This is a genomic window from Massilia sp. Masssp94, assembly GCF_059491305.1.
On sequence record NZ_CP168501.1, the window covers coordinates 5237315 to 5294032 of the forward strand.

Annotated in this window: 50 protein-coding genes, 6 tRNA genes and 2 pseudogenes (2 of these 58 only partly in view); 36 read left to right on the plus strand and 22 right to left on the minus strand. The window is 63.6% G+C overall.

Features of this window, described 5'->3' with window-relative positions; all coding sequences use genetic code 11:
- Positions 1 to 209: the end of an ATP-grasp domain-containing protein gene (locus ACEN9G_RS23300; protein WP_413343952.1), read on the plus strand. Its footprint begins 997 nt before the window's first position; the window shows 209 of its 1206 coding nt (coding positions 998-1206); its start codon lies beyond the left edge, outside the window; it ends in the stop codon at positions 207 to 209.
- Between the two features lie 326 nt (positions 210 to 535).
- Here ACEN9G_RS23300 and ACEN9G_RS23305 read toward each other — a convergent pair whose 3' ends face one another.
- Complete coding sequence (locus tag ACEN9G_RS23305; protein WP_483127024.1) at positions 536 to 1501, minus strand: hypothetical protein; 966 nt, start codon at positions 1499 to 1501, stop codon at positions 536 to 538.
- A gap of 288 nt (positions 1502 to 1789) precedes the next feature.
- Here ACEN9G_RS23305 and lepA point away from each other — a divergent pair, with 288 nt between their 5' ends.
- The 17 genes from lepA to ACEN9G_RS23390 all read left to right on the plus strand — a co-directional run bounded on the left by lepA (position 1790) and on the right by ACEN9G_RS23390 (position 13136).
- Complete coding sequence (gene lepA, locus ACEN9G_RS23310) at positions 1790 to 3583, plus strand: translation elongation factor 4 (protein ID WP_413341149.1); 1794 nt, start codon at positions 1790 to 1792, stop codon at positions 3581 to 3583.
- A 17-nt stretch (positions 3584 to 3600) separates the two neighbouring features.
- Positions 3601 to 4515, plus strand: coding sequence for a signal peptidase I (lepB, locus tag ACEN9G_RS23315; protein WP_413341150.1), 915 nt, complete (start codon positions 3601 to 3603; stop codon positions 4513 to 4515).
- Between the two features lie 18 nt (positions 4516 to 4533).
- Positions 4534 to 4947, plus strand: a complete 414-nt coding sequence (locus ACEN9G_RS23320) for a DUF4845 domain-containing protein (protein ID WP_413341151.1) — start codon at positions 4534 to 4536, stop codon at positions 4945 to 4947.
- Positions 4948 to 5009: 62 nt separating this feature from the next.
- Positions 5010 to 5837 carry a ribonuclease III gene (rnc, locus tag ACEN9G_RS23325; RefSeq protein ID WP_413341153.1) on the plus strand — a complete coding sequence of 276 codons (828 nt, stop codon included), beginning with the start codon at positions 5010 to 5012 and terminating at the stop codon, positions 5835 to 5837.
- The gene (gene era / locus ACEN9G_RS23330; protein ID WP_413341155.1) at positions 5834 to 6757 is read left to right on the plus strand and encodes a GTPase Era; all 924 of its coding nucleotides are present in this window, start codon (positions 5834 to 5836) and stop codon (positions 6755 to 6757) included. The genes rnc and era overlap by 4 nt, the downstream gene beginning before the upstream one ends.
- A 23-nt stretch (positions 6758 to 6780) precedes the next feature.
- Entirely contained in the window at positions 6781 to 7596 is an 816-nt protein-coding gene (gene recO / locus ACEN9G_RS23335; RefSeq protein ID WP_413341156.1) for a DNA repair protein RecO, read from the plus strand.
- Between the two features lie 17 nt (positions 7597 to 7613).
- The gene (gene pdxJ, locus ACEN9G_RS23340) at positions 7614 to 8399 is read left to right on the plus strand and encodes a pyridoxine 5'-phosphate synthase (RefSeq protein ID WP_413341158.1); all 786 of its coding nucleotides are present in this window, start codon (positions 7614 to 7616) and stop codon (positions 8397 to 8399) included.
- Complete coding sequence (gene acpS, locus ACEN9G_RS23345; protein ID WP_413341160.1) at positions 8399 to 8794, plus strand: holo-ACP synthase; 396 nt, start codon at positions 8399 to 8401, stop codon at positions 8792 to 8794. Before pdxJ ends, acpS begins: the two co-directional genes overlap by 1 nt.
- Positions 8795 to 8955: 161 nt before the next feature.
- A complete protein-coding gene (gene uvrC, locus ACEN9G_RS23350) occupies positions 8956 to 10824 on the plus strand; it encodes an excinuclease ABC subunit UvrC (protein ID WP_413341162.1) in 1869 nt (622 codons plus the stop codon).
- Positions 10825 to 10926: 102 nt separating this feature from the next.
- The gene (gene pgsA, locus ACEN9G_RS23355) at positions 10927 to 11511 is read left to right on the plus strand and encodes a CDP-diacylglycerol--glycerol-3-phosphate 3-phosphatidyltransferase (RefSeq protein WP_056137323.1); all 585 of its coding nucleotides are present in this window, start codon (positions 10927 to 10929) and stop codon (positions 11509 to 11511) included.
- Between the two features lie 85 nt (positions 11512 to 11596).
- A tRNA-Gly gene (locus tag ACEN9G_RS23360) sits at positions 11597 to 11672 on the plus strand.
- 78 nt (positions 11673 to 11750) lie between these two features.
- Positions 11751 to 11826, plus strand: a tRNA-Gly gene (locus tag ACEN9G_RS23365).
- A gap of 42 nt (positions 11827 to 11868) precedes the next feature.
- Positions 11869 to 11944: transfer RNA gene (locus tag ACEN9G_RS23370), tRNA-Gly, on the plus strand.
- 35 nt (positions 11945 to 11979) lie between these two features.
- Positions 11980 to 12055, plus strand: a tRNA-Gly gene (locus ACEN9G_RS23375).
- A gap of 25 nt (positions 12056 to 12080) precedes the next feature.
- Positions 12081 to 12156: transfer RNA gene (locus ACEN9G_RS23380), tRNA-Gly, on the plus strand.
- Positions 12157 to 12229: 73 nt separating this feature from the next.
- A tRNA-Cys gene (locus tag ACEN9G_RS23385) sits at positions 12230 to 12303 on the plus strand.
- Positions 12304 to 12515: 212 nt separating this feature from the next.
- Positions 12516 to 13136 (plus strand): TIGR02466 family protein, encoded by a 621-nt coding sequence (locus tag ACEN9G_RS23390; RefSeq protein WP_413340759.1) that lies wholly within the window; start codon positions 12516 to 12518, stop codon positions 13134 to 13136.
- Between the two features lie 17 nt (positions 13137 to 13153).
- Here the strand turns inward: ACEN9G_RS23390 and ACEN9G_RS23395 are convergent, their stop codons facing one another.
- From ACEN9G_RS23395 to ACEN9G_RS23420, 6 genes are all read right to left on the minus strand, one after another.
- Complete coding sequence (locus ACEN9G_RS23395) at positions 13154 to 13861, minus strand: DUF6445 family protein (protein ID WP_413340761.1); 708 nt, start codon at positions 13859 to 13861, stop codon at positions 13154 to 13156.
- A 22-nt stretch (positions 13862 to 13883) separates the two neighbouring features.
- A complete protein-coding gene (locus tag ACEN9G_RS23400; protein WP_413340764.1) occupies positions 13884 to 15401 on the minus strand; it encodes a tryptophan halogenase family protein in 1518 nt (505 codons plus the stop codon).
- Between the two features lie 13 nt (positions 15402 to 15414).
- Positions 15415 to 16407, minus strand: a complete 993-nt coding sequence (locus ACEN9G_RS23405) for a cupin-like domain-containing protein (RefSeq protein ID WP_413340766.1) — start codon at positions 16405 to 16407, stop codon at positions 15415 to 15417.
- Between the two features lie 4 nt (positions 16408 to 16411).
- The gene (locus ACEN9G_RS23410; protein ID WP_483127025.1) at positions 16412 to 17137 is read right to left on the minus strand and encodes a SapC family protein; all 726 of its coding nucleotides are present in this window, start codon (positions 17135 to 17137) and stop codon (positions 16412 to 16414) included.
- A gap of 14 nt (positions 17138 to 17151) precedes the next feature.
- Entirely contained in the window at positions 17152 to 18711 is a 1560-nt protein-coding gene (locus ACEN9G_RS23415; protein ID WP_413340770.1) for a tryptophan halogenase family protein, read from the minus strand.
- 117 nt (positions 18712 to 18828) lie between these two features.
- Entirely contained in the window at positions 18829 to 21897 is a 3069-nt protein-coding gene (locus tag ACEN9G_RS23420; protein WP_413340772.1) for a TonB-dependent receptor, read from the minus strand.
- A 504-nt stretch (positions 21898 to 22401) separates the two neighbouring features.
- Here ACEN9G_RS23420 and ACEN9G_RS23425 point away from each other — a divergent pair.
- Complete coding sequence (locus ACEN9G_RS23425; protein ID WP_483127026.1) at positions 22402 to 23646, plus strand: ROK family protein; 1245 nt, start codon at positions 22402 to 22404, stop codon at positions 23644 to 23646.
- A gap of 846 nt (positions 23647 to 24492) precedes the next feature.
- Positions 24493 to 24712 (plus strand): annotated as a pseudogene (locus ACEN9G_RS23430) (transposase); the annotation flags it as partial.
- Here ACEN9G_RS23430 and ACEN9G_RS23435 read toward each other — a convergent pair.
- The gene (locus ACEN9G_RS23435) at positions 24699 to 25706 is read right to left on the minus strand and encodes an IS481 family transposase (RefSeq protein ID WP_413339488.1); all 1008 of its coding nucleotides are present in this window, start codon (positions 25704 to 25706) and stop codon (positions 24699 to 24701) included. The pseudogene ACEN9G_RS23430 and the gene ACEN9G_RS23435 overlap by 14 nt on opposite strands.
- Before the next feature lie 377 nt (positions 25707 to 26083).
- Between ACEN9G_RS23435 and ACEN9G_RS23440 the strand changes: the two genes are divergently transcribed.
- From ACEN9G_RS23440 to ACEN9G_RS23475, 8 genes are all read left to right on the plus strand, one after another.
- Positions 26084 to 27133: a type VI secretion system Vgr family protein gene (locus ACEN9G_RS23440; RefSeq protein WP_413339486.1), complete on the plus strand. Its 1050-nt coding sequence runs from the start codon at positions 26084 to 26086 to the stop codon at positions 27131 to 27133.
- A gap of 57 nt (positions 27134 to 27190) precedes the next feature.
- Positions 27191 to 28861 carry a DUF2345 domain-containing protein gene (locus ACEN9G_RS23445; RefSeq protein WP_413339485.1) on the plus strand — a complete coding sequence of 557 codons (1671 nt, stop codon included), beginning with the start codon at positions 27191 to 27193 and terminating at the stop codon, positions 28859 to 28861.
- Between the two features lie 23 nt (positions 28862 to 28884).
- The gene (locus tag ACEN9G_RS23450) at positions 28885 to 30555 is read left to right on the plus strand and encodes an esterase/lipase family protein (RefSeq protein WP_413339484.1); all 1671 of its coding nucleotides are present in this window, start codon (positions 28885 to 28887) and stop codon (positions 30553 to 30555) included.
- Positions 30552 to 31952 (plus strand): T6SS immunity protein Tli4 family protein, encoded by a 1401-nt coding sequence (locus tag ACEN9G_RS23455; RefSeq protein ID WP_413339483.1) that lies wholly within the window; start codon positions 30552 to 30554, stop codon positions 31950 to 31952. Before ACEN9G_RS23450 ends, ACEN9G_RS23455 begins: the two co-directional genes overlap by 4 nt.
- Before the next feature lie 69 nt (positions 31953 to 32021).
- Positions 32022 to 32288, plus strand: a complete 267-nt coding sequence (locus ACEN9G_RS23460) for a PAAR domain-containing protein (RefSeq protein WP_413339481.1) — start codon at positions 32022 to 32024, stop codon at positions 32286 to 32288.
- A gap of 105 nt (positions 32289 to 32393) precedes the next feature.
- Positions 32394 to 33551, plus strand: a complete 1158-nt coding sequence (locus ACEN9G_RS23465) for a hypothetical protein (RefSeq protein ID WP_413339480.1) — start codon at positions 32394 to 32396, stop codon at positions 33549 to 33551.
- A 29-nt stretch (positions 33552 to 33580) separates the two neighbouring features.
- The gene (locus ACEN9G_RS23470) at positions 33581 to 34048 is read left to right on the plus strand and encodes a hypothetical protein (protein ID WP_413339478.1); all 468 of its coding nucleotides are present in this window, start codon (positions 33581 to 33583) and stop codon (positions 34046 to 34048) included.
- Between the two features lie 29 nt (positions 34049 to 34077).
- The gene (locus ACEN9G_RS23475) at positions 34078 to 34302 is read left to right on the plus strand and encodes a hypothetical protein (protein ID WP_413339477.1); all 225 of its coding nucleotides are present in this window, start codon (positions 34078 to 34080) and stop codon (positions 34300 to 34302) included.
- A 531-nt stretch (positions 34303 to 34833) separates the two neighbouring features.
- On the opposite strand, the gene ACEN9G_RS23480 is transcribed toward ACEN9G_RS23475, so the two are convergent.
- Both ACEN9G_RS23480 and ACEN9G_RS23485 read right to left on the minus strand, forming a co-directional pair.
- Complete coding sequence (locus ACEN9G_RS23480; protein ID WP_413339475.1) at positions 34834 to 35208, minus strand: helix-turn-helix domain-containing protein; 375 nt, start codon at positions 35206 to 35208, stop codon at positions 34834 to 34836.
- Positions 35198 to 35482, minus strand: coding sequence for a type II toxin-antitoxin system HigB family toxin (locus ACEN9G_RS23485; RefSeq protein WP_483127027.1), 285 nt, complete (start codon positions 35480 to 35482; stop codon positions 35198 to 35200). Before ACEN9G_RS23485 ends, ACEN9G_RS23480 begins: the two co-directional genes overlap by 11 nt.
- Before the next feature lie 408 nt (positions 35483 to 35890).
- On the opposite strand from ACEN9G_RS23485, the gene ACEN9G_RS23490 reads away from it, so the two are divergent.
- A complete protein-coding gene (locus tag ACEN9G_RS23490) occupies positions 35891 to 38287 on the plus strand; it encodes a TonB-dependent receptor (RefSeq protein ID WP_483127028.1) in 2397 nt (798 codons plus the stop codon).
- A 12-nt stretch (positions 38288 to 38299) separates the two neighbouring features.
- Here the strand turns inward: ACEN9G_RS23490 and ACEN9G_RS23495 are convergent, their stop codons facing one another.
- From ACEN9G_RS23495 to ACEN9G_RS23505, 3 genes and pseudogenes are all read right to left on the minus strand, one after another.
- Positions 38300 to 38440, minus strand: a complete 141-nt coding sequence (locus ACEN9G_RS23495; protein ID WP_413345219.1) for a hypothetical protein — start codon at positions 38438 to 38440, stop codon at positions 38300 to 38302.
- A 439-nt stretch (positions 38441 to 38879) separates the two neighbouring features.
- A complete protein-coding gene (locus ACEN9G_RS23500) occupies positions 38880 to 39146 on the minus strand; it encodes a hypothetical protein (RefSeq protein ID WP_483127029.1) in 267 nt (88 codons plus the stop codon).
- A gap of 256 nt (positions 39147 to 39402) precedes the next feature.
- Positions 39403 to 40294 (minus strand): annotated as a pseudogene (locus ACEN9G_RS23505) (hypothetical protein).
- A gap of 159 nt (positions 40295 to 40453) precedes the next feature.
- Here ACEN9G_RS23505 and ACEN9G_RS23510 point away from each other — a divergent pair.
- The 4 genes from ACEN9G_RS23510 (at position 40454) to ACEN9G_RS23525 (ending at position 45390) form a co-directional block, all read left to right on the plus strand.
- On the plus strand, positions 40454 to 41539 hold the full coding sequence (locus ACEN9G_RS23510; RefSeq protein ID WP_483127030.1) for an extracellular catalytic domain type 1 short-chain-length polyhydroxyalkanoate depolymerase: 1086 nt from the start codon (positions 40454 to 40456) through the stop codon (positions 41537 to 41539).
- Between the two features lie 109 nt (positions 41540 to 41648).
- Entirely contained in the window at positions 41649 to 42860 is a 1212-nt protein-coding gene (locus tag ACEN9G_RS23515) for a benzoate/H(+) symporter BenE family transporter (RefSeq protein ID WP_413344205.1), read from the plus strand.
- 12 nt (positions 42861 to 42872) lie between these two features.
- Positions 42873 to 44216 (plus strand): MFS transporter, encoded by a 1344-nt coding sequence (locus tag ACEN9G_RS23520; protein WP_413344203.1) that lies wholly within the window; start codon positions 42873 to 42875, stop codon positions 44214 to 44216.
- A gap of 88 nt (positions 44217 to 44304) precedes the next feature.
- The gene (locus ACEN9G_RS23525; RefSeq protein ID WP_483127031.1) at positions 44305 to 45390 is read left to right on the plus strand and encodes a porin; all 1086 of its coding nucleotides are present in this window, start codon (positions 44305 to 44307) and stop codon (positions 45388 to 45390) included.
- A 39-nt stretch (positions 45391 to 45429) separates the two neighbouring features.
- Here the strand turns inward: ACEN9G_RS23525 and pcaD are convergent, their stop codons facing one another.
- The 8 genes from pcaD to ACEN9G_RS23565 are packed head-to-tail and all read right to left on the minus strand — an operon-like array spanning position 45430 to position 52262.
- Positions 45430 to 46209, minus strand: coding sequence for a 3-oxoadipate enol-lactonase (gene pcaD, locus ACEN9G_RS23530; RefSeq protein ID WP_483127032.1), 780 nt, complete (start codon positions 46207 to 46209; stop codon positions 45430 to 45432).
- A 4-nt stretch (positions 46210 to 46213) separates the two neighbouring features.
- Entirely contained in the window at positions 46214 to 46987 is a 774-nt protein-coding gene (locus ACEN9G_RS23535; RefSeq protein ID WP_483127748.1) for a 1,6-dihydroxycyclohexa-2,4-diene-1-carboxylate dehydrogenase, read from the minus strand.
- Positions 46987 to 48018, minus strand: coding sequence for a benzoate 1,2-dioxygenase electron transfer component BenC (gene benC / locus ACEN9G_RS23540; RefSeq protein WP_413342332.1), 1032 nt, complete (start codon positions 48016 to 48018; stop codon positions 46987 to 46989). The genes ACEN9G_RS23535 and benC overlap by 1 nt, the downstream gene beginning before the upstream one ends.
- A 13-nt stretch (positions 48019 to 48031) precedes the next feature.
- Complete coding sequence (gene benB, locus ACEN9G_RS23545) at positions 48032 to 48523, minus strand: benzoate 1,2-dioxygenase small subunit (protein WP_413342334.1); 492 nt, start codon at positions 48521 to 48523, stop codon at positions 48032 to 48034.
- Positions 48520 to 49890: a benzoate 1,2-dioxygenase large subunit gene (benA, locus tag ACEN9G_RS23550; protein ID WP_413342336.1), complete on the minus strand. Its 1371-nt coding sequence runs from the start codon at positions 49888 to 49890 to the stop codon at positions 48520 to 48522. Before benA ends, benB begins: the two co-directional genes overlap by 4 nt.
- A gap of 10 nt (positions 49891 to 49900) precedes the next feature.
- Positions 49901 to 50821, minus strand: a complete 921-nt coding sequence (catA, locus tag ACEN9G_RS23555; protein WP_413342338.1) for a catechol 1,2-dioxygenase — start codon at positions 50819 to 50821, stop codon at positions 49901 to 49903.
- Between the two features lie 23 nt (positions 50822 to 50844).
- Positions 50845 to 51135 (minus strand): muconolactone Delta-isomerase, encoded by a 291-nt coding sequence (gene catC / locus ACEN9G_RS23560; protein WP_413342340.1) that lies wholly within the window; start codon positions 51133 to 51135, stop codon positions 50845 to 50847.
- A gap of 17 nt (positions 51136 to 51152) precedes the next feature.
- Positions 51153 to 52262 carry a muconate/chloromuconate family cycloisomerase gene (locus tag ACEN9G_RS23565; RefSeq protein WP_440967659.1) on the minus strand — a complete coding sequence of 370 codons (1110 nt, stop codon included), beginning with the start codon at positions 52260 to 52262 and terminating at the stop codon, positions 51153 to 51155.
- Positions 52263 to 52365: 103 nt separating this feature from the next.
- On the opposite strand from ACEN9G_RS23565, the gene ACEN9G_RS23570 reads away from it, so the two are divergent.
- The 3 genes from ACEN9G_RS23570 to ACEN9G_RS23580 all read left to right on the plus strand — a co-directional run bounded on the left by ACEN9G_RS23570 (position 52366) and on the right by ACEN9G_RS23580 (position 55815).
- A complete protein-coding gene (locus tag ACEN9G_RS23570; protein ID WP_413341676.1) occupies positions 52366 to 53280 on the plus strand; it encodes a LysR family transcriptional regulator in 915 nt (304 codons plus the stop codon).
- Positions 53281 to 53292: 12 nt separating this feature from the next.
- Positions 53293 to 54177, plus strand: coding sequence for an aromatic amino acid DMT transporter YddG (yddG, locus tag ACEN9G_RS23575; protein WP_413341678.1), 885 nt, complete (start codon positions 53293 to 53295; stop codon positions 54175 to 54177).
- A 63-nt stretch (positions 54178 to 54240) separates the two neighbouring features.
- On the plus strand, positions 54241 to 55815 hold the full coding sequence (locus tag ACEN9G_RS23580) for a L,D-transpeptidase family protein (RefSeq protein WP_413341680.1): 1575 nt from the start codon (positions 54241 to 54243) through the stop codon (positions 55813 to 55815).
- On the opposite strand, the gene ACEN9G_RS23585 is transcribed toward ACEN9G_RS23580, so the two are convergent.
- A protein-coding gene (locus tag ACEN9G_RS23585; protein WP_413341682.1) for an NPCBM/NEW2 domain-containing protein crosses the window boundary here: on the minus strand, positions 55804 to 56718 show its end. It continues 972 nt past the right edge of the window; only the last 915 of its 1887 coding nucleotides appear in the window; its start codon lies beyond the right edge, outside the window; its stop codon occupies positions 55804 to 55806. The genes ACEN9G_RS23580 and ACEN9G_RS23585 overlap by 12 nt on opposite strands.

The following is a 56718-nucleotide window of genomic DNA, read 5'->3' on the forward strand; positions in this document are numbered from 1 at the left end:
TCGATGCGCGCATCGGCTTGCCTTGGCTGGGCATCGATTGCGCGGAGACGCGCGATGGCCGGGTACTCATCTTCGAAGTGGACAACGCGATGGTCGTGCACGCGATGGACGATCCGGGCAGGTATCCGTACAAGGGGCCGGTGATGGAGCGGGTGTTCGGGGCGTTCGAAAAGATGCTGCACCGGGTTATAAGCGCGGCCTCGAATTAGCCGTCATCCCCGCGCAGGCGCACTGCTGTCCGAAATAATTTTTACCGTCGAAAATAGGCCCGCCATAGAGAAAAACCGTCGTTCCCGCGAAAGCGGGAACCCATGCTGACTACTCGAAGTCGACTCTTTATAGCCAACGAGGTGGAAATGGAGAACGTAGTTAGCATACTCAATATGGATTCCCGCTTGCGCGGGAATGACGATGCTATTTCTGACGGTTTTTGAAAACAATATTCCGGACACTAGTGCGCGCAGGCGGGGACCCAAGTCTTACGCGTTGCGGCAGATCCAGATTGGGCTCCCGCCTTCGCGGGGGCGACGGTTTTTCATGCAGCGACAAACTGTTTTTCATCGTTGGCGACGCCCGCCGTCTCGCCGAGTAATTGCCGCATGAACTCCCGCTTCGCCTCGCTGCGCGGACTCGCCCAGAAACTCTCGAGCGTAGCCTGCGGCACCCCGTCGTAATCGACGCGCAACTCGTACGGCCGCCCCAGCAGTTCGCTGTGCACATAGCTCGCAAAGCATTCCGCGAAATCGTCGTACGGATTCGTCGCGCCGTACAGGCTGGGAAAATCGCTGCCTTCCAGGCCGGCATACGCGGTCACGATGGTGTCGCTGTGCAGTTTGTTCGTGCCGTAGAAATCGACGGCGCCGCGCAGGGCGAAATCGGAGCCGCCCCACGGCACGAAGCGCCCGGCGGGGTTCACATGCCAGCTCAGGTCCAGGAAGGGAAACAGCGCGGCCGGCACCGGTTCCCACCAGCGCGGCAGGAACGATCCGCCCGCCGTCACGACGTGGCCGAATTCGTGCAGCATCAGGAATTGCAGGGCGTGCGCGCGGGTGTCGTCGTGCGGGGCGGCGATCGTCGCGGTGAGCGCAAAGCCGGGGCCGCCGAACGGCAGGTTTTCCTTCCACGTGGCCCAGGAATTGGCCGTATGCGTTTCCAGCAGATCCATGTCGAGCAGTACGACGCAGCCGAGGATGCGGCCGTCGACGGCATCCGTGACGATGTCCGTGATGCCCGACGATCCGAGGCCGCGGCCCGTGCACACGCCCAGCAGCAGCGGGTCCACGAGGTCGCGCACGGCGGCCGGCATGCCCGCCAGCGCGGCGCGCAGGTCCGCCTGCAGGGCGGCATCCGGCACGCACGGGGCGGGCACGGCGTCCAGTCCGGTCGCCATGTTCACCTGGTGCACGATGTCGCGCACTTCATCGGGCAGGGGCAGGATGCGTTGCTCGATGGGCAAGGAAAGCTGTGTGCGCCATTGCTGCGGTTCGGACGTGTAGATCATGGTGGCAAAAAAGAAGGGCCGTAAGGTGCCGATGTGCCATTAACGGCGCGCCAATGGCCAACTTGAATCGTGGTCCTCCCCGGAAACCGGGCTTTCTGCCTCGAAATCCGGTAAAATGGGCAGCTTGCGGGTCAAGCCGCGGCCTTCATGAGCCGCGATTCGCCCGATAAGGCGCTCGCCCGGGGAACTTCCCGTCCCCCAGACGCGGCGCTTTTTTCGTATTGCGCCGGCAGGAGCCAAGCCTGTCGGCCTGGCCGCGTGCCGCTCTTTTTGGTTTTGAGTTTGTTAATGAAAAACATACGTAACTTTTCCATCATCGCCCACATCGATCACGGTAAATCGACGCTGGCGGACCGCATCATCCAGCTGTGCGGCGGCCTGTCGGAACGTGAAATGGACGAGCAGGTGCTCGACTCGATGGACCTGGAGCGCGAGCGCGGCATCACCATCAAGGCCCAGACCGCGGCGCTGCATTACAAGGCACGCGATGGCCAGATCTATAACCTGAACCTGATCGACACCCCGGGCCACGTCGACTTCAGCTATGAAGTGTCGCGCTCGCTGTCCGCCTGCGAAGGCGCGCTTCTCGTCGTCGACGCGTCGCAGGGCGTGGAGGCGCAGACCGTCGCCAACTGCTACACGGCGCTGGACCTCGGTGTGGAAGTGGTGCCCATCCTGAACAAGATCGACCTGCCGCACGCCGATCCGGACCGCGCGAAGCAGGAAATCGAGGACGTCATCGGCCTCGACGCCACCGACGCCACCACCTGCTCCGCGAAGACGGGCCTGGGCGTGGAAGACGTGCTGGAAACGCTGATCGCGAAAGTGCCGCCGCCGGAAGGCGATCCGGACGCGCCGCTGCAGGCGCTGATCGTCGACTCGTGGTACGACAGCTATGTCGGCGTCGTGATGCTCGTGCGCGTGAAGAACGGCACGTTGCGTCCGAAGGACAAGATTCTCCTGATGGCGACGGGCTCGCAGCAGCTGGTCGAGCAGGTCGGGGTGTTCTCGCCGCGCTCCGTGCCGTTGCCGGAGCTGAAGGCCGGCCAGGTGGGCTTCATCATCGCCGGTATCAAGGAACTGAAGGCCGCGAAGGTGGGCGATACCGTCACCCTCGCGTCGCGCCCGGCCCCGGCGCCGCTGCCCGGCTTCAAGGAAGTGCAGCCGCAGGTGTTCGCCGGCCTGTTCCCGGTCGAAGCGAACCAGTACGACGCACTGCGCGACTCGCTGGAAAAGCTGAAGCTGAACGACGCCGCGCTGCAGTACGAGCCGGAAGTGTCGCAGGCGCTGGGCTTCGGCTTCCGCTGCGGCTTCCTGGGCCTGCTGCACATGGACGTCATCCAGGAACGCCTGGAGCGCGAATTCGACCAGGACCTGATCACGACGGCCCCGACCGTCGTGTACGAAGTCGTGATGCGCGACGGTTCCATGATCAAGGTCGACAACCCGTCCAAGATGCCGGAAGTGTCGAAGATCGACGAAGTGCGCGAGCCGATCGTCACCGTCAATCTGTACATGCCGCAGGAATACGTCGGCGCCGTCATCACGCTGTGCACCGGCAAGCGCGGCGTGCAGATGGACATGAGCTACCACGGCCGCCAGGTGAAACTGGTGTACGAGATCCCGATGGCCGAGATCGTGCTCGACTTCTTCGACCGCCTGAAATCCACGTCGCGCGGCTATGCGTCGATGGACTACGAGTTCAAGGAATACCGCGCGTCGGACGTCGTGAAGGTCGACATGCTGATCAACGGCGACAAGGTCGACGCGCTCGCCATCATCGTGCACCGCGCCAACGCCGCCTACCGCGGCCGCCAGGTGGCCGCGAAGATGCGCGAACTGATCCCGCGCCAGATGTTCGACGTGGCGATCCAGGCCGCGATCGGCGCGACGATCATCTCGCGCGAAAACGTCAAGGCGCTGCGCAAGAACGTGCTGGCGAAGTGCTACGGCGGCGACGTCAGCCGCAAGAAGAAGCTGCTTGAGAAACAAAAGGCCGGCAAGAAACGCATGAAGCAGGTGGGCTCGGTGGAGATCCCGCAAGAGGCTTTCCTTGCCATCCTCCAAGTGGAAGAAAAATAAGGGAAGAATCAGAAACGATGAATCTGCAACCGATCCTCGGCAATTTTGCCCTGATTTTGTTCGTGGCCATGGTGATCACGGGCGTCATCTGGTGCCTGGACGTGTTCGTCCTCGCGAAGCAGCGCCGCGCGAAGGCGGACGCGGCCCTGGCCGAATACGACGCGCGCCACGCCAAGCTGACGGCCGACGGCATCAAGCTGGACAACGGCAACCGCGCGGCGCTGGAGGCATCGATCCTGCGCCAGCCGACGTGGGTCGAGTATTCCGGCAGCTTTTTCCCCGTGATCGCGCTCGTGTTCGTGCTGCGTTCCTTCCTGTTCGAGCCGTTCAAGATCCCGTCGTCGTCGATGGTGCCGACCTTGCTCGTGGGCGACCTGATCCTCGTGAACAAGTTCGACTACGGCATCCGTCTCCCGGTGATCAACAAGAAGATCATCGAGGTGGGCAATCCGCAGCGGGGCGACGTCATGGTGTTCAAATACCCCAAGGATCCGAGCCAGGACTACATCAAGCGCGTGATCGGCATACCGGGTGATAAAATCACTTACGAGAACAAGCGCCTGACCGTGAACGGCCAGCCGGTCGAGTACGTGCCGATGGACGATTACCTGGACGACGAGCGCCCGGTCTACCACAAGCAATTCCTGGAAAAGCTGACGAACGCGCCGCACCGTATCCTGAACATGGACGGTGCCCGCACCTACAACCAGAGCGCCGTGGAGGAGTTCCCCCATCACGAAAATTGCACCTATTCCTACGATCAATTTACCTGTATCGTACCGGAGGGCAATTATTTCATGATGGGCGATAACCGCGACAACAGCGCAGACAGCCGCTACTGGGGCTTCGTGCCGGACCAGAACATCGTCGGCAAGGCTGTGTTTGTTTGGATGAACTTCAGCAACCTGAAGCGCATCGGCGGTATCCACTAAGCCGACGCGGAGGGTGTGATGAGAGGTGGCAAGCGGTATCGGATCGGTGCGGAAAGCGGTGTCTCGCTGTCGGGCCTGATCGTCGTGTTGATCGTGCTGGGCGCGCTGGCGCTGGTGGCGATCAAGGTGACGCCGGCTTTCCTGGAGTACCGGGCCGTCAAGGATTCGATCGCCAAGGCGAAGGCCGAGGCCGGTTCCGGCACCGTGCGCGAGATCCGGCAGGCGTTCGACAAGAATGCCGGCGTCAACGACGTGTCGGCCATCCAGGGCCGCGACCTCGTGATCACGCGCGATGGCGGCACGACCGAGATCGGCTTCGCTTACGAGAAGCAGGTGCCGCTGACGGACAGCATCAACCTGACGTTCAAGTTCGACGGTACCACCGACCCCAGCGGCAACAATGCCGCCAAGGCCGACAAGGCCGACAAGTAATACGCCGGGAGGGCGCGCGATGGGATCGGCGCGCGGCGCCGGCCCATTAGATTGGTACTACAATGAATCTTCAGTTATTGCAAACTCGCCTAGGCTATACGTTCCGGGACGCCGGCCTGCTGCAACAGGCGCTGACCCACCGTAGCCACAGCAGTCTGCATAACGAGCGCCTGGAATTCCTCGGCGACTCGATCCTGAACTGCGTCGTCGCCTCCATTCTGTACGAACGATTCAACAACCTGGCCGAAGGCGATTTGTCGCGCCTGCGCGCCAACCTCGTCAAGCAACAATCGCTGTTCGAGATCGCCCAGAAGCTGGAACTGTCGCAATTCCTGCGCCTGGGCGAGGGCGAGTTGAAATCCGGCGGGTTCCGCCGGCCGTCGATCCTCGCCGACACCCTGGAAGCGCTGCTCGGCGCCATCTTCCTCGACAGCGGCTTCGATGCGGCGCGCGACGCGATCCGTTCGTTTTATATTCCGCTGCTCGATTCCGTCGACCCGCGTACGCTCGGCAAGGATGCCAAGACCCTGTTGCAGGAGTTCTTGCAGAGCAAAAAGATCTCGCTGCCCACGTACAACGTCGTCGCCACGCACGGCGCTGCGCACAGCCAGGAGTTCGAGATCGAGTGCCTCGTGCCCAAGCTGGGCATCCAGGTCTTCGGCCGCGGCGGCAGCCGCCGCGCCGGCGAGCAGGCCGCGGCGCGCCTCGCGCTGGAAACGGCCGAGCAACTGCTGCAAAAAAGTCCGTCCACGGCGCGCAAATCGCGGCCCCGGTCGGCCCAGCTGAAGCTGGCGGGCATCGCCACCGACCAGACCGAGCTGGCGGTGCAGGCCGAGGAGCCGCAGTCGCAGCAGAAACAAACCCACAAGTCAGGAAACACCCCAGCATGAACATCGAGACCACCACCGAGACCAACGACTCTGCACCGGAAGGCTTCCGCTGCGGCTACATCGCCATCGTCGGCCGTCCGAACGTGGGCAAGTCGACGTTGATGAACGTGCTGATCGGTGCCAAGGTGTCGATCACGTCGCGCAAGGCGCAGACGACGCGCCACCGCATCACGGGCATCCAGACCCGCGACGACGCCCAGTTCATCTACGTCGACACGCCCGGCTTCCAGACCCGCCACGCGAATGCGCTGAACAAGACGCTGAACAAGACCGTGTCGAACACGCTGACGGCATCCGACGTGATCCTGTTCCTCGTCGAGGCCGGCACGTTCGGCCCGGCCGACCAGTTGGTCGCGGACCTGCTGCCGAAGAACGTGCCCGTCATCCTCGTCATCAACAAGTCCGACCGCATGAAGGACAAGGCCGAGCTGATGCCGTTCGCCGCGAAGGTCGCCAGCCTGCGCGATTTCACCGCGGTCGTGCCCGTGTCCGCGAAGCTGCGCTTCCAGGTCGATGCGCTCGAAGGCGAGATCAAGCGGCACCTGCCGGAAAATCCGCCGATCTTCGGCCCGGACGACATCACGGACCGCAGCGAGAAATTCCTCGCGGCCGAGATCGTGCGCGAAAAAGTGTTCCGCCTGCTGGGCGACGAGCTGCCGTACACGAGCACCGTCCTCATCGAACAATTCCAGCAAGAAGGCAATTTGCGCCGCGTCTTCGCCGCGATCCTCGTCGAGCGCGACACGCACAAGTCCATGATCATCGGGAACAAGGGCGCGCGCCTGAAAGAGATCTCCACGCAATCCCGCCTCGACATGGAAAAGCTGTTCGGCGGCCCGGTGTACCTGGAAATCTGGGTCAAGGTGAAGTCCGGCTGGGCCGACAACGAAGCGGGCCTGCGCGCTTACGGTTACGAGTAACAAGCCGGGGCGGGAGCGTACGCATGCCGAGCCGCGACGACGAACTCATCGACAACGATAACGACGCCCATGCCCCGGCGACGGCCGGCGCCAGGCGCCGCACGCCCGCGCGCGAAGGCCGCGTGGTCGGCCAGCGGATTGCCGGCCAACCGGCCTTCGTGCTGCACAGCTATCCGTACAAGGAGACGAGCCTCATCGTCGACCTCTTTACGCGCGATCACGGCCGGATCGGCGTCGTCGCGAAGGGTGCGAAACGGCCGCATTCGAAACTACGGGGCGTGCTGCAGACCTTTCAACCGCTGTCCGTGTCCTTCTCGGGCAAGTCCGAACTGCGCACGCTGATCGACGCCGAATGGGTCGGCGGCATGCTGCCGATCGAGAAGACCGCGCTGCTGTGCGGCTTCTATCTCAATGAATTGCTGGTGAAGCTGCTGGCGCGCGACGATGCGCATCCGGCCTTGTTCAACCACTACGTCGCGACACTCAACGAACTGGCGCACGGCGAACCGGCGCCGATCGCCTTGCGAAAATTCGAACGGGCCTTACTTAAGGAGACCGGGGTCGCCGCCGACCTGACGCGCTGCACGACGACGCGCGCCCCGGTCGAGCCGGACGGCCTGTACGTCGTCGACCCGGAACGCGGCGCACGCACGGCGCAGGCCGTGGAGTCGTGGCCGGTAGTGTCCGGCAAGACGCTCGTCGACATGGAACGCGAGGATTACGCCGACCCGCAGACGAAGGCGCAAAGCAAGCAGCTGATGCGCTTCCTGCTGGCCTATCACCTGGGAGGCGCGCCGCTGAACACGCGCCAGATTTTGATCGACCTGATGCAGCTTTAAGAACAAAGACTACGACCATGAGCTTCCTGCAACCCGCCGGCCAGGTGATCGACCTGGGCGTGAACATCGACCACATCGCCACCGTCCGCAACGCGCGCGGCACCGTCTATCCCGACCCGCTGCGCGCCGCGCTGATCGCCGAGCAGGCGGGCGCCGACCTGATCACCCTGCACCTGCGCGAAGACCGCCGCCACATCAAGGACGCCGACGTCCTCGCCATCCGCCCGCAACTCGCGACGCGCATGAACCTGGAGGCGGCCGTCACGCAGGAGATGATCGACTTCGCGTGCAAAGTGAAACCGCAGGACGTGTGCCTCGTGCCCGAGCGCCGCGAAGAAGTGACGACGGAAGGCGGCCTGGACGTCATCCGCTACCAGAAGGAAGTCGAAGCCGCGATCCGGCAACTGAAAGGCGAGGGCATCCGCGTGTCGCTGTTCATCGACGCCGACGAGCAGCAGATCGCCGCCGCGGCCGCCGTCGGCGCGCCCGTCATCGAGCTGCACACGGGGCGCTACGCCGAGGCCGGGAACGCCGAAGAGCATGCGCGCGAGCTGGAACGCGTCAAGGCGGGCGTGCGCGCCGGCGTCAAGCACGGCCTGCGCGTCAACGCGGGCCATGGCCTGCATTACACGAACGTGCAGCCGATCGCCGCGATCCCCGAGATCCACGAGCTGAACATCGGCCACGCGATCGTCGCGCACGCGCTGTTCGCGGGCTTCGAAAACGCCGTGCGCGAGATGAAGGCGATCATGGTCGCGGCGCGCCTGGGCGTCTCTTACGCCTCGTCCAAAGCGGGCCAGTGATGATCTACGGGATCGGCACGGACATCGTCCAGATCTCGCGCGTCGAGGCGGCCCTCAAGCGCAGCGGCGAACGCTTCGCCGAAAAGATCCTCGGTCCCGAGGAACTCGTCAAATACCACGCCCGCCGCGCCAAGAACGAGGTGCGGGGGCTGCGCTTCCTGGCCACCCGGTTCTCGGCCAAGGAGGCGTTCTCGAAAGCGATCGGCTTGGGGCTACGCATGCCCATGACCTGGCGCTCGGCCCAGATGCTCAACGCCCCGAGCGGCAAGCCGATGATCGTATGCAGCGGGGCGCTCGATGAATTCATGCGGACGCACCGGCTCACGGCCCAGGTGACGATCAGCGACGAAGCCGATTACGGCGTCGCGTTCGTCATCGTCACCCAGGCGCCGTAGTTGTTGTTGTCCGCTGCCTGGGTGTAGCGGAAGTGACAGACGAAGTCGTAGTAAGTACGGGACTAAAGGCGCGCCGGCGCAAGCCGCTGCCGTCCCCGGCGCAAGTGCCGCGCGCCCGTCCGGATGCGTGGCAAGCCATGAAAGAGGAATTGATCGCGACGATGACGAAGGATGCGGAATCACCCGTGCGCCCCACCGAGGCGGCGCGCGAACAAGTCCTGGCGACGGTGGCAAAGCTGCCCGACCTGCCCGGCGTGTATCGCTATTTCGACGCAGAAGACAGGGTTCTCTACGTCGGCAAGGCGCGCAACCTCAAGAAGCGCGTGTCGAGCTATTTCCAGAAGACGCTGTCGAGCCCTCGCATCGCGATGATGGTGTCGCAGATCGCGCGCCTGGAAACGACGGTGACGCACAGCGAGGCCGAAGCGCTGATCCTGGAAAACAACCTGATCAAGACGCTCAAGCCGCGCTACAACATCTTGTTCCGCGACGACAAGTCTTACCCGTATTTGAAACTGACGGCGGGCGACTATCCGCGCATGGCCTATTATCGCGGCGCGCTGGACAAGAAGAACCAGTACTTCGGGCCGTTCCCCAGCGCGTGGGCCGTGAAGGAATCGATGCAGCTGCTGCAGAAGGTGTTCATGCTGCGTACGTGCGAGGACAGCGTCTTCGCCAACCGCACGCGGCCCTGTTTGCTGCACCAGATCGGGCGCTGCAGCGGGCCGTGCGTCGACCTGATCGCGCCGGAAGACTACAGGCGCGACGTCGACAACGCCGCGAAATTCCTGCGCGGCCGCCAGACGGAAGTGCTGGAAGAACTCGAGAAGAAGATGCTCGCGTATGCCGAGGACCTGAAGTTCGAGCAGGCGGCGAGCGTGCGCAACCAGATCCAGGCGCTGTCGCGCGTGCTGCACCAGCAGAGCATGGAGACGACGGGCGATGCGGACGTCGACGTAATCGCCGTCGTCGTGCAGGGCGGGCGCGCGTGCGTCAACCTGGCGATGGTGCGCGGCGGCCGCCACCTGGGCGACCGCGCGTACTTCCCGACGCAGGTGGGCGAGGCGATGGACGAGTGCCCGATCGAAGTGGAAGTGCTCGCGGCGTTCATGGCGCAGCATTACGGCGACAAATTCGTCCCGGGCATCATCATCCTGAACATCGAATTCGACCAGCCCGAGCTGATGATGGCGCTGCAGGAGCAGTGCGGCCACCGCATCAACCTGGTGTTCCAGCCGCAGGGCCAGCGCCGCCAATGGCTCGAACTGGCGCAGAAGGGCGCGGAAATCTCGCTGGCGCGGTTGCTGTCGGAGCAGGGCTCGCAGCAGTCGCGCACGCGCGCGCTGGCGGAGGTGCTGGGCCTCGACAGCGAGGATCTCGAGTCCCTGCGCGTCGAATGCTTCGACATCAGCCACACGGCGGGCGAGGCGACGCAGGCGTCGTGCGTCGTGTTCCATCACCACCAGATGCAGAACGGCGAATATCGTCGCTACAACATCACGGGCATCACCCCGGGTGACGACTATGCCGCAATGCGCCAGGTGCTGACGCGGCGCTACGAAAAGGTGGCGAACGGCGAGGGCGTGATGCCGGACATCGCGCTGATCGACGGCGGCAAGGGCCAGGTCGAGATGGCGCGCCAGGTCTTTACGGAGCTGGGCCTCGACATCGGCAACATCGTCGGCGTGGCGAAAGGGGAGGGGCGCAGGGTCGGCCTCGAGACGCTGATCTTCGCCGATGGCCGCCCGCCGCAGGAACTGGGCAAGGAATCGGCCGCGCTGATGCTCGTGGCGATGATCCGCGACGAGGCGCACCGCTTCGCCATCACGGGCATGCGCGCCAAACGCGCCAAGACGCGCCAGGCGTCGCGCCTGGAAGAGATCGAGGGCATCGGCGCCAAGCGCCGCCAGAAGCTGCTCGCGCGCTTTGGCGGCCTGAAGGGCGTGATCGATGCGAGCGTGGAGGACCTGATGTCGGTGGAAGGCATTTCCAGTACGCTGGCGGAAGAGATTTATCGGCAACTGCACTGAGAGGGGGGCGCGTCACGGATGGCTCAACTGGTTTAAACGGCAAGAGCCATGTAGACTAGCGCGCACGCAACTCAACAAGCAGAGCACGATCAGCCTCACCCCATGCCTTTCAATATTCCGATTCTCCTGACCTGGCTACGCGTCGCCCTCATTCCGCTGGTCGTTGGCGTCTACTATCTCCCCGAACACTGGCTGCACGTGGCCGACCGCAACCTGGCCTCCACGCTCGTGTTCATCGTCGCCGCGATCACGGACTGGTTCGACGGCTACCTCGCCCGGCGCTGGAACCAGACGTCGGCCTTCGGCGCCTTCCTCGACCCCGTCGCGGACAAGCTGATGGTGGCGGGCGCACTGCTCGTGCTCGTGCAGCTGGACCGCGTGAACGCCATCATCGCCTTCATCATCATCGGCCGCGAGATCACGATCTCCGCGCTGCGCGAATGGATGGCCGAGATCGGCGCACGCAAGTCCGTCGCCGTGAGCTCGCTGGGCAAGATCAAGACGGCTGCGCAGATGGTCGCCATCCCGATGTTGCTGTTCCACGATCCCATGTTCGACGGCGTGCTCGACATCCACAAGTGCGGCGAGATCCTGTTGTGGATCGCGGGCGTGCTGACGGTCTGGTCGATGTTCTACTACCTGCGCCGCGCGTGGCCGCTGATCAAGGAAAAGTCGGGCACGGTATAAGTTTCTGCTGGGTCATCCTTGACACATAGCTCAGCATCTCTATAATGCCTGCCTGTTGCAACGACAACGCAGCAAACGAAACGAAGCGGGAGTAGCTCAGTTGGTAGAGCGCAACCTTGCCAAGGTTGAGGTCGAGAGTTCGAGACTCTTCTCCCGCTCCACAGTTTGCCTGTCGAAGTAATAAAAAGGTTGTCTTGGAAAGCAGTCGAAAATCTGAGATAATCGCAAGTTCCAGCGACGCGGGAGTAGCTCAGTTGGTAGAGCGCAACCTTGCCAAGGTTGAGGTCGAGAGTTCGAGACTCTTCTCCCGCTCCAGTCATCGCAAGATGATGCTGGGGCAAACAAGTAAGACTCCATGCGGGAGTAGCTCAGTTGGTAGAGCGCAACCTTGCCAAGGTTGAGGTCGAGAGTTCGAGACTCTTCTCCCGCTCCAGTGTTTTACGATCGTAGTACGTGATGAACTCCTAAGCGGGAGTAGCTCAGTTGGTAGAGCGCAACCTTGCCAAGGTTGAGGTCGAGAGTTCGAGACTCTTCTCCCGCTCCAGGTAATTCACGATGGTGTACCCGATGCGGGAGTAGCTCAGTTGGTAGAGCGCAACCTTGCCAAGGTTGAGGTCGAGAGTTCGAGACTCTTCTCCCGCTCCAGTTACAGAGAAGCCAGCCTTCTCGTGTCGCTGCGACGAATAACCGGTCGCTGTGGCATAGTCAAGTCTCCTCCGGCGAGGTAGCAAAGCGGTTATGCAGCGGCCTGCAAAGCCGTCTAGACGGGTTCGACTCCCGTCCTCGCCTCCAGCATATCTGTAGATCAGCGCTTTCGCGCTGATCTACGTCAACGATGTAGCTTGTCCCTTCAAATCGACGGATTACGTTTGCGACACTACATTCGGCTCGATCACACCGGTGCATTGGCGGACCTTCGACATTAATGCCATAATTTGGATCTCGACAATTCCAGTCCTCGGATTCGCTAGCGAGGGCGTAACCTGGGCAGGTCCATGAGTAACATGAAAGCGTCCATGCAGGTGTTGGAGTTATTTCCGACGCCGGTTTTCGTTGTGCAGACCCAAGGGGTAGACAACGAGGAACTGGCGCGCCAGATCTATGCCATTCGCGACGAGGAAGTCGTAGCCGGCATCGCCGACAAGACTGGCCTGTCGAACTATGGCGGCTTCCGTAGCTATGACCTGTTGCCGATCCCGGGGTTTGCACAGCTCAAGCAACTCGTGCTGCGGGTGCTCAACGAATGCATGGTCAAAGGCGCATGGTTTGCGGAACCGGAGGTCACGGAAGCGCAGTTCGGCGCGATGTGGGGGGTTATCAATGGCAAAGGGCACGCCAACAGCCCCCACAATCACCCGGGCAGTTGGATCAGCGGCGTGTATTACCCGCAGGTGCCGGCCGCGAAAGAACGTGCCGGTTCGCTCTGCTTCCGTGATCCGATCCTGGCGCGCACCTTTACACGAAGCTTTTACCGCAATGTGCAGGCCGAGGCGGCATCCGTGGTGCCCGAAGTGGGCAAGCTGATCATGTTCCCAAGCTGGGTCGAACACCACGTCGGCCCCAACCTGACCGATGAGGATCGCATCGCCATCGCGTTTAACATCGATCACGCGAAAGCGCGCTAGCTTTTCGAAGCCGCGCTTCAGCAGGCGTTCAGGCGCACCCCGAAGAACGCGTTGACGGTCAGCCGTCCTTGTTCCGGATCGGCGCTGAGCAGCTCCGGATGGCGGATGTCGCCGCTGTGGTAGATCGTGCCATCATAGAACAACGCGCGGTTGAACGCCGCCGGGACGGTCGCCATCTTTTCAAAATATGCGTTGGTCTTGGTCGGATACGCGGGGGCGCTGTCGATCAAGACCGAAAACGCGTCACGGTCCATGTGCTGCCCGCGGGCCATCATGGCCGACAATGTCGCGGTGTCGACCCGCGGTCGAAAAAAACTCGTGCCACCCAGCCGTTCATCCTTGAACAAATACAGGACCATGGCGAAATTGCCTTCGCCCGGCTGGAAGGGACCGCCATCGACATGCGGGATTCTCTGGAATGGCTCGAGATTTTCCGGCTTGCGCGTGACCATCGACATCCTGCACAAGGCGCTGCGGGTGCGCCGGGCGCCAAGCTGGCCCCGGATATATTGTGAAAAAAACGCTTCGAATGCCTGGTGCGCGGCTGGGGGCAACCGCAGTTCCGGCCCGGGATAGTAGTGAGAATCTTCCGGCGAAAAATCCGCGCGCCGCGCGACGGCATGGGCGATGAATTGCATGGGATCGCGCAGGATATTGTCAACGACTACATAAGAACGGCCATCGCTCAGCGCGACTTTACTCATCGAGGGATTTGGGTTGAACATGGGCGGCTCCGAATTAAAAGGGTCAGCTCGGCCTCTCTGCGCGGCAGAACCGCTGGACGTAAGCCTGATGCGATGGCAACTGCTGGACCGTCCTTTCGATCTTCTGGCGAATCGAGCCCAGGAACTGCGACAGCTCGGCATCGCCCATCAGGTCGGCCGACTGGTGATGCTGCTCGGGCATCATGCCCTGGCCCAGCATGACTTGCAGCCACGACGACTCGGTAAACAACTCACCCTCGGTGCGGAACACCCGTCCGGTTTCGCGGAACAGGTCGATGCGGTGTTGCAGCGATGCCGGCACTTCCATGTTCCTGGCAGCTTCCCAGTATGGGGTATCGGCGCGACTGGTCACCTTGTAATGCAGGATGATGAAATCGCGGATGTGGGCGATCTCCCTTTGCACTTGGGTGTTGAACTCGTCGATGTCGGAGCGGCAGATGCCGTCGGCCGGGAACATCTGCATCAAACGGATCAGATTACGCTGGATCAGGTGGATGCTGGTCGACTCGATCGGTTCCAGAAAGCCGCTCGACAGGCCGATGGCGACGACGTTGCCTTTCCACGATTGCTTGCGCTGGCCTGGCTTGAACTTGATCATGCGCGGCTGCGTCAGCGGCTCGCCTTGCAGATTGTCGAGCAAGATCTGCATGGCTTCCTCGCCGTCCATATACTTGCTGGAGAATACGTGGCCATTGCCAACCCGGTGCTGCAGCGGGATCCGCCACTGCCAGCCGGCGCCGTGCGCAATCGCACGTGTCATCGGCACCGGTTCGCCCATCAATTCAGTCTGCACCGCGATGGCGGTGTCGTTAAACAGCCATTGCGACCAGTCGTCGTATTCCACCCCCATGGTCTGGCCCAGCAACAGCGAGCGAAAGCCGGTGCAGTCGATGAACAAATCGCCTTCGATCAAGGCGCCGTTTCCGAGCTTGAGCCCGGTCACGTAGCCGCTGGCGGCGTCAAGCATCACCTGGTCAATCTTGCCTTCCACCCGCTTGGCGCCGAAACCTTCGCTGTACTTGCGCAGGAACCTGGCGTACAAGGTCGCGTCGAGATGGTAAGCGTAATTCATGACGTCGTTCGGCAGATGCGCGAAGCGGCCAAGCTGGGCCGACCTCAATTCCAGGCAATAGTCGCCGAAGTCACTGGCCAGGCCGCGCTGGCGGCCCTTGTGCCAGAAATGCTGGAAGCCCGCAGTCCAGTGGTCGACGCCGGTCAAGCCGAACGAGTGGATATAGTCCTCGCCCGGCGCGCGCCAGTTCTCGAAGCTGATGCCCAGCTTGAAGGTCGCCTGGGTTGCCCGCATGACGTCGGCTTCGTTCAGTTCCAGCAACTGGTGAAACTGAATCAAGCTGGGAATTGTCGCCTCGCCGACCCCGACGGTACCGATCTCGTCGGATTCGACCAGCGTGATGTCCAGTGTCTTGCCCAAGATCTTGGAGATGACGGCAGCGGCCATCCAGCCGGCTGTGCCGCCGCCGGCGATGACCACGCGCCGCACGGGCTTCCTGCCGATATTTTCCGGATTGTTCTGTTGCATGGGGTGTCTCCTGCTAACGTTTTAGTTTCTGCATGATTGCGGCGCGCATGGACCGCGCCTTGTCGAGATCGAGCGGACCGAGGACCCCGCGCGCCGGTTCCGGGATATGCGCCGCTTCACTGCCGTCCGCTTCAAATATGTAGTGGCGGAACACCTCTTGCCATGCCAGTCGCTGGGGCGGCGGCAGTTCGCGCAGCGTCAGGATGGCGTGCATCAGCGTATTGACCGGGGCATCCATATAGCCTGGCGACTGGCGCCACCAGTAGTTGATCAGGACGTTAAAACTGTCGAGCCCCTCGATATGGTGCCACCACATGCTGGGCATGAAGATGGCGTCGCCCGGCAGCAATTCAGCAACCTGCGCATGCGCCATGGCCTCGGCAAACCTGGGGAATTTCACCAGGTCCGGCCGATGAAAATCGACCAGGCTGATGGGCTGATTGGCCGGCGCAAAATCGAGCGGCCCGATGTAAAGGTTGCTCAACTGTTCGGGCGGGAACAAGGTGAAGCGGCGACGCCCGGCGGCCACACAGGCCAGGTTATCGGGCAGATCCTGGTGCGCGGGAATGCGCGAACGGTTGCCAGTCCACACGCTGACGAGCGGATCGCGATCGCCCAGGTCGAGATCGTTTTCGTCCCGGAAGCCTGGCAGGCAGGTGTCCACTGTCGTCGAGCCGACATAAAAAGTCGGCGCACACGGGTCATCGAGGTGTTCGAGCACTTGATCGAGGATCGCGTCGAGCCTGGCGTTGACGGCGTCGAAGTTAAATCCGCTGATGTCGTCGTTATAAAAATAGCGCCCCGCGATCTCGGGCGGACCGATCAGTGCACGGACCACCTCGCCCCGGTAGAAGCGGCGCAGATAGGCGATGCCCTCGCGCTGCGAGCGCAGGCTGGCCTTGACCAGCGGCCAGCTTGCGACCAGGCCGCGCAGCACCAGCGGCTCGGTCGCAGTGAGAATGGCGTCAGTCAGCGCGCCCGGTGTCGCGCCGCTGATCTCGCGCATCGGTTTAGCCATCGACCGCAACGCGCTGGTTTTTGCGCTCGATGAGCTCGCGCAGCTGGACGAGCGATGCACCCATCTGATGGGCAGCCATCAGGTAGCCGTGCCGATGCAGGTGCGCAAGCGCCGCACCGTCGAGCGCAGCAAGCTTTTCCTCGTTGATCGCCGAAAAGCCAAGCAGCTGGTTGTGCGAGCCGTTGTTCAATTCGATGTCGAGCGTGAGCGGCTCGATCAGGTCATGGTCGAGCAGCGCGGCGACAAAGCCGGCGTTGCTCTGCAGCCCCTCGTGCAAAGCCAGCAGCAGGCTGTTGACTTGTTCCAGCAGCTCGCTCTGGCCGCCGTATTCGAGAAACAGCGGATAGCCGGTGGTCGTGCTCACTTTTGGATGATCGAGGTCGACATGCACCAGCAGACCGTCGCCATGCAGTCCCATCGAGAAGGGCTGGCGCGCCACGGCCATCGGCACGTACAGCGCATCCCAGGCATCGGCGCCGGCAAACAGGTTCTCGCCCTCCGCAAAACCGAACAGCGCCACCGGTTCGTAGCGCTGTTCGTTGCCGGTCTCGCGGAACACGATCGGATAGTGGGCCAGCACATTGCGAAACTCGGCCGGGAAGGTCGGGCAGATCGTCTCGCCGTCACCGAACCGGGTGCCGCGGCCAAGAATGATTTTCAGGTCTTTGTGTTCGACGTTGTTCAACAAAACACGGTGGGTCATTGCTTGCCTCTTCATTCAAATGTCATTGACTACCTGATCGGCATGCCGTGATGCACGATATGCCCGATCAGTTCGCGGTTGCCTGGCAGCCCCGCCAGCATCTTGCGGGTCATTGCGGCCGCCTGGCGGAAGTAGCCGTCGGCCAGATCGGCGTGCTCGCAGTGGCGGATCCGCCGGTCCACCTCCGGCACCAGCCCCATGCCGTACATCACGTATTGATAACTGGCGGCGGGAAACAGCTCTTCGATCCGATGCAGGTCGTAGCGCGACGGCGGCTGCGTGCGCCAGAGCGCGAGCAACTCGTTCAGGCGCGTGGGAATCGATGCCGCCGCCCGGTGATCGCGCCAGTACTGGCTGGCGTTGCGCCGGCTGAGCACATAATGCAGCTTGAGAAAATCGATCACCCGTTCCCAGCGGTAGGTGAAGGCATCGTTGAAGCGTTTGGCGACGATGTCCATCACGGCGCGGTTGGCCGGCATGCCGTCGCTGAGCATGGTGGCGGACAACTCCACCATCGCCAGTGCCGACGCCTCGAGCGGCTCGATGAATCCGGCCGACTGGCCGATGGCCACGCAGTTGCGATGCCAGAAATGGTCGCGGTAGCCGGGCTCGAAGCCGAGCTTGCGCGGCGCGGTGAGCATCGGTGCGCCACCGTCGCTGCGTTCGACGTAGGCCAGCAAGGCCTGCTCGGCCTGCGCGTCGCTGGTGTGGGCGCTCGAATACACATGGCCGATGCCGCGCCGGGTCGGCAAGCCGATATCCCAGATCCAGCCGGCTTCCTGCGCCGTCGATTGGGTCTGCGATGCGATCGGGCTGGCCGGCTCCGGATAGCCCAGCTGGACCACGCAAGCGCGGTCATTGAACAGGATATGCCCTTGCGGCAGCAGGGGCACGCCGTAATGCTTGCCCAGCAAGAGCGCTTGCGAGCCGCTGCAATCGATGAACAGATCGCCCTCGATGGCGCCGCCCAGCGCCGTCTGCACCGAGGCGATGTCGCCGTCATCGTGCGCATGGACCGCCACCACATGGTCCGCCACGTGGACCACGCCGAGTTTCTCGGTGCAGTGGCGGCGCAGGAACAGGCCGAACCTGGCGGCGTCGAGGTGGTAGCCATAGTTGGCCACGGCGGCGAACTCCAGCGTCGTCGCCTGCTTGGGCGCCCTGCCGGCGCGGCACAGGTGCGGCTGGACGCTGACCAGATCGGCAAACGGCACGGCGCCGTGTTGGCGCTGCCAGCTCGCGGCCAGATGGGTTTCGCCATAGCCGTAGGGGAGTTCGAACGGGTGGTAATACGCGTCGTCATCGCTGCCGTCGACCCAGCCGACGAACAGCGAGCCCTGTTTGAACGAGGCGTCACAGGCGCGGAAGAAATCGTTCTCGGACACGCCGATGCGGCGCAAGGTCTCACGCATGCTGGGCCAGGTTCCCTCGCCGACGCCCACCGGCGCCACGTCGGGCGATTCGATCAGGGTCACCTTCAAGGCCGGGCCGGCAGGGGTCTGATGCGCTGCCGCGACCAGCGCGGCGGTCAGCCAGCCGGCCGAGCCGCCACCGACGATCACGACCTTTTCCAGGGGTTGACTACGCACGCGAGTTCCATCCAGTAAGTAGTGTAGCGATTCAGTGTAGCAAGAAAAAAGCAGGCCATGGTCGTCACCACGGCCTGCTTCAGGACCTGCTCACTTATCAAGTGCCGACTTCAGCAATCAGAACGTGTAACGTGCGCCAACCATGTAACGTGGGCCGGTCTGGGTTGCGTTCAGGAAGTGGCTCTTGGTGCGGCCGTACTGACGTTGCGTCGAATTGGTCAGATTGATCCCTTCGAACAGCACGTTCAGGTTCTTGGTCACGGCATAGCCCACGCTCAGGTCGGTCTGGCCATACGAGGCGGTGTACACCGGATCCAGGTGTCCGCCGCCATCGGTCTTCGACGCCAGGAAGGAGTCACGCCAGTTGTAGGCGAGTCGTACCGTCCAACCGAAGTTTTCATAGATACCCACCAGGTTGGCCGAATTGCTCAGACCCAGGATTGCGAACTGATCGGTGGTTTGGTCGTTCTTGTATTTCAATGGCGAGGTCACGTAGGTGTAGTTCGCCTGAACGCCAAAGCCGGTCTCGCCGAACATATGCTGAACGGCCAATTCGGCGCCATGCAAGCTGGCCGGCTGCGAGTTCACGAAGCTGGAGGTCCTGAACTGCATCAGCGGGTCGCTCGGGATGCCCGTGATCACACCGGTGGCATTGCCAACGGAGTTCACACCGGTCTTCGTGACGCCAGGTTGGCCGTTGTAGTTGTTGAGAATGTAGTTACGGATGCAGTTGGTGTCCGCGACGGTGCAACCACCAGTCGCCAGGGCGGCTTTATAGTACCCGCCGCCGATCGGGGTATGGATGCCGTACTGGTTTTCCAGGACCTGGCTCTGGGCAGTGTAGTCAGTCAACTTCTTGTTGAACAGACCCAGCGAGGCGACGCTGTGCTGGGTGAAGTACCATTCGAAAGACAAGTCCAGGTTCTTCGACTTCACCGGTTTGAGGCTCGGATTACCCGTCGCAGCAGTGCCACCCAGATAGTAGTCGGAACCGGTGCCGATGTTCAGGCCGCCCTGCAGCTCGTTGTAACGGGCGCGGCTGATGGTGACGCCGGCGCCGGCGCGCACCTTGAAGTTCGAGGTCACGTCGAAGTCGGCATTCACGTTTGGCAACACGTTGCTATAGGAGCCATGCGTGTTCGAGTAGGCGGTACCGGCAAAGGTCAGCGGCAGCTCATTCTGCGAAATCCAGGTCACGCCCGTCGCCGGGAGCACCTGGGCCACCGAAGTGACCTTGGTTTTTTCGAAGTGCAGGCCGACCGAGGTGTGGACCGGAATGGCCAGCTCCCAGTCCTGGCTCAAGGCCACGTAGGCCGTCGTCGTTTTTTCCTCCAGACGCTGGTCGCTGTCGGTCGTGGCGAAATTCGGCAGGAAGCTTGCTTGCGTTTTCAGACCGTCGTTACTGACATAGCCAGGCTTGGTGGCGGCGGCGGCGGTTGCCGCGCGCAGTGCGCCGAAATCGGCCGTGTAGAAGTCCCTGAACATGCCGGCCGCGCCGTCGCCACCGAACTGGTCGAAGTAGCTGGCGGTGTCACTCTTCGAGAACAGGCTGGCGGGATAGTCGTTCTTGTTGGTCAAGCCCGACCATCCGTTGTTCTGCACGAGCGATGAGGTCGAGCGGTTTTTCACGTCGGTATAGCCCACACCGAAGTTCAGGTTCGACGCTTCGGCCACCTTCCACTCGCCGCTCAACTGCAACTGCTTGACGGTCGACTTGACGTAGGTGTTGGAGAACTGCGAACCGGTTGCCTGGATCGGCTCGGCGGCCACGTTGGTGCCGTCAATGCCCAGGATCGGCAGCTCGTGGGTGAAGTCAATCGAGGTTCTGCCGCGGCTGAAGCTGGCGTTGCTCAGCTGATTGCTGCTGCCCCATGGGCTGTCGGCTTTCGATTCGGCGCTCGACGAGTGGGCGTCGAGCGTGAACCTCAGGCCGGATTTCGGTTTCCAGACAGTGTTGAAGCCGACCGAATTCAGCGTGTTCTTGGTGGCATAGTCGGCTGAGATGACCGACATGTCCTGCGGCGTGTTGTACACTTCCGAGTAAGTCAAGGGCGCCTGGTTGCTGCCACCCGGCCAGGTGCTGGTCGAGGTCGGCGTCTGGGCGAACCAGACACTCATCTCGGCGCGGCGGGTGTGCAGCTTGTTCTGCGCGAAGGTGTAATCAAGCGTCGCGGTCAGTTCCTTGACCGGACGGAATTGCAGCACGGCCTGGCCATTCACACGCTCGCGCTCGAGACCGTTGACCTGGTAACCAAAGTTTTGTGGGCGCTCATACAGATCGTTCGGACCTGGACGGTTCGTTACGCTGCCGACGGGCGCACCGGGCTGCGGCAAGGTCGAGCCGTCAATCACATCCGAACCTTTGTAGGGGCCGATCCAGCCATTGGCGATCTGGGCACGATTCAAGCCCGAGTCGCGCTTCGAGTAGCTGGCGTTGCCGCCAAAGCCCCACATCCCATCTTTGCTGACGGTGCTGAAGATGCCGGAAACTTCAGGCGTAACGCGCTTACCCTTCAGCAAGTCGGGCAGGTTCTGGCTCGACTGGTCCACCACGCCCTTGACGCCAACGCTCGCCACGGTGCCCTTTTGGTCGAGAGGACGCGCGGTCATGATGTTGACCGTGGCGCCGATGCCGCCGGACGGATCCTGGGCGCGGCTGGTCTTGTAGACCTGCAGCTGCGAAATGGCATCCGACGCCAGGTTGTCGAAGGAGAACGAGCGGCCGTTCGCGTCGTTCAGGTCAGCCGTCGGCATTTGACGGCCATTCAACAGCACCAGGTTGAAGTCGGGGCCCATGCCGCGCACCGTGATCTTCTGGCCTTCGCCATTTTGACGGTCGATAGACACGCCGGTGATGCGCTGCAGCGACTCGGCCAGGTTCGTGTCCGGGAATTTACCGATGTCTTCAGCGACGATACCGTCGACGATACCATCGGAGTTCTTCTTCAGGTTCAGCGTCGACTGCATACTGGCCCGGATACCGGTCACCACGACGGTATTCGTCGCGACGCCCTGCACGGGCGTGGACCCCGTCTGGTCGGTCGGCGCGGCGATGCCGTTGGCGGCGCCCGTATCCTGCGCCTGGGCCGGCGCAACCAGGCCGGCACAGGCACTCGCAACGGCGAGGCTGATCAGGCGATGCCTGGTGTTCAGGTGATGGGAAAAAACCCTCTTGGTGTGTTGCACTGTGTCTCCTCTCGTCTCTCGAAAAAACGCCGGACCCGACGGGCGGCGGCGTCCGTACTGGTGGTGCTACAACCTGGCGGCCCGCATCGGGTCATTGCCGGCGGGGTCTGTTGTCCGCTGCGGCGGCTGCGGCAGCCGTCGCTTTGTTGCCTTATTTATCATTGATAGCGGACATCATTTCCCGTAGATTAATGACACTAAATATTTTGGTCAATCGATCAAACCAAATGTTTGCCTCAACAATGAGCGTCGGTGCACCACGGCGGGACACAGTTTTGATCGTGAAAGCGGGGATTACGTAACATACGTACATTGATGTCGGTACGTACGCGAGAAATCGATTTCATAATTAAATCAATCACTTCATCCAATACGATGAGGATGACCGGGCCGTGAAACTTTGCGTTGCGAGACGGAAAGATGTTGCAAATATGCAGTTTGCATGACCAACAAATTTTTCCAACCCGTTGCATAATCATCACAACCACTTGATTTTCTTAGCCCATGCAAGTTACCGGTGACCAGCAACTCCTCAAACAACTGAACCGCATGGCCGTCGTACGCCAGGTGAGCACCCAGCCCGGGCTGTCGCGCGCGGCGCTGGCCGACGTGCTGGGCCTGACCAAGGCCGGCATCAGCCTGCTCGTGCGCGCACTGGTCGACGAAGGCTGGCTCACCGAAAGCGAGCTGCTCGTGACGGGCGAAGTCGGCCGGCGTGCCACGCCGTTGCATCTCGATCCGTCGCGCCTGGCTCTGCTCGGCGCCGAACTGGGCGTGGACGAAGCCCGCGTCGTCGCGACGAACCTGCTGGGCGAAGTCCTCGACACGCGCATCCTCACGTACGAGGATCCGGGCGACCCCACGTCGTGCATCCGGCTGGCCGCGCTCGCGCTCGCGAAGCTGGCGAAACGGCTCGGGCGCCCCATTCTCGGCGTGGGCATCGGCCTGCACGGCGCCGTCGACGAGGCGCTGGGTCTGCTGCACCACGCGCCCCACCTCGGCTGGCGTGACGTGGACGTGGCCGGGATCGTCCAGGCCCACGCCAAGGGCTCGCCGCTGGACGGCCTGCCGCTGTACATGCAGAACGAGGCGAACGTCGCCGCGCTGGGCGAGTTCGAATTCGGCGACCAGGCCAGCACCGATCCCTTGATTTATCTGTCAATCGGCTATGGCGTGGGCGCCGGCGTGATCGTCAACGACCGCCTGCTGACCGGCCTGCACGGCTTTGCCGGCGAAGCGGGCCACGCGATCCTGCAGGCCGGCGGGCCGCTGTGCTCGTGTGGCAGGCGCGGCTGCGCCGATGCCCTGATCGGCCTAGGCGCGCTGCTAGGCGCCGAACTGCCCAGCCATCCCGCGCTGGACCGGCTGTTCCGCCGCGTGGTCGACGGCGACCCGGCCACCTGCGCCGCAGTGGACGCAGCCGGCCGCCAGCTCGGCGTCCTGCTCAACAACCTCTGGGCCAGCTTCGACCCGATGGCGATCGTCATCGGCGGACCGGCAGTGCGGCTGGGCGACACGCTGATCGAGCCGGCGCGGCGGGTGCTGGGCGAGTACGCGGATGCCGCGATGCTGACCGCGCCGGAAATCCGCACTTCGCGCTTCGGCGCGGACGTGGTCGCGGTAGGCGGCGCGGCGCTGGCGCGCCACCGGCTCACGCGCCCGCTCGACCTGCAGAGCATGGCGCGGCGGGCCGACAAAGCGGGGCGCCAGGCGCGGGTGGCGAATGGCGAACTCGGCCTGGCGCGCTAGATTAGGAAGGCCGATGCCTCCGCAATTACATACGGCTGTGCTGCGGGTACGCGGAACGATGATCAAGATGCTCGACCGGGCGGCAGCTTGCCCATCGCTGAGCCGTTTGGCCCCTAACTCCGTTCGCCGGCCGAACTCATGATGTGACAGACTGGACCAGTCGCGGTGGAGCATAGAATCGTGCTGAACAAGATGGCAGAGGTCGGCTCTCTAAGACTACAGACACTGATCGAGGTAGGGATTAGGTATGTATGCCTTGCCCGGACCTTACGTTTTACCGGCGCGATCCGATCGACCCTGCTCTGGTCTAGAGTAATAGTCGAGCCGTAATTGCTGCGTGAATGTCGCGTTGGCGGTGTCGAAGCAGGGATCGTAGACGCTTGCAGTTCAAGCCGCCAAGCAGCTTGCCAAGCAAGTCGCGAACGAAGCGCAGGCCGAAGCCACGCCTGGGGCTCTGCACCTCGAATGCGACGAACTCATGTGGTGCAAAGTGTGGTGCAGAGCTAACCCTTTGATTCCTAAGAGCGAAAACGGCCTGCAAAGCCGTCTAGACGGGTTCGACTCCCGTCCTCGCCTCCAGCATTCTGTCAGATCAGCGCATTGGCGCTGATCTACGTCAGCAATTCACGACGAATTAAGGCTTGCCGCATCGTGTAGTTGACGCCGGCGCATAGCAAACCTTCGACATTAGAAAATGTATTATCGAATGCATATCTTGCGCTGTGGGGCATTGCAGGTGCCTTCCGGACGACGTCAAACCACGCCCAGCCAGCGTGCGATTCACATGCTGATCGGCAAGGCAGCTGATGAAGGCAAAGTGTTGTCGGCCGATGTCGTGTGCGTCGCCTCTGGCGATACTCGAGAAGGCTTTTCCTAAATCGACGCACATCTGCGGATGAAGCCCAGCGCAACATCGAATTGATGTGGCTGATGCAGCGCTTGAGCCCCGACTTCATGGCGACAGCGAACTTCCGTCGCGATGTTTGCCGCCAGTTCGTTGTATTGTGCCGGCAGCTGGGTGGTCGCCATCGATGGCAGCAAGTTCAACGCCGTCAACAGCAGCGATGCTGGCGCCGCCATGGGTTGTCAAGACCCGGCTGGTTATAGACGCGTTTCCTGAATAATTCAGGGCGTTTTTCATTCCATTCCTTGAGTGCCTGAATGGGTGTTTTATGCTTGAGCGCTCGCTGCGGAATGCTGTGGTTGTAGATCTTGACGTAATTGCGCAGCGTCGATTCCAGTTCGGCAGCTGAGCCCAAACGGGTCTGGTTGACGATGTCGCTGATGCGGCCATTGAAGCGCTCCACCATGCCGTTGGTCTGCGGGTGGCGAGGTGGGATGAGGCGGTGCTCGATGTCGAACTGTTTGCACAGCCGATCGAACACGTGCGAACCGCTGGGCTCCTTCTTTTTGCCGCCGGCCGTGAAGCGGTCGGTGAACTGGCTGCCGTTGTCGGTCAGCAGTTTGACGATCTTGACCGGGCAGGCATGCTGGACCTTGGTGAGGAAATCGACACTGCTGCCGTCGGTTTGATCGGCATACAGTTCGACGAAAACCCAGCGCGTGGCGCGGTCGATGGCAGCAAACAGATAGCGCCTTGCCGTTTCGTCCGGCATCTGCGGCAGGTACTTGATGTCAATGTGCACGAAGCCCGGCTCGTAGTCCTTGAAGGTCTTCTTCGTAGCCGGGGCAGCGCCTTCCTGCTCGACCAGGTCGCGCAGGTCGGAGACGCCGTGGCGGCGCAGGCAGCGCCCGAGGCCGGCACGCGAGACTGCGGGATTGATGAACTCGCGTGTGACCGCCAGCAGGTCGTCCGTCGGTAGCAGGAGAGTCTTACGTAGCTCCACAACGATGAGCTCCTGTTCGGGAGACAGAGTTGTGTACATCTTGATGGGCGCGTGCGACTTGTCTTCCGAGGAATCCCGATCTTGCCATTTCCGGATGGTCTGGCGGGAGACGTTGCACAGCCTGGCCAATTTTGCTTGCGGCAGCCTTGAGTTCCTGATTTCCTCACGGATCAGGTGGGTGGTGCGAGCTTGGCTGTGCAGTACCTGGGCCATCGTGTCGCCAGTGAAAGATCGGATTGGAACGGTGTACGCAAAACGTTCCTGGCCTTGAAGAGCGGCCAGCTACGGATGGGTACATGATCCCACGAGTCTAGACATCTATGTTCCTGCTTGCCGGCTTTTACTACGCGACTCGGCCGGTCGCATAAGAACGTTTTCCCCATCCTCATTTGCTCGAAAACGGTTGCACCTGACTGGCCGTTGCCCGGTTCCGCCGGATCGTTTGCGTCTTGCGAACTGTGAATTTCCGAGAGAAATCCCCACATTCTGTTGTGATATCGTACGCCCGCGTGACGTAACAATCATTTCCGCTGCCACTGCAGCAGATCGTTTCCCAGTTATTGTCACTCAACAATTGTTTGCGGGAATATATGTTCGAGAGCCTCGACGGAACAGGTAGGTCGCTTTTCAACGAGTTGGGTAATTTAGTGTCGGGTTTGAGCGAAGCACATCGCCCCATCCGTCTGAGACTTGCCGGCCCGGAAAACGTTTTTGACGATGTTCTGCTCGTTAAAAAAGCAGATGGGCACGAACAGTTGTGCGGCGGCCTGGAATATCGGCTTTATTGCGTATCGTCGCACGCCACGTTACCTCTCAAAGATTTAATTGCCCTGCCGATCGAGCTGCAATTCGTCACCGATCGCGGACAATTGCGTTCCGTTTGCGGCATCGTGGCGGAAGCGGCGGCGGGGCAGAGTGATGGCGGACTTGCCACTTATCACCTCGTTGTTCGGGATTCACTGGCATTGATGGAGCAGCGGGTGAACACACGTGTTTTCCGCAATGTCAATGAGATCGATTTGTCCGCAGCCTTGATCAACGAATGGCGGGCGATGAATCCAGTGCTGGCAAGGGTGCTGGATATCGATTTTTCCGGCGTAGGCAACGCTTATCCCTCCCGTGAATTCACAATGCAGCACAACGAATCGGATGCTGCATTTTTACGCCGGTTGTGGAAACGGCGCGGTATTTCCTGGTTTATCCGCCCGGGTGCTGCAAGCGAAACCGGCACCGACCGGACGCCGGCGCACACGCTGGTCCTGTTCGATTCTCCGTACGTCCTCGGCCGCAATGAAGCGGGCGCAATCCGATTCGACAATGACCTCGCCACGCTGACGTCCGACAGCATTTATCACTGGAGCGCAACGCGAACGCTGAGGAGTGGCAGCGTCAGCCGGCAGAGCTGGGACTACAAGACAGGCGCATTGATGTCCGTCCAGGCACCGACCGTGATGCGCCTCGGCGAAGTCGGCACCCAGTTCGCCTTTAGCTTAGACGACTACCTCGTCGATCCCCCGCATGCGGGCGATGATGTTGCAGATTACAAGCGGCTCGGAGAACTGCGTATCCAGAGGCACGAATACGAATCAAAGTGTTTCCATGGCGAAGGCGGTGTGCGTGACTTGTGTGTCGGAGAGTAGTTCAGTCTGGATGGGCATCCTGAGATCGATTCGCATCCGGAAGACGAGCGCGAATTCGTGCTGACGGAATTATGGGTCAGCGCGGAAAATAATTTACCGACGACGGCCGATGAAGTTGTGCAGCGCCTGTTTGCCGTGAATGGCTGGGAAAACGGGCGTGCCGCGTCCGAACTTTTCGGTGCGAGTGAACGACGCGAGATGCGCTACACGAACCGGTTCTCGTGCGTGCGGCGCGGTATTCCCATCGTTCCTGCATTCGATCCGCGCACGGACCTGCCGCGCGTGACGTTGCAAAGTGCCGTCGTTGTCGGCCCCCCTGGCGAAGAGGTGCATTGCGATGCGATGGGCCGCGTCAAGCTGCGTTTTCTCGGAACGCGCGAACAAGACCACGGGTCCGGTCCCGGTGCCTCGAACAGCGATCGCGACTCGGCTTGGGTGCGTGTCGCCAGCTTTTGGGCGAGCGATAAATGGGGCAGCATGCATTTGCCGCGCGTCGGGGACGAGGTGCTGGTGGACTTCCTCGGCGGCGACCCGGACAAGCCGGTCGTCGTGGGCAGCATGTATGGCAGGCCCTTGCCGCCGGCCTTCAGTCACGTCGGGGAATTGCCCGGAAACCGCTTCCTTGCCGGCATCAAGAGCAAGGAAGTCAAGGGCATGCGCTACAACCAGCTACGGTTCGACGACACGCCCGGAGAGATCAGCAGCCAGCTCGCGAGCGAACATGGTCATAGCCAGCTGAACCTCGGATGGCTGACTCACCCGCGCCAGAACGGACACGGCGGCGCCCGCGGAGAGGGCGCCGAACTGCGTTCGGACGGCGCCGTATCCGTACGCGGTAAATCCGGCGTGTTCATCAGTGCGGACGGCCAGCGCAGTGCTGACGGCGCGTTGCTGCAGCGGGAGGCGCTGTTGGGGCTGACCGAGGTGCTCCAGAGCGTCCAGCAGCAACTGTCGCAGTTAGCTGAGACGCACCATGCGGATCCGACACCGGCCGCGAAGCTCAAGGACCTCGTCAAGCGGCTCAACGAATGGGAGGCCGGTACCAATGTCGACCCGGATGGTACCGGCGGCAGAATGCCGATGGTCGCCGTCAGCGCCCCGGCGGGCGTCGCCATCGGTAGCCAGGACAACGTACTGGTGGGCGCGCAAAGCCAGATTGACCTCATCAGTGTGGGCACGACCCAGGTGAGTACAGGCAGTACGTTCCTGGTGCGCGCAGCCCAGACCGTCAGCATGTTTGCTCACAAGCTCGGCATGAAACTGGTCGCCGCGTCCGGCAAGATGGAAATCCAGACCCACAAGGACGATATCGAAATCACGTCCGCGAAACGGATCGTCCTGAGTGCCGCCGACGAAATCGTGCTGCAGGCGCCGAAGGTACGCGTGGTCGCCAAGGGGGCGCAGGTCGACCTCGGCAATGACGAGATCGTGCACCAGTGCAGTGCGAACCACACGATCAAGTCTGCCAAATTCGCCCATGTGACCGGCGGTGGCGGCTCGGTCGCGGCGATGACGCTGCCGACCAGTGACATCAGGACCAACGAACGGATCGTCCTGTTCGACCAGCAGTCCGGCTTGCCGGTAGCACGCCGGAGCTACCGCGCCATCCTGTCCGACGGCCAGGAAATCTCAGGAAAGACCGACGCTGAGGGACGCACTGAACTGATGCGATCGACGTCCATGGGCGAAGTGCAGATCTTTATCGAGCCACATGGCGATGCGTCGTAATCAATCGAAATCAAACAACAGTCATGACAGAACCATTCCGCCGTCTCCCTGACCCGATTGTCGGCGATGACGGCATTCTCAAGGGCATGAGCGTACTCACGCCCGAGGCAATGACCACGATCGGTGGCATCGCTATTCCGTCAAGCAAGGTGATTCCCGTTATCGTCGTACCCGGTATCATGGGCAGCAACCTGCGCGCGACAACGAACAAAAAGCAGCCCCAGAATGGGGAATTGTCGGCGGGTAGCCCAGCGTGGCGACCGCCGAACGGGCTGACCGAGAAGGTGAAGGCTTTGCTGGTATGGAAGGACCGTAACCCAGCGCAACGTCAGCGCATACTGGACGGCGACACACTCGAAGTGGACGATTCTGGCCAGGTGACGCTGCCCGACGGCGCCGAGGGCATCACAATCGAGCACCTGCGCACACGCTGGTGGGGAGAGGTCCACGCGGACAGCTACGGCCCCTTGCTGGCTGCGTTGCAAACCAATCTGAACAGCACGTTTCTTCCGGGCGTCCCGAATAGGAAGCGCCAGCCGCGTCCTTATTGGGACAAGGTCATGAAGTACGATCGAGCCTCCTGGAATGCCGCCGATCTCGCCCCGTTGACCGAAGAGGAGTTGGAGAAATTCGCGCAGTACCAGTATCCGGTCTACGCGTGCGGATATAACTGGGTTCGTTCGAACGAATTCTCGGCCGAGCGGCTCAAGAACCGGGTCCTCGAGATTATCAAGTTCTGGGCCGACCGGAAGCACGAATGCAAGCAGGTCATCATCGTTACCCATTCGATGGGGGGCCTCGTCGGAAGGGCATGTGCCAAACTGATTCCCGACCAGATCCTCGGGGTCGTTCATGGCGTCATGCCTGCGCTCGGCGCACCACTGGCCTATCGCCGCATCGTCAGCGGAACGGAACAATCGGCGCCAGGTGCAGGCTGGAACGACCGTAATACGATGAAGGGTTTCGCGACCATTGCAGGCGACACGCCCGAAAAGACCACGCCGTCGATGGCTACAGCATGCGGGCCTCTCGAACTCCTCCCCAACCACCTCTACCCGTCGCCATGGCTGTTCGCATCTGTCAGAAAGCCGGACGGTACCATCGTAGACGTCGCCGCGCTCCAGCACAGCAACGTTTGCGACATGTACCGTGACTATGACGCGTGGTTCCGCCTGATCGATCCCAGTCTGGCGGATCCTGCTGGTAAATATCGCAAGATCAAGGACGGAGTAAAAGGTGCATGCGACAAGGCGGTGGCCCAGGCCGAGAAATTCCATACGAAGCTACTCGACACGTACTATCACCCGAATACTTATGCGTATTACGGCGCGGACGAGGATAAACCTTCATTTGGCAAGTTCCGCTGGGTAACCGACGAGCAACGCGCGCTGACCGATCCCGTCAAGAGCCTGCTCCCTGCCGGCAAACCGATGGTGGCGCTGCAAACCGAAAACCGGTTCATCCAAATGCCTGAGGTTTATAAACTGCCGGTATGGGAAATATTGTTCACGCCAGGCGACCAGGATACGTCCGGCGACGGTACCGTTTCGCAGCAGTCTGGCGACGGGCCACGTGGCAAAGTACGGCGCATTTTTCGCACCACTGGCTATGACCACCAGGGTAGTTATGCAAACAAGCACATGCTCAGTCTGACCCACCATCTGATCTGCAAGATCGTGCAGGAGGCTAAGTGAAGATCGGAAAGCGTACGCGGTACACGTTCATCGTCGTGGCAGGACTGTTTGTGGCAGTTCTTGTCGCCAGCAAGACGCCCCCGCAACGCCAGCAATCAAGGACGGCACAACAAATGATGCAACAAACGAAAACAGTATGTGTTGGCAGACTGATGGTTGACCTCCCGGCCGACGCGGAAGTCACCTTTACCGATGCGCGCGTCGACGGCGTCACGATCAGTGTGGAGGCGGGATACGACGCACAAAAGGCGGCTGCCGCGATCGCCGAGCGCGTCTCGGCGTTGGGGGGCGAGACGAACGAGCTTGGAAGACCATCATTGGAAAAGCGCGAGGTCGTCGACGGGGTCAACCTGCAGGCGACGCTCTTGTATTCAGGTCGTGAAAAAGCCGTCACGAGGATGCGGAACGGGCAGCCCGTGACCGGCGACGAGGGCATTACCGTCGAAGCGTTTGCGCTGAAGGATGACCTTCTCTATCGCTTCAAAGGGCAATCCCTGGCCTCGCCGAAGTATGAGCAGGTCGTGCACGACCTCGTAAAGAACTTCGCCTCGAGGACTGCAGGCTCCATGCCGGCAGAGCCAGGATTTTGTACAGAGAATGGCATCATCCACAGCACGACGCCTCCGGAACCTGACGAAGGCGTCACGATGTTCGCGACCCTCAAGGGGCATCCGGATATCGCAATCCGGTTGGACACGGCGGTGCTGGACAAGCCCCAGGAGTCCTTGTTGGCACGCCATGCGAAGAACGATACGGCAATGGAGTTCGCCAGCAGCATCAAGTACCTGGGCAAACAGGCGCGCACTCTGAACGGCATACCGGGCTCCGAAGTGCTCGTGCGCGTGAAGGAGTCGAACGGCACCAGTGCCCACTCGTTCATGTGGGAAAGCCCGGGCAAGGGCATGGATGTACTTGCACCCAACATCACGCTCGAGCTCGAGACAGGCAAGGGGAATCCAGGCAATCCTGTCAATTCGAGCCTGTCGGATGAAGCCGCTCTACAGCTCTGGCAGGCGATCTCGACGAGTTTGCGACTCCGTCCAACGTCAACCGTTAACAAAGTCGGCAACACCGCTCACGTGCCGGCAGTGCCACTTGGGGAACTCGTCGCCACAGGGAAGGTTTGTCCGCAGACCGGATATTGGCAATGTAGTGAACATGCTACGGTCGAAGGCGCTCAGCCGCAATTCTTCAGGCAGGGAGATTTGATGCCTCCTGCGACGTTGCGAGGGGCTCCAAGCCTTTGGCAGAAATTGAGCGGCAATGTGCGAACGCACGAGGTGGCAACAGTCTGGACCCTGATTGCGTACCAAATGAAACCTGATGGTAAGCCGACAGACGACAATCGTGCACAGCAACGGCCAAAGGCGTCCGGCCCAGACGACAGCCTCACTTAGCACTCCACTGCCGGTCAAAGCACCCGAGGGTATGGTGCGTAAATTCAGTTCGACAAATCTATACTGCTCATGCCTAACGTAATCCGACTCGGCGATTCAACCAGCCACGGTGGTAAGGTGGTGAAAGTAACCGCAGAGCACTATACCATCGGCGGTATTCCGGTCGCCCGGGTGGGCGATTTATGTTCATGTCCAAAGCCGGGACATGACAACTGTACGGTCGTAGAAGGCAATCCTGATCACCTCATCGATGGGATTCAAGTCGCTTACGACGGACATAAGACGAGTTGCGGAGCTGCTCTGATTTCGACCCAGGCAACGTTCACCGCTGGTTAGCATATGCGCACAAGCGCTTATAGAGTCTCTACGAGCAACCATATCGGAGGTAGCAGTGCACCCGGCTGCCGCGAGACGTTGAATCCGGTGTGCACAGGAGCCGCCATGAACCGATTTTCCACCTGCTCCTTGAGCCTGTTGATCGCGTGTGGCCATGCGCAAGGCGGGCAACTTACGCGCTCCGGCAGCATTCCGCTCGGCGATCTCACGGCGTCGTCCGACATCAACAACATCGCCATCTCGCCGGACGGCACACAGGCCTGCGTCGTCACCTCGTACGTGAAGGAGCCTGGCGCGGCCGTCTATAGTACCGTCACGCTGGTGGACCTGGTACGGAAAAAAGCAGGTTGGACCCGGCAGATGCCTCCTCCCGACGCGACGGCCAATGTGTACGCCGTGGCGTGCCGGTTCCACGGCAACAACGTGTATGTGCTGGCGAACGCCGACACCGCACACGCGATGGCGAACAACGTGGGCCGCGTCTACGTGGTCAAGTACAGCAGGAGTGGCGACGAACTCAAGCGCGCTGCGATTCCGGTGTCTACCGAAAGCCGGGTTGCCATCGATATGCTGGCGCATGATGGCAAGTTGGACGTCATCGGCTTTGGCAAGGATACGGACGCGAACAACGAGTATTACGGCATGTTCGTCACGGCCGTAGACGAATCGCTGGAGTTCCATACGCGCATGATGAAAGACGGCAGCTATACGCAATTCGCCGCCGTGCGGGCCATCGGGAGCCAATGGTACATCGGCGGCGACTTCTACCCGAAAATCGTTCCGAAGAACGACCTCGCCATCTATTACGCCAACTCAAAAATTAAACTGGGCGGCGGGTATCTGTGGAGCGTGCGTCCGCAGCATAAGGTGGTCACAGCCTCGGACAACATCGCGACCGCGATCGATTATCAGGCGACGACGTACTCGCTCTCGCAGTCACGCGGGACGTCTTCGCTGATCGCGGTCGATGCAGGCGGCACGATCACTCCCGCGGTTACGTATAAAAGCGCGTTCTGCAAGGTGGAAGCCTTCACGCCTGCGGGGCAGGGCCTGCTGGCGATCCGCCAGTCCTGTGCAGGTTCGGGCGGCAAGCGGGGATTGGTGTGGATCGATCCCGCCACGGGTGCCGAAACGACGCTCGACGTGCTGGGGAATACGCCGAAATTTATCGTGTCGGACAGCCGGAACTGGTACGGCGTGGGCCAGCTCGGGCGTAGGCTGGAGTTTGTATTCGGCCCGGTCACCGCGTGCAAGACCCGCTAGCGCGCCTCATCACCCTATCGAGACCAACCATGCTGAAGACACTCATTCGAGTTGCCTGCCTGCTTGCTGCTTGCGGGGCGCACGCGTCCACCGCCGCAGACCTGCATTTCGCGGAGAAGCTCGGCGGCATCAGCCACGACCTGCGCATCGCAAACCTGAAGGCTGATACGCGCGGCGTCCCATCGTTTGACTACACCTACCATCAGCAGGGCCTAGGCTGCGGCTTTACCTTGGCCGGCAAAGCAGTCGCTGGCTACGACGATGCCAGCGGCAAGGTTGAGCTCGAAGTCTACAATCCGCAAGGCGGCGACGGCAAAGAGATACCCCCCATTCTGGCTTTCCACGATGGCGAGGCCAACTTCACGGTCGCGCGCAAGGATATGCTGACGCCGAAATGGATCACGTTCGACTCCATGCTCTATGGTGCCGCACGCGCCAGACACTGCGACAGGAAGGCAGATCGCGTCGAGGTCATGTTCATGCATGCCGTTCGCTGATGTTCCATGGCCATGATGGAATTCAATCGATGAACCTGACGCTATTCCAGGGTTTTCTGGCGGCGCTTGCCGACAGCAGTTTTTCTGCCGCGTTTTATCTTGCTGCGGGCTATCAGCTCATCGTGCTCGGGGTGGGGTGCTTCCCGGAAGGGAGGCGGGCGAGGTGGTATGCGTTGGCTGCGGCCGTGTCGCATCTTCTCTTGCCCATGTTGCTCCTTGTTGGCTTCTATTACGCGACTCGGCCGGTCGCATGAGAAAGGCTTTCGCCTGCTTTTGCACGACATGTTCTAACGAACTCATGCGGTGCAAAGTGCGGTGCAGAGCTAACTCCTTGATTCCAGAAGGCCAAAACGGCCTGCAAAGCCGTCTAAACGGGTCCGACTCCCGTCCTCGCCTCCAAATAATAAACATGCTGCGCTGATTTTATGTAAGTTTCATTTGAAGAATGCGCCTATTAGTCAAATTTAATTTGACATCGACCGAGCTGTAGTTAGAGTCGCATTTTGGCGGCCTAGCAGGCCGTTGCGGATGGGCTCACATGAGCCCTGTAGCCGTGCAAAACGGTGCTTCAGTCCTGTTTAGTCCGCTTCACCATGGATTCACCCCTGTTGAGGTTGATCTGCACCTCAATCGCGAACCGTCACGGAACCGTGCGAGAACAGGACGTTCCTACGCAACGCAAGACAGGCACACCTACCATAGGATGGGGCCGAAGCACCCCGGCTTTCGTGGAGGGCCGAACTGTTTAAGTCACAACACGTCGAGATCGATCTGGCGACAGTGAGTCAAACAGCAGCAGCGCTTTTGGGCGGTTGGATAAGAGCCTCGGCTGGGATACCAAGTCCTTTATGCAGCCGCCAGATCATCGGAAGCGTCAAAGGACGAGTCCGGTTCAGCACCTCGTACACCCTGTTGGACCGGCCAATCATCGGCTCGAGATCCTTGACGGTAAGGCCCTTCTGATCCATCTGGAATTTGATGGCTTCGATCGGGTCTGCGGCTTCCATCGGGAAGTGTTTTGCCTCGTAGGCTTCGACCAGTGTCGCAAGCACATCCAGACGATCGCCTTCCGGCGTTCCGAACTCGGCAGTCATGAGCGATTCCACTTCGCGCAGCGCTGCCTGGTAGTCTGCTTCGGTACGAATAGGCTTAATGTCCATGATGTCCCTCGATAGTTTGTGCATCGATGGCGTCGTACTGCTTGTGCGTGCCGACGAACTTGACGAAAACGATCCCGTACGGATAGTTGATGGACTTGACCAGGCGATACTTGTTGCCAGCGATATTGAAGACCACGCGTCCGTCTTTCAGGATGCTCGCAGTACCAAAATCGGCTTTGACGTCCGCCGGGGATTGCCACTTGGCCTTGAGGACATGGCCATGCCAGTTAAGAAGTGGCTCCTTAGAGTCGGCATACTCCGGTCGTTCGTACAAGGTCCGAAGGGTAGGTAGGGACAGGATTCGCACACCTCCATGATAGTCCCAATTTGGGACTTCAGCAAGGAGGGAAGGCGAACTTCGTGTGGCGTAAAGTGGCTACGTGTCTAAACGTGCTCCATGGAAATTGTTTTAATAGCACAATATTATCGATCTCGGCTCGTTCGACTTTCCACGAATCGAAGCGCCAGGAACTGTTCGAGTTCCACGACATCCTGGATACCGCCCCGGAACCGGTTTTCGACCAGGTTACCTGCCTGGCGACGCGCCTCCTTCCTGAGAAAAACATGCAGCAAAGCGCTTGATTGGCCTTGCCAAGGTTTGCCGTTGTGATCAGGATATCGCATTGATCGAATGGTTCACGGGGCAATAATGAAATCGAGTCAGCGGAATTTGCGTCGGGGGATGAACCGGCATGCCGTCAGGCTTGCACTGACCACGACCGTTGCGGCAGCGGGCGTGCCGCAGGCCTGTCGCGCGCAGGATGCCATGCCGGTGGTCACGGTCACCGCGCAGAGCCGCAGCCAGGACATCCAGAACGTGCCGATCGCCGTGCAGACGCTGGCCGGCAGTGCGCTCAGGGATGTCGGCGTGGTCAACCTGGCCGACATGGACGCGTTCGTCCCCGGCTTGTCGGTCGAGCCGCTGCAATCCACCCGTCCGATCATTTTCCTGCGTGGCGTCGGTACCGAGGATTACGGCATCGGCACGGACTCGCCGGTCGGCATCTTCACCGACTCCGTGTATGTCGGCAAGACCGGTGGATCGCTGCTGAACTTCAATGACGTCAAGCGGATCGAAGTGCTGAAAGGTCCGCAAGGCACGCTGTTCGGACGCAATGCGGCAGCCGGTGTCATCTCCATTGTCACCAACGATCCCGTCGAGCGGACCGAAGCGAGTGGACTGGTCCGGGTCGGCACGCGTGGGGCGGTCCATACCGAACTGCTCTACAACACCCCGCTGGCCGAGGGACTGGCGCTGCGCATCTCGGCGGTCGACCAGCGCGACAACGGCTGGGTCCGCAACACCTTCAATGGTCAGCGCATGGGCGACGATGGCGAGCGCGGCCTGCGCGCCACCGTGCGCTGGCGGCGCGACGACACCGACGCCATCCTCGGCTGGGAACACGGGGTGATGCGTGTGTCCGGCCCGCCGGTGTTTTCCCTCACGGGCGGGAAGATCGACTTTGGCGGGCCCGCGGCGTGGGTCGATCCGCGCAGGCAGCCGCTGGCCAACGACGCCGGGCCCAATGCGCAGGCGCGCACCTTCGACGGCCTCACGCTGCGTGTGACGACGCCGCTGCGCCATGCGACATTGAGCAGCATCACCGCCTACCGCCACTTCAACACGCAGAACTGGCAGGACAACGACGGGTCGATGAATCCGGCGGCGTATATCGGCATCGGCAACGTCGAATCGAACTCGACCTGGCAGCAGGAATTCAAGTTGAGCGGACAGAACGGCGCGCTCGACTGGGTGGGCGGCGTCAGTGCCTATCGCGAGCGCGCCACCCAGACGCAGCACGTGGACTTGACGACGCTGTCGCTGGACACGCTGATTCGCCATGCCGCCGGCAGCGCGCCCTATGCCACGCTGACTGGCCTGGCCCAGGGCATCGGCCGTGCCACCGGCAACGCGGCGCTGCAAGGGCTGAGCCTGGCCGGCCTGCCGTGGCGCGAGAGCATCCACGACAAGGGCGAATACCGCGCCTATGCCGTGTATGGCGACCTGCTCTGGCATGTGAGCCCGGTCACCAACCTGACGGTCGGCGGCCGTTTCACGCACGACGACAAGCGCTTCAGCTGGTATAACCCGCCACGTATCGCAAGCGAGCTCGACGCTCGCCTCGCCGTCATGCAGCAAGCACAGCTGTTTCCGGCCGCGGTCGCCCTGAAACTGCTGACCCCGCAACAGGCGGCATCGCTGCAGGCCGTGGTGGCACGCAACGTCGAGTTCAACAACACCGTATCGAGCACCAGCCCGTTCCCGGCATCGAGGAGCTGGAATAACTTCAGCCCGCGCATCGTGCTGGACCGCCACCTGACGCGGGACCACATGGTGTACGGCTCGTGGAGCAAGGGCTATCTGGCCGGCGGTTTCGATGCCCTCGGCGTGAATGGCTATTACGACGAGGAACTGGTGACGAATACGGAGATCGGCATCAAGGGGCGGGTGCGTGCGCTGGGCCTGTCCTACGAGGCGTCGATCTTCCATTACGACTTCACCAATCTGCAAAGCCTGACCCTGGTGGCGGCCAATGCCGGCGCCGGCGTGCCCAGCTACCAGGTCGTCAACAGCGACCAGCGCGCGACGGGCGCCGAGCTGAGCGCGCAGTGGACGCTCAACCGGATCTGGCGCCTGAACGGCGCGCTGGCCTACATCGACCAGACTTATGCGCATTACGTGTCGCCGTCCGGTGTCCGGCTGGACGGCCAGCCGGCCGGCGCGCCGCGCCTGAGCGCCAGTGCCGGCGCCACTGCGCGCTGGGCGCTGTGGACCGGGACGGCGGACTTCAACGTGATGCTCGGCTACATCGGTGAACGGCGCTGCAATGCTGACACGCGGGCGCAGGGAACGTGCAACCCCGACGGCAGCGTCGATACCGGGGCGGCGCGCGAGAAAGTCGACGTGCGCCTCGGCTGGACGGCGCCGTCCGGCAACTGGGACGTGGGCGCGGTCGTGACGAACCTCACCAACCGGCAAACCATCGCGATCAGCACGCTCGGTTCGGTCGTCGGCTCGCCTTACAGCTATGTGAGCAAGCCGCGTGCGATCGCGCTCGAACTGCGTGGACGGCTGTAAGCAGGCTCAACCTCACTCCAGCTCGCGCCACAGTAGCAGCAGAACCGGTCCGTAAAACAGCACGGCAGTCAGTGCAATCAGGCACATGCCTAACAGTACGGACCGGTTGATTCTCCACAGGGGGATCGGCGGGTTGTTCGCGGACGAGTTCATGAGGGTCTCCTGGGCAACAGACTGCTGTTCGCGCTTTGTTTTGCCGGAAAACCAGCAATGTCCATGCCAAGGAAAAAATACGCTTTGGTTTCAATGGCTTGGAATAGCACCGCCGCCAGACTCATCCTCAACTGTAAAAATTACCGAAGTGTTGCTGACTTTTCATGCCGCTGGCGCGGGCGCAACATCTGGTGACCGGTACCAAGCAAGAACAGCACGAACACGCAGGCCAGCGCCAGCCTGACGGACGGCGAGTCCGTGCCATGGCCGATTAGCGCCGACGTTCGAGGGGGGATGAGGCATGAATGCCCGGCTTGCGGATGCCGACGACCTCGGCGATGTCTGCATAGCTGAATCCGTTGTAACCGCCGGCGGCGATCAGGGAACGTGCGCAGGCCAGGATATCGTCGGCAAAGGCGGTCGTGCGATGCGGCGGCGGTTACTGGTCCAGGCTCGCCAGCGCCCAGCACTGCGTCCACGAAAAAATGGCGTGCCGCTGCTCGTTGTCGACGGCGCCCGTGAGGATCTCGGTCAGGTAATGGGCGACGTTCGTACGCAGGTGATTCGGAAGGCATGCCACCGTCGCGATGGATGACTCGATGTCCGGATGCACGCTCGACATCATGATCTGCACGACGACCTCCGCATGCTCGGTCCAGCCGGCACCGTCGACGTAGTTCATGAGCGCGACAGCGCTGTCTGGCATGTTCATCTGGTTTCTCATGATCGACGTATCCGGGCTCGAATGGTGAAGTCACCCAGAGTACCGCAGTCGCGTGACAGACAGGGATGAAATCTGGAACGAGCGGGCAGATTCGTGGCAGCCGTTGCAACGATACGTGGTGCAACTGGTACAGTCGGCGCCGCGCATCCCCGCTCGCCGCCCGTTTCGTGCCTGTCCGACAGCAGTGCATCGCCCGGCAGGGACCTGTGCGAGGCGCTGCGGCAGCACGGCGGGACGACTACGCCACGTTGTTCCCGGCGACGTCGCGCTGCGCCACACCCGCCACGGCCTGCACGACGAGCGCCACCACGACGTTGACGGCCAGCGCCAGCAACCCGCTGTACAGGGTCACGCCGGCATCGCCCAGGTGCAGCGTGTGCACCGGCTTGATGCCGTCGCCGAACGCGATCCACGTGCCGTCCACGTTGCCGACGGCCCAGCCGCACAGCAGCGCGGTGCTGCCGAAGCGGCGCGAGAACAGGCCGTCCAGTGCGAACTTTGTCGGCAGGAACAGGATGCAGACCAGCGCGCCGACCTTGACGACCAGCGACGCCATCTTCGCCACCTTCGCCTCGCCGGCCGGGCCGACGTGCGGATTCACGTACGGCTTCCAGAAATTGCGCGTGAAGCGATTGGCGGCGCCGATCGACATCACGGCCGCCGGCACCAGCGCGCCGAACAGCGCGGGGACGACGTCGTTGTTGCTCGCCACCTTCAGGTGCGCCGCGTGCGCCATGTAGCCGAGCAGCGCGATCAGGCCGAGCAGGATCGTGTAGGCCGGCAGGAAGATGGCGTTCCTGCGGATCGTGTCGGCGCTCTTCGCGGCGAAGATGCCCGTGCATGATGACGAAGACGATCGTGCAGGGCAGCGCGAAGAAGCCGTAGGCGCCCACCGCGTAGACGAGGGCCGGCACGGCGATCACGGCGTAGGCGGTATAGAAATCGCCGCCGACGAGGAACCACGTGATCCACGTGCCGAAGTTGCGCCCGCCCAGGCCCCATTCGTCGAGGTGCTCGCCCTTGCCCGCGCCGCCCGTTTGCCAGCGCGACGCCATGAAGCCATTCACCGTGACGAGGACGAAGAAGCCGATGAAGACCCACAGGGCGGTCCAGTTGATCGTCGACGTCATCGCTGGTCTCCCTTCTTTTGCTCGTGGCGCTAGACGAGCCAGATTTGTAGGGATGATGTGTCCGATCGCGCCGGCGCGCCGCCAGGCAAGGTACGCCACCGCACGGAGCGCGGCCTGCAGAGCCGATATATTGCAGTGCAACATCCATGCCGAGGCACCATGGCCAAACCCGCCCGAAAGTCGCGACTGCTGCGCAGCCTGACCCGTGCCGCGAAGGCGCAGCAGTCGATGCTGGCCACGCTGCTGGACGTGTGCGCGCCGGCGCCACCCAGGCCGGCGCGCAAGGCAGCACCGCGCAAGCCGGCGGCCCGGCCCGGCCTCGCGCCGGCAACCGGCAGGTGGCTGGCGGGCCGGTTCCCGCTGCCCGCGACGCAGGGCCAGGCAGTCGCACGCGACATGCAATACTGGCTGTACCTACCGGACCGCGTGCGGGACGAGCAGCCGCTTGGCGGCTGGCCGCTCGTCGTGATGCTGCACGGCTGCCACCAGAGCGCCACGCAGTTCGCGCAGGGCACGCGCATGAACCACGTGGCGGAGAACAAGGGGTTTGCCGTGCTGTACCCGCAGCAGTCGGTGACGGTGCAGGCGCAGCGGTGCTGGCGCTGGTACGACCGGGCCACGCAGCAAGGCGGTGGAGAAACCGGGGCGCTGGCGTCGTTGATCGGGACCGTGTGCGAAAGGTATCCCATCGACCGGCGCCGGATCTATGCATGCGGGCTTTCCGCCGGTGCGGGGATGGCGGCGATATTGGCAACCAACCATCCGGAACTCATTGCCGCGGTCGCGCTGCATTCGGGCCCCGTGTTCGGCGCGGGGCATGGCCCTCTCGGCGCCTTGCGCGTCATGCGCCATGGCGCCCCGGAACAGGCCGACGCTGCCATTCGCAACCTGTTGCGCGGCCGCCCAGCCGTACCGATGCCGGCGCTGCTGATCCAGGGCGAGGACGACCAGGTGGTGGATCCGGTGAACCAGCGGCAGCTGGCACGCCAGTGGCTGCAATTGAACGGGTTGCCCGCAGGCCCGGCGACGCGGATCGCGGCGAAGCCCGCGGGCCGGGGCTGCAGCCGCAATGCGCATGAAATCCACGACTACCTCGTGGGGCGCAAGGTCGTGCTGCGCGTGGTGCGCATCCTCGGCCTGGGTCATGCATGGAGCGGCGGCGACCCGGCACACGCCTTCAATGCGAAGGCAGGGCCGGATGCCAGCCGTATGGTGCTCGACTTCTTCGGCCGGCATCGGCGTTGACGGCAATAGTCATACCCATCAGGTATCGAATGGATACCAAATCGGTCTTGGACGCGCCTGTGCAATCTCTCTACCCTTGGTCCCGATAACGATAAGACAAGGAGACCCCATGGGCACAGGACAGGTGGAGTGCGCCGCCGTACGCGGACGGCGCTGGTCCGACGGATCCCTGTCGGCCGTGGCCGCGGGCTTCCTGGCCGTGCTGGTCTCGTTCTCCGGGCCGCTGGCGATCTTCTACCAGGCCGCGCAGGCGGGCCGCATGCCGGACGCGATGTTCGCATCGTGGGTGTGGGGCATCTCGGTCGGCGCGGGCATCGCCGGCATCGTCCTGAGCTGGCGCCTGCGCGTACCCGTCATCACGGCGTGGTCGGCGCCCGGCACGGCGCTGCTGATCACGCTCTTTCCCCAGTTGCCGCTGGCCGAAGCCGTCGGGGGCTATCTCACCGCGGCCGCCATCCTGCTCGCGATCGGCCTGTCCGGTTCCCTCGAACGCATCATGGCCCACGTACCGAAAGGGATCGCCAGCGGCATGATGGCCGGGATCCTCGTACCGTTCGGGATGAACGCGTTCAGGACGGCCGGCACGCTGCCGCTGCTGGCGTTCGGCATGATTGCCGCGTACCTCGTGTTCCGGCGCGCCGTGCCGCGCTACGGCGTGGTGCTGCTGCTCGGCGCCGGCACCGGCATCGCGTGGCTGTCCGGCGCGACGCATTTTGCCGCAGTCCGCTTCGAGTTCGTCGTGCCGTCGGTGATCGCGCCCGCGTGGAGCTGGACCGGCACGTTCAGCCTCGCGCTGCCGCTCGTGCTGGTGACCCTGACCGGCCAGTACCTGCCCGGCATGGCGGTGCTGAAGACGTCCGGCTACGCCACGCCGGCGCGGCCGGTGATCGTCACGTGCAGCCTCGTGTCGCTGGCGGTCGCGTGCACGGGCGGCATCACGATCGCGCTCGCCGCCATCACGGCCGCGATGTGCACGAGCCGCGACGCGCACGAGGACCCGCGCCGCCGCTACGTGGCCGGCATCGCCAACGGCGTGTTCTACCTGCTCGCCGGCCTGTGCGGCGGGTCCATCGTCATGCTGTTCGCCGCGCTGCCGAAGGAACTGATCGTCTGCCTGGCGGGACTGGCGCTGCTGGGCGCGATCGGGTCGAACCTCGCCGGCGTGATGGCGGCCGAGGACCACCGCGAAGCCTCGGTGATCGCCTTCCTCGCCACCGCGTCCGGCATGACTTTCCTCGGCCTCGGCGCCGCGTTCTGGGGCGTCGTCATCGGCATGGCGGCGCACCGCATCCTGCATCACCCCACGACAACACATCCATAAGGAGACAATCGCATGCGGCACATCGACATCCACGCACTGGCCGACGGGGCCAGGTTCAACCGCTTCCACGCCGGCATCCTCGCGTGGTGCGCGCTCATCATCATCTGCGACGGCTACGACCTCGCCGTGGCCGGCATCGCGCTGCCGTCGATCATGAAGGAGATGGGCGTGACGGCGCAGAACGCCGGCTTCATGGTCAGCTCCGCGCTGTTCGGCATGATGTTCGGCGCGATCTTCCTCGGCACGATCGCCGACCGCATCGGCCGGCGCCACGCCATCGTCATCTGCCTCGCGCTGTTCAGCGTGTTCACGGCCGCCGCGGGCATGAGCAGCGATCCGTACGTGTTCAGCGCGATGCGCTTCCTGGCGGGCCTCGGCATCGGCGGCGTGATGCCGAACGTGGTCGCCCAGATGACGGAATATTCGCCCAGGCGCATCCGCGCCACGATGGTCACCCTGATGTTCAGCGGCTACGCGGTGGGCGGCATGCTGGCCGCGCTGCTGGGCAAGGGACTGATCGAGCACCACGGCTGGCAGTCCGTATTCCTCGCGGCCGGCGTGCCGGTGTTGCTGATCCCGTTCATCCTGAAAAGCCTGCCGGAATCGATGCCGTTCCTCGTGCGGCGCAACCGGCTGGCCGAATTGCAGCGCACCCTCGCGCGCATGGAGCCGTCGTACCGCGCGCAAGCCGGCGACCGCTTCGACCTGCCCGCCGCGGACCGCGCGCAGGGCGCCCCGATCGGGCAGCTGTTCCAGGACGGCCGCGGATTCTCCACCGCGATGTTCTGGATCGCCTTCTTCATGTGCCTGTTCATGGTGTACGCGCTGAGCTCCTGGCTCGCCAAGCTGATGGCCGGCGCGGGCTACAGCCTCGGGTCCGCGCTGACCTTCGTGCTCGTGCTGAACTTCGGCGCCGTCATCGGCGCGGTCGGCGGCGGCTGGCTCGCCGACCGCTTCCACATCAAGTACGTGCTGGTGGCGATGTATGCGCTGGCCGCCGTGTCGATCACGCTGCTGGGTTATCCGGTACCCACGCCCGTGCTGTTCGTGCTCGTGGGCCTTGCCGGTGCATCGACGATCGGCACGCAGATCGTCACCTACGCCTATGCCGGCCAATTCTATCCGACCGCAATCCGTTCGACCGGCATCGGCTGGGCCTCCGGCGTGGGCCGCAGCGGCGCCATCCTCGCGCCGATCGTCATCGGCACGCTCGTCGGCATGGCGCTGCCGCTGCAGCAGAACTTCCAGGCGATGGCCATCCCGGCCGTCATCGCCGCCGTGTCGGTCGCGCTGATCCGCCACGGCCGCTCGGCGTCCGCCGTGCCGCAGCACACTGGCGTCGTCGCCGAAGCCTGACCCGATTCCCTTCCAACGTTTTTCATGGGTGCGCGGCATCCAGGGCGGCGCTTTGTCGTCGCCCGAACAACAACCAACAGGAGACATGATGAAAAAGGCAGTAGCGATCGCCCTCGCGGCGGGTCTGGGAGCGGGCGGCGCGCAGGCGCAAAGCCAGGTGACGGTGTACGGCATCGTCGACGTGGCGCTGGCGCACATGAACAACGCGGACGCGGCGGGCCACAGCGTCACGCGCGAACCGTCGCTGACGGGCAGCCTGCCGTCGCGCATCGGCTTGCGCGGCAGCGAGGACCTCGGCGGCGGTCTCTCCGCCGTGTTCAACCTGGAGAGCGGCTTCAACCCGGACGTCGGCACGCTGGGGCAGGGCGGCCGTTTGTTCGGACGCCAGGCGTGGGTCGGCCTGCGCGGCCGCTGGGGCACGGTGCAGCTGGGCCGCATCCTCAACATGACGTATCTCGCCACGATGAAGAGCGACGTGCTGGGGCCGAACCTCTTCTCGATCAACAGCATCGATCTGTATCTGCCGAACGCGCGCAGCGACAACGCGATCGGCTATCTCGGCACGTTCGACGGCGTGACGGTCGGCGCCACGTGGAGCTTCGGGCGCGACGCGTCGGCGGCCGGCGGCCCGTCCGCCACCGGCTGCGCGGGCGAGGTGCCGGGCAATGCGCGCGCCTGCCGCCAATACACGGCGCTACTGGGCTATGACACGAAGGCCTACGGCATCAACGCCACGTACGACAAGCTGTATGGGAACACGGGCGCGGCGGGTGGCCTGACGGACAGCGCGCACTACGATCGCCGCATCACGGCCAACGGCTGGGCGATGGTCGGCACGACGAAGATCGGCGCCGGCGTCATCGACCGCAAGACGGATGCCGCGACGGGCATCACCGAATCCGACCTGTTCTACCTCGGCGCGAGCATCCCGGTCGCGCCGCGCCTGACCCTGGATGCCCAGGTGGCGCGCAAGAACGTCAAGGGCTCGCCCGACGACACGAACCTGGCGGTCGCGCGCCTGACGTATGCGCTGTCGGTGCGCAGCGCCGTGTACGCGGGCGTCGGCCGCATGGACAACCACGGCGGCGCCGCGATCGCGCTCGATGCGGGCGGCACGACGGCGCCGGGCAAGACGCAGAGCGGGGTGATGGCGGGGTTGCGGCACGCGTTCTGACGGCGGCAAGGCGGCAGCATGTCTGCCGCCTTGTCCTGGTCAGTCGGCGAGGAAGGCGGCGAGGGCGCCGCTGAACTGCGGTTCCGCTTCGATGCTGGAGATGTGGGACGCCGCCAGCGCGACGAGGCACGCGCCGGGAACCCGGTCGCGCAGCCAGCCGGCGTCGGCGACGGTGGTGACCGGGTCCGCGGCGCCGGCGATGATCAACGTGGGAACGGCGATGGCGCCGATCGCGCTGCGCAGGTCGGCGTGCGCCAGCGCATTGCAGCAGGCCGCGTAGCCTTGCGCATCCTGCTCGCGCAGGCGGGCGATCATGCGCGCGACGGCGTGCGGTTCGCGCGCAATGAACGCGGGCGTGAACCAGCGCGCCGCGGCACCGTCGGCCACGCCATCCATGCCGCCGGCCCGTACCTGGGCGGCGCGCGCGGTCCAGCCCTCGTGCGTGCCGATGCGCGCCGCGGTGTTGGCCAGCACGAGCTTGTCCAGCCGCTGCGGCGCGTGGATGCCGAGCCACTGGCCCGTCATGCCGCCCATCGAGATGCCGCAGAAGTGCGCGCGCGGAATCGCCAGCGCGTCGAGCAGGCCGACGACGTCGCGGCCCAGGCGGTCGAGCGTCGCGGGTGCCGTGCCACGGCCGGACAGGCCGTGGCCGCGCGTGTCGTAGCGCAGCACGAAATAGTCGCGGGCCAGCACGGCGGCCTGCGGATCCCACATCGACAGGTCCGTGCCGAGGGAGTTCGACAGCACGATGCAGGGGCGCGCGGGGTCGCCGTCGGTCCGCACGTGCAGGCGGACGTCGTCAACTTGAATGAAGGCCATGGCGTCAACCCTGATCGCCGCCGCCCACGGGCAGGACGGTGCCGGTGATGTACGACGCTTCGCTTGAGGCGAGGAACAGGATCGCGGCGACCTGCTCGTCGATGGTGCCGTAGCGGTGCATCAGGCTCGTCGCGGTCGTCTGGTCGACGATGCCCTGGTACCACGTTTGCTCCTGCTCGCTCAACGGCTTCGGATTGCGCGGCACCTTGCGCGGCGGCGCTTCCGTGCCGCCGGTGGCGACGGCATTGACGCGGATGCCGTCCTGCGCGTGCTCCATCGCGAGGCTGGCCGTGAGCGCGTTGATGCCGCCTTTCGCCGCGGAATACGGGATGCGGTAGATGCCGCGCGTGGCCACCGACGACACGTTCACGATCGCGCCGGATTGCGCGGCCAGCATCGCCGGCAGCACGGCGCGGCAGCACCACAGCGTCGGGAACAGCGAGCGGCGGATCTCCGCCTCGATCTGGTCCGGCTCGTACGCCTGGTAGGGCTTGGCCCAGATCGTGCCGCCCACGTTGTTGACGAGGATGTCGATGCGGCCGCAGGCGTCCAGCGCGCGCGCCGCCAGCGTCGACGCGCCGGCCCAGGTCTCGAGGTCGGCCTCGACGACGATGGGTTGCGTCCCGGTCTCCTGCGCCACTTCGTGCACGAGCGGCGAGCGGTCCGCCAGCACGAGCCGCGCGCCTTCCGCGGCCGCCGCCAGCGCCACACCGCGGCCGATGCCCTGGGCGGCGCCGGTGACGATCATGACCTTGTCCCTGAAACGGTCCGGATGCATCATGCCGCCACCCCCGCCGTGCTCGTGGCCGAGAACTTCTCGAAGTGGAACGAATTCGGTGTCACGCCGATGCCGTCCAGCCAGCCGCGCACCGCGTCGACCATCGGCACGGGGCCGCACAGGTAGACGTCGACGTCGCCGCCGTTCATCCAGGCCGGTTCCACGTGCGCCGTGGCATAACCCTTGCGCGGATGGCTGCTGGATTCCGCCGCCACGCAGGTCACGTACTGGAACTGCGGATGCGCGGCCGCGATGCGGTCCAGCTGCGCCAGGCCGACCAGGTCGTGGTCGTTGGTCACGGCGTAAACCAGGCGCACCGGATGCGGGAAGCCTTTCGCCGCCAGCACGTCCAGCATCGACAGGAACGGCGCGATACCCGTGCCGCCGGCGAGCATCAGCACGGGGCGCTGTACGGGCCGCAAATAAAAGCTGCCGTACGGGCCGGAGAACGTGACCGGCTGCCCGACTTGCGCCCGGGTCGTCAGCCAGGTGCTCATCAAGCCGTCCGGCACGTTGCGCACGACGAAGCTCGCTTGTTCCGCACCGGGCGCGGAGCTGAACGAGTACGAGCGCGTCTGGTCCGTGCCGGGCACCGTCACGTTCACGTACTGGCCCGGCAGGAAGTCCAGCTGGTCGGGCTGGTCCGGCGCGATAGCGAAACGGATCGTGGACGGCGACAGCTGCTCCACGGTGGTGACGGTGCCGGGAAAGTCGCCGACGCCCGTCTTGCAGGCGGCGGACGTGGCCGGGATGCGTACGACGCAGTCCGACGTCGGGCGCATCTGGCACGCCAGTACGTAGCCGGCTTGCGCATCCTTCTCTTCGAGGGCATCCTCGATGTAGCTGTCCGGCGGCAGGTCGTAGCTGCCCGACTCGCACAGCCCGCGGCAGGTGCCGCAGGCGCCGTCGCGGCAGTCGAGGGGGATGTTGACCTTCTGGCGATAGGCCGCGTCGGACAGTTTTTCGTTGGGGTTGCAGCTGATGAAGCGCGTGACGCCGTCTTCGAACTGCAGCGCGATCGTGTGGCTCATGACCGTCTCCTGCTTAGATGTGATAGATGTCGATCACCTGGCTGATGTAGTCGTTCTTCAGCACGACGTACTTGTCCAGGATCTTCGGCTGCGGACCGGAAAAGTCGATCACGTAGCGCGACATGCCGAAATAGCTGTAGTCGGTGTGGTAGCGGTGGCTCAGCGTGTGCCAGTTGAAGCGCACCGTGTGCACCGCGCCCTCGACTTTCTCGATCTCCACGTTGGCGATGTTGTGGCTCGTGCGCGTATCGGGAATCGTCGCGCTGGAGCGTTCGGTCTTGATGCGGAAGACGCGGTCCTCCAGCCCCTGGCGGTTCGGGTAGAAGATCAGCGAGATCTCGCGCTCCGGGTCCTGGACCAGCGTGCCGTCGTCGTCCCACGACGGCATCCAGAAGCGCGCGTTGGCGTCGTAGCACTGGAGCCAGTCGTCCCACTGTTCGTCGTCGAGCAGGCGCGCTTCGCGGTAGAGGAAGGATTGAATATCCTGGATCGTGACCGCGCTCATTTCGCTTCTCCCTTCGCGTCGAATGCCTTCTTCATGACGTCGAGCCAGTAGCGGTGCTGGATCGTGTACAGGCCTTCGTCTTCCGTGCGCACGCCGCTCATGACGGGCGCCAGGCCGATGTCCTGCGCCGCGTCGTCCGCGCCGTGGATCCAGTGCCTGGCGCCGCGGCACATGTCGTTCCACTGCATCGCGGCGCCGTTGTAGCCCTGCTGGCAGGCGCGGAATTCTTCCAGGTCGTCCGGCGTCGCCATGCCGCTGACGTTGAAGAAGTCCTCGTACTGGCGGATGCGGTGCGCGCGCGCCTCGGGCGATTCGCCCTTCGGCGCGATGCAGTAGATCGTCACCTCGGTCTTGTCGACGGCGATTGGACGCAGCACGCGGATCTGGGAACTGAACTGGTCCATGAGGTACACGTTCGGGTACAGGCACAGGTTGCGCGAGCGTCCTACCATCCAGTCCGCGGTCGCCTTGCCGTATTTTTCCGTGTACTCGGCGTGGCGCGCGAAGTTCGGGCGGTCTTCCGGATTCGCCCACTGCGACCACAGCAGCATGTGGCCATGCTCGAAGGCGTAGAAGCCGCCGCCCTGGCGGCCCCAGTTGCCGGCGTCCATGGCGCGGATCTTGTCTTCGCCGGCCGCCTGCTCCTGTTTGCGCCGGTTCGTCGTGGCCGCGTAATTCCAGTGCACGGCCGTCACGTGGTAGCCGTCGGCGCCGTTCTCGGCCTGCAGTTTCCAGTTGCCCTCGAACGTGTAGGTCGACGAGCCGCGCAGCACTTCCAAACCTTCCGGCGACTGGTTGACGATCATGTCGATGATCTTGCCGGCCTCGCCGAGGAAGGCTTCCAGCGGCTCGACGTCCGGATTCAGGCTGCCGAACAGGAAGCCCTTGTAGTTGGCGAAGCGCGCCAGTTTCTTGAGGTCGTGCGAGCCTTCCTTGTTGAAGCATTCCGGATAGCCGGCCGATTCCGGATCTTTCACCTTCAGCAGCTTGCCGCTGTTGTTGAAGGTCCAGCCGTGGAACGGGCAGGTGTAGGTCGCCTTGTTGCCCCGCTTGTGGCGGCACAGCTGGGCGCCGCGGTGGCTGCATGCGTTGATGAACGCATTCAGCTCGCCGCCCTTGTTGCGGGCGATGAACACCGGCTGGCGGCCGATGTGCGTCGTGTAGTAATCGTTGACGTTGGCGACCTGGCTCTCGTGCGCCAGGTAGATCCAGTTGCCCTCGAAGATGTGCTTCATCTCGAGCTCGAACAGGGTCTCGTCGGTGAAGGCGCTGCGGTGCAGGCGGTGGTCGCCCGTTTGCGCGTCTTCGATCATGTAGTCGTCCAGCCGTTTGGGCTTGAACGCGTCGACAGGAACGATCGGGATCATGGCGGTGTCCTCAGGCGGCGGCGCGCGGACGGTCGACTTGCGTGGTCGGCGCGGCGGCGGTGTCGTGATACAGGTGGAAGTCGAAGTCGATCGACGCGAACGGCTTGTCGACACGCTTGGCGTCCAGTTGCGCCGGGTCGTCGATCCGGTTCACGGGCGGTACGAGGCCAGGGCGGCTCGCGAACGCGAAGTCGTCCCACAGGTATTCGTCGCCGTCGATGTTGATCTGCGTGGTCAGCTTGCGATGATCCGGGGCGCTGACGAAGAAGTGGATGTGCGCCGGGCGCTGGCCGTGGCGGCCCAGCAGGTTCAGCAGCTGCTGCGTCGTGCCGTCCGGCGGGCAGCCGTAACCGACCGGGATGATGCTGCGAAACTGGTAGCGGCCCTGGTCGTCCGTGACGATCGTGCGGCGCAGGTTGAACGGCGACTGCGTCTGGTCGAAGAACGAGTAATTGCCCGTCAGGTTCGCGTGCCACACCTCGACCTTCGCGCCCGGCAGCGGCTTGCCATCCTGGTCGAACACGGTGCCCTGCATGAACAGGACCTCGCCCTTGTCCGCCTCGGTCCCGTCGTCCAGGCGGGCGAAGCCCACGCTTTCCGGCGCGCCCGCCACATACAGCGGGCCTTCGATGGTGCGCGGCGTGCCGCCTTCCAGGCCGGCCTTCTGTTCCGCTTCGTCGGCGCGGATGTCGAGGAAGCGCTCCAGGCCCAGGCCCGCGGCCAGCAGGCCCAGTTCGTTGGCGGCGCCCGCGGCCGACATGTATGCCACGCCGTGCCAGAACTCGGTCGGGGTGATGTCGAGGTCCTCGATCGCCTTGCACAGGTCGCCCAGCAGGCGCAGCACCACCTGCTGCACGCGCGGGTCGGCGGGGCGGTCGGCGGCGTCCACGACCCAGCTGTGGGCCAGTCGTTCGATGTCTGCGTGGTTCATTTCAGGTCTCCTTTATAGTTGCGTTAGATATCGCCGTCGCGGACGGACGAGGGATGGCGGCACAGCGGCATGACGTCGATGTGCATGTAGGGGAACAGGGGCAGGGACGTCAGCAGCGTGTGCAGCTCGTCGACGCTGTCGACGTCGAAGATGCTGACGTTGGCGTACTGCCCGGCGATGCGCCACAGGTGGCGCCACTTGCCCTCGCGCTGCAGGCGCTGGGCGAGATCCTTTTCGGTCTGCTTGAGCGCCGCGGCTTCGTCGGGCGGCATCGTCGCGGGCAGGTTGACGTTCATTCGGACGTGAAACAGCATGGTGGTCTCCAGTGTCTTTACTTGCGTTGCAGGCTGCGCAGCTTGTCGGTGTCGATCTCGACGCCCAGGCCGGGGCCCGTCGGCACCTGCAGTTCGAAGTCGCGGTACACGAGCGGTTCGCGCAGCACTTCCTCGGTCAGCAGCAGGGGACCGAACAATTCCGTGTCCCACTCCAGGTCGGCGAACGTCGCGCAGACGTGCGCCGTGGCCGCGGTGCCGATGCCGCCTTCGAGCATCGTGCCGCCGTACAGGCCGATGCCGGCCAGCCGCGCGACGGTCGCCACTTCCAGCGCCGCGAACAGGCCGCCGGACTGCGCGATCTTGACGGCGTAGACGTCGGCGGCGTCCGAGCGGGCCAGCGCCAGCGCATCGACCGGGCCGTGCAGGGCTTCGTCGGCCATGATCGCGACGTCGAAGCGGCGCGCGAGGCGGCCCAGCATCGCCGTGTGATGGGCTTTCACGGGTTGCTCGATCAGGTCGACGCCGCCGGCTTCCAGCTGGGCGATGCCGCGCACGGCTTGCGCTTCGCTCCAGGCCTGGTTGACGTCGACGCGCACGCTGGCGCGGTCGCCCAGCGCGCGCTTGATCGCCAGCACGTGGGCGACGTCGGCGTCCACGCTGCGCAGCCCGATCTTCAGCTTGAAGATGCGGTGGCGGCGGATCTCCAGCATGTGTTCCGCTTCCGCGATGTCCTTGGCCGTGTCGCCGCTGGCCAGGGTCCAGGCCACGGGCAAGGCGTCGCGCACGCGGCCGCCCAGCAGGTCGGACAGCGGCACGCCCAGGCGGCGCGCATGCGCATCCAGCAGCGCCGTCTCCAGCGCGCACTTGGCGAAGCGGTTGCCCTGGATGGCCTTGCGCACCCTGGCCATCGCCTTTGCCGGCTGGCTCGCGTCCATGCCGACCAGCAGTGGGGCGATGTGGGTGTCGATATTGGCCTTGATGCTTTCCGGGCTCTCTTCGCCGTAGGCCAGGCCGCCGATGGTGGTGGCCTCGCCCCAGCCCTGGATGCCGTCGGCGCAGCGGACGCGCACGAGCACCAGGGTCTGCGTGTTCATCGTCGCGACGGACAGCTTGTGCGGCCGGATCGTCGGCACGTCGAGCAGGAAGGTTTCGATATATTGAATCATATTATTTGCGTATAATTCGCTGAGGTGAGGACACGATATTCCTGCAAATGAGGGACGTCCAACACCGTTTTGGTATCGTTTCAATACCCTATAGGTATCGAGTATGGAATTAAGGCACCTGCGCTACTTCGTCGCGGTCGCGGAAGAACGCAACTTCACGCGCGCCGCCGAGCGCCTGCACATCGCCCAGCCGCCGCTCAGCCGGCAGATCCAGCAACTGGAGGAAGACCTGGGCGTGACCCTGATCGAAAAAGGGGTGAGACCGCTGCGCCTGACGGAGGCCGGCGCGTTTTTCCTGGCGCATGCGAAGCCGCTGCTGGACCAGGTGCGCGACCTGCGCACGATGACGCAGCGCGTGGGGAAGCTGGAACGGACGCTGTCGGTCGGCTTCGTCGCGTCGACGCTGTACGGCCTGCTGCCGGACATCATCCGCCGCTACCGCGACAACCACCCCGAGGTGGAGGTGACCCTGCACGAGATGACGACGGTGGAGCAGCTCAAGGCCTTGAAGGAAGGGCGCATCGACGTGGGTTTCGGGCGCCTGAAGAGCGAGGACACGAGCATCCGCCGCATCCTGCTGCGCGAGGAGCCGATGGTGGTGGCGCTGTTCCCCGGCCACCGCCTCGCGGAGAAAGAGGGCAACCTGCGCCTGACGGACCTGATCCACGAAGCGCTGCTCGTGTACCCGAAGGCGCCGCGGCCCAGCTTTGCCGACCAGGTGCTGGCCGCTTTCCGCGAAGCGAACCTGATGCCGGACCACGTGACGGAAGTGCGCGAACTGCAGATCGCGATGGGCCTGGTGGCGGCCGGGCAGGGCATCGCGATCGTGCCGGAGAGCGTGCAGGGCATGCATCACCGGAACGTCGTGTACCGGCGCATCGAGGACAAGCATGCGGTGTCGCCGATCTTCTTCAGCGTGCGCCACATGGACCGCTCGCCCGAGCTGGAAAACATGCTGGCCGCCGTGTATTCGGTCTACGACGACCTCGGCATCCCGCACGTCAGGGAAGCGTTGTAGGCCGGGAGCGCAATGAACGACAGGAACAAGGCGACCCTGATCGGCTTGACTGCCGTCCTGCTGTGGAGCGCCATCGTGGGCCTGATCCGCCAGGTCAGCGTCCACCTCGGCCCCACGGGCGGGGCCGCGCTGATGTACAGCGTGGCGTCGGTGTTCCTGCTGCTGTCGGTGGGCCATGCGCGGCTGCCGCGCCGCTACCTGGCCTGGGGCAGCGTGCTGTTCGTGACCTATGAACTGTGCCTGTCGCTGTCGATCGGCTATGCGGACACGGCGCGCCAGGCCATCGAGGTCGGGATGGTCAACTACCTGTGGCCCACGTTCACCATCGTGGCAAGCATCCTGTTCAACCGGCAGAAGACGAACTTCCTGATCGTGCCGGGGTTCGCGCTGTCCATCGTCGGCATCTGCTGGGTGCTGGGCGGCGCGCAGGGCGTCGATCTTGCCGGCATGCTGCGCAACGTGCGCGCCAACCCGCTCAGCTACGGGCTGGCGTTCGCCGGCGCCGTGATCTGGGCCGCGTACTGCACGGTGACGGCGCGCATCGCGGAAGGAAAGAACGGCGTCACGCTGTTCTTCATCCTCGTGTCGATGACGTTGTGGGGCAAGTACCTGCTGGAGGGCGGCGGCCGCATGGATTTCAGTCTCGAGGCCGTCGTCTACCTGCTCCTGGCCGCGGGCGCCATGGGCTTCGGCTACGGCGCGTGGAATGTCGGCATCCTGCACGGGAACGTGACGGTCCTGGCCGGCGCGTCGTACTTCATCCCCGTGCTCTCCGCGGCGCTCTCGGCACGCCTGCTGCGCGCGCCGCTGTCGCTCGCGTTCTGGCAGGGCGCGGCCATGGTGTGCGGCGGTGCCATCCTGTGCTGGCTCGCCACGCGCACCAATCGTACACGCTGATATCACGCGTTGCGGGTATGATGCTTATCGGTAACGTATCGTTGCCGAAGTCCGAAAGCATCCATGAAGTCCAGCCAGAAAATCGCCACCGCGCTCGTGCTCTGTGCCGCGGCCCTCGTTCCCCGTTTCTCCCTCGCCCAGTCCATCCCCGCGGCCATCCATGCGCAAGCCGCGCCATTGCCCGGTCCCTACGACGAGCGCGGTTGGCTCGACCGCTTCTACGCCCCGCGCAAGTATGCGCCCGCGTGGAATCCGCAAACCGCCGCCGCCGCGTTGTGGGTGCTGCGCCAGGCCCCGGTACAGGGCCTCGACCCGCAGGACTACGGCGCCGACGACCTGCAGCAGCAGCTGCGTTCCGGCCATGCCGATCCCGCCAGATTCGACGTCGCGCTGACGGCGGCGATGCTGCACTACCTGGCCGACCTGCGCGTGGGCCGCGTGCGTTCCGAATACCACACCGGCAAGTCCGACGCGCGCCTCAAGCGCTACGATCCGGTCGAGCGGCTGCGTACGGGACTCGCGGCCGGCAAGCTGCGCGACGCGGTGCAGGCGGCCGAGCCGCAGCTGCCGCTGTACGCGCAGGTCAAGGCGGCGCTGGCGCATTACCGCGAGCTGGCGAAGCAGCCGTATCCCGCGCTCCTGGTGCCGCAGGCGAAGGTCAAACCGGGCGCGGCGTATCCGGATGCGCAGGCGCTGTTCGAACGCCTCGTGCTGCTGGGCGACCTGCCGGCCGATGCGGCGCCGCCCGTTGACGGCATCTACGGCGACAAGCTGGAAGAGGGCGTGCGCCACTTCCAGGCCCGTCACGGACTGGAGGAAGACGGTGTGCTGGGGCGCGGCACGGTCAATGCGCTCAACGTGCCGCCCGCGCAGCGCGTGCGCCAGCTCGAACTGACGCTGGAGCGTTTGCGCTGGCTGCCGGATTTCGGTCCCGGCCCGCTGATCGTCGTCGACCTGCCGGCCTACCGGCTGTGGGCGCTGCAGAACGGCAGCACGGAGGCGCCGCTGGAGATGCGCGTCGTCGTCGGCTCCGCCGTCAAGACGGAAACGCCGCTGTTCGTCGGGCAGATGCGCTACCTCGAATTCAACCCGTACTGGAACGTCCCGCGCAGCATCCTGGAAAAAGAGATCCTGCCGAAGCTCGCGCGCAATCCGGCGTACCTGAAGCAGCATGACATGGAGACGGTGCCGCCGGAAGCGAGCGTGGCGGACCTGAAAGCGGGGCGGGCGCGCGTGCGCCAGCGCCCGGGGGCGAAGAATTCGCTGGGACCGATCAAGTTCGCGATGCCGAACCCGATGGACATCTATTTGCACTCGACGTCGGCGCGCGAACTGTTCGAACGCAGCCGGCGCGACCTGTCGCACGGCTGCATCCGCGTCGAGCACCCGGCCGCGCTGGCGCAGTACGTGCTCGGCGGGCAGCGCCAATGGACGGCGGATGCGATCCAGGAGGCGCTGCAGCCGGGGCCGACGAAGCACGTCGACCTGCCTCGTTCGATTCCCGTGGTGCTGTTCTACGCGACCGCCATCGTCGACAGCGAGGGCGGTGCGCGCTTCGCCGCGGACATCTACGGCCGTGACGTCAGACTGGAGCAGGAGCTGGCGGCGCGCCGCCACGCCTTGAAATCAGCGCGCTGACGTCAGCGCCGCGTCACCCCAGGTCACCGGCAGCTGCTCGTTGGCGCCGCCCGTGCTCTTGGCCACCAGTTCGATCAGCTTGACGCCGGCGACGTCCACGCTCAATGCCTGCGCCGGCTGGCCCCAGCGCAGCGCACGGCTCTTCGCGAGCAGCTTGCCGTCGCCGTAGACGAGGAACGTCACGCCGTTCTTGCGGTCCTGCGCGGAATCGTCGACGCCGACCTTCGTCTCCAGGCGGCGGTAATCGTGGTTGCGCACTTCGAGGCGCGAATTGGCCAGGATGCCGATGCCGGCGTCGTAGCGCTTGCCGCCGATCTGCAGCCACTGGCCGTACGGCGTGCTGTCCGCGCGCGCGCCGCCGAAGCCGGCGTACATCGGGCGTTCGCCGCCGCCCTTGGTGCCGCTCCAGCCGAACGACGAGCGGAACACGGTCGGATCGGCCGTCGGCTTCGTCACGCCGTCGACGGCCGGGTTCACGCTGCCCGGCTGCTCCGACAGGTACAGGCCGTCCGCCAGCGCGCGTGCGCCCTGGACGCGGAAGATGCGCGTTTCGCGCGGCGCCACTTTCACTTTCGTCTCGTTCGTGAACGAGGTGGCTTCCTTCGACCAGAGATCGGTCAGCGTGATCTTGCCGTCCTTGCGCAGCTTGAGGTGCTCTGCCGTCAGGTCGGCATCGACGGCTGCGATGCCGCGGTTGAAGATGGCGACGGCCTTGTCGCCCGACGCGAGGGTCTTCACGAGGATTTGCACGTCGTCCGCGTCGTACGCGAGCACGGCCTGGTTGCCGGCCGGGTCCTGGTTCAGCGCGATGATGTCGGCGTTGCCGAAGATGTCCATCAGCGCCTGCGGCGTCGTGCGCAGGTCGGCGCCCGTCATCAGCGGCGAATTCAGCATGGCCCACAG

Excerpts from the sequence above, each read along its gene's own strand:
- ACEN9G_RS23305 (WP_483127024.1), bottom strand. The coding sequence starts at position 1,501 with ATGATCTACACGTCCGAACCGCAGCAATGGCGCACACAGCTTTCCTTG.
- lepA (WP_413341149.1), top strand. The coding sequence starts at position 1,790 with ATGAAAAACATACGTAACTTTTCCATCATCGCCCACATCGATCACGGT.
- lepB (WP_413341150.1), top strand. The coding sequence starts at position 3,601 with ATGAATCTGCAACCGATCCTCGGCAATTTTGCCCTGATTTTGTTCGTG.
- ACEN9G_RS23320 (WP_413341151.1), top strand. The coding sequence starts at position 4,534 with ATGAGAGGTGGCAAGCGGTATCGGATCGGTGCGGAAAGCGGTGTCTCG.
- rnc (WP_413341153.1), top strand. The coding sequence starts at position 5,010 with ATGAATCTTCAGTTATTGCAAACTCGCCTAGGCTATACGTTCCGGGAC.
- era (WP_413341155.1), top strand. The coding sequence starts at position 5,834 with ATGAACATCGAGACCACCACCGAGACCAACGACTCTGCACCGGAAGGC.
- recO (WP_413341156.1), top strand. The coding sequence starts at position 6,781 with ATGCCGAGCCGCGACGACGAACTCATCGACAACGATAACGACGCCCAT.
- pdxJ (WP_413341158.1), top strand. The coding sequence starts at position 7,614 with ATGAGCTTCCTGCAACCCGCCGGCCAGGTGATCGACCTGGGCGTGAAC.
- acpS (WP_413341160.1), top strand. The coding sequence starts at position 8,399 with ATGATCTACGGGATCGGCACGGACATCGTCCAGATCTCGCGCGTCGAG.
- uvrC (WP_413341162.1), top strand. The coding sequence starts at position 8,956 with ATGACGAAGGATGCGGAATCACCCGTGCGCCCCACCGAGGCGGCGCGC.
- pgsA (WP_056137323.1), top strand. The coding sequence starts at position 10,927 with ATGCCTTTCAATATTCCGATTCTCCTGACCTGGCTACGCGTCGCCCTC.
- ACEN9G_RS23390 (WP_413340759.1), top strand. The coding sequence starts at position 12,516 with ATGAAAGCGTCCATGCAGGTGTTGGAGTTATTTCCGACGCCGGTTTTC.
- ACEN9G_RS23395 (WP_413340761.1), bottom strand. The coding sequence starts at position 13,861 with ATGTTCAACCCAAATCCCTCGATGAGTAAAGTCGCGCTGAGCGATGGC.
- ACEN9G_RS23400 (WP_413340764.1), bottom strand. The coding sequence starts at position 15,401 with ATGCAACAGAACAATCCGGAAAATATCGGCAGGAAGCCCGTGCGGCGC.
- ACEN9G_RS23405 (WP_413340766.1), bottom strand. The coding sequence starts at position 16,407 with ATGCGCGAGATCAGCGGCGCGACACCGGGCGCGCTGACTGACGCCATT.
- ACEN9G_RS23410 (WP_483127025.1), bottom strand. The coding sequence starts at position 17,137 with ATGAAGAGGCAAGCAATGACCCACCGTGTTTTGTTGAACAACGTCGAA.
- ACEN9G_RS23425 (WP_483127026.1), top strand. The coding sequence starts at position 22,402 with ATGCAAGTTACCGGTGACCAGCAACTCCTCAAACAACTGAACCGCATG.
- ACEN9G_RS23435 (WP_413339488.1), bottom strand. The coding sequence starts at position 25,706 with ATGGCCCAGGTACTGCACAGCCAAGCTCGCACCACCCACCTGATCCGT.
- ACEN9G_RS23440 (WP_413339486.1), top strand. The coding sequence starts at position 26,084 with ATGTTCGAGAGCCTCGACGGAACAGGTAGGTCGCTTTTCAACGAGTTG.
- ACEN9G_RS23450 (WP_413339484.1), top strand. The coding sequence starts at position 28,885 with ATGACAGAACCATTCCGCCGTCTCCCTGACCCGATTGTCGGCGATGAC.
- ACEN9G_RS23460 (WP_413339481.1), top strand. The coding sequence starts at position 32,022 with ATGCCTAACGTAATCCGACTCGGCGATTCAACCAGCCACGGTGGTAAG.
- ACEN9G_RS23465 (WP_413339480.1), top strand. The coding sequence starts at position 32,394 with ATGAACCGATTTTCCACCTGCTCCTTGAGCCTGTTGATCGCGTGTGGC.
- ACEN9G_RS23470 (WP_413339478.1), top strand. The coding sequence starts at position 33,581 with ATGCTGAAGACACTCATTCGAGTTGCCTGCCTGCTTGCTGCTTGCGGG.
- ACEN9G_RS23475 (WP_413339477.1), top strand. The coding sequence starts at position 34,078 with ATGAACCTGACGCTATTCCAGGGTTTTCTGGCGGCGCTTGCCGACAGC.
- ACEN9G_RS23480 (WP_413339475.1), bottom strand. The coding sequence starts at position 35,208 with ATGGACATTAAGCCTATTCGTACCGAAGCAGACTACCAGGCAGCGCTG.
- ACEN9G_RS23490 (WP_483127028.1), top strand. The coding sequence starts at position 35,891 with ATGAACCGGCATGCCGTCAGGCTTGCACTGACCACGACCGTTGCGGCA.
- ACEN9G_RS23495 (WP_413345219.1), bottom strand. The coding sequence starts at position 38,440 with ATGAACTCGTCCGCGAACAACCCGCCGATCCCCCTGTGGAGAATCAAC.
- ACEN9G_RS23500 (WP_483127029.1), bottom strand. The coding sequence starts at position 39,146 with ATGCCAGACAGCGCTGTCGCGCTCATGAACTACGTCGACGGTGCCGGC.
- ACEN9G_RS23510 (WP_483127030.1), top strand. The coding sequence starts at position 40,454 with ATGGCCAAACCCGCCCGAAAGTCGCGACTGCTGCGCAGCCTGACCCGT.
- ACEN9G_RS23515 (WP_413344205.1), top strand. The coding sequence starts at position 41,649 with ATGGGCACAGGACAGGTGGAGTGCGCCGCCGTACGCGGACGGCGCTGG.
- ACEN9G_RS23520 (WP_413344203.1), top strand. The coding sequence starts at position 42,873 with ATGCGGCACATCGACATCCACGCACTGGCCGACGGGGCCAGGTTCAAC.
- ACEN9G_RS23525 (WP_483127031.1), top strand. The coding sequence starts at position 44,305 with ATGAAAAAGGCAGTAGCGATCGCCCTCGCGGCGGGTCTGGGAGCGGGC.
- pcaD (WP_483127032.1), bottom strand. The coding sequence starts at position 46,209 with ATGGCCTTCATTCAAGTTGACGACGTCCGCCTGCACGTGCGGACCGAC.
- ACEN9G_RS23535 (WP_483127748.1), bottom strand. The coding sequence starts at position 46,987 with ATGCATCCGGACCGTTTCAGGGACAAGGTCATGATCGTCACCGGCGCC.
- benC (WP_413342332.1), bottom strand. The coding sequence starts at position 48,018 with ATGAGCCACACGATCGCGCTGCAGTTCGAAGACGGCGTCACGCGCTTC.
- benB (WP_413342334.1), bottom strand. The coding sequence starts at position 48,523 with ATGAGCGCGGTCACGATCCAGGATATTCAATCCTTCCTCTACCGCGAA.
- benA (WP_413342336.1), bottom strand. The coding sequence starts at position 49,890 with ATGATCCCGATCGTTCCTGTCGACGCGTTCAAGCCCAAACGGCTGGAC.
- catA (WP_413342338.1), bottom strand. The coding sequence starts at position 50,821 with ATGAACCACGCAGACATCGAACGACTGGCCCACAGCTGGGTCGTGGAC.
- catC (WP_413342340.1), bottom strand. The coding sequence starts at position 51,135 with ATGCTGTTTCACGTCCGAATGAACGTCAACCTGCCCGCGACGATGCCG.
- ACEN9G_RS23565 (WP_440967659.1), bottom strand. The coding sequence starts at position 52,262 with ATGATTCAATATATCGAAACCTTCCTGCTCGACGTGCCGACGATCCGG.
- ACEN9G_RS23570 (WP_413341676.1), top strand. The coding sequence starts at position 52,366 with ATGGAATTAAGGCACCTGCGCTACTTCGTCGCGGTCGCGGAAGAACGC.
- yddG (WP_413341678.1), top strand. The coding sequence starts at position 53,293 with ATGAACGACAGGAACAAGGCGACCCTGATCGGCTTGACTGCCGTCCTG.
- ACEN9G_RS23580 (WP_413341680.1), top strand. The coding sequence starts at position 54,241 with ATGAAGTCCAGCCAGAAAATCGCCACCGCGCTCGTGCTCTGTGCCGCG.